This window comes from Photorhabdus sp. RM323S (assembly GCF_042879375.1).
Classification (GTDB): domain Bacteria; phylum Pseudomonadota; class Gammaproteobacteria; order Enterobacterales; family Enterobacteriaceae; genus Photorhabdus; species Photorhabdus tasmaniensis.
Genome location: NZ_JBHFKZ010000031.1, coordinates 1 through 56,594, shown reverse-complemented (window position 1 = coordinate 56,594; position 56,594 = coordinate 1). Strand labels below are relative to the sequence as shown.

The following is a 56,594-nucleotide window of genomic DNA, read 5'->3' as shown; positions in this document are numbered from 1 at the left end:
TCGATCCATGTCAGGGGGTTTGGCGCATAAGTGTATAAGTTCAGGCCCCCATTCAGCCCGATCGGATCGGGCGTAATAAACCGGCCCGTCTCCGGGGCATAATACCTGAACGTATTAAAATGCAGCCCGGTTTACTCGTATCATCCTGATATTTGCCCTTTCAGGGTAGCGCTGCGCGCTATTCAAAATTTGTTTCCGACAAATTTGTCTTTGTCAAAATATTGGGCCCGCGTAGCGTGGATTTTGCCTAAAGCTAAAGCCCTTCGATGACCAGTCCGGATCAGTGAAGTAATATGCGCCCCGGTTGATCTATTAATCTAAGAAATCATCTTCTTCGAGGTAATAAACCACAGCTTCTAACAATTCATCGCGGGTTGCATTGGGATGATGTTCTAGTTTGTTATCAATGATAGCTCTGAATGTTTGGTAATCTAACCAAGTTCCGAGTCGTGCAGCTTCTGGCATAGCGTCCCCCCCTAGAACTGGAAACTTTTCAGGCCGTCATCCAGCCACTGCCGTTGAGCATCGGTGAATTTCTGCGGGGATGACAGGGTGAAAATCAGCATTTTTTTCTCATCCAGCCGGAATACGGCCTGATATTGATAGACTGTCTGCCTTAAATAATCTTAACACTGTATTTTTTATGATATTGAGAAGAATCAACTCTGTTTAAGAATGGCTGGCTTAAAAGCGCACAGATGTGGCTGATAACCTAAGCCATTAAGGCCAGCTATTATTTTCACGTCTTTATCAGAGATTGATTTAATCTGATTGATATTAGCTGTAATTCCAACGCTTCATTAATCAGATTTGCTGTCATATTATCAGATACTTTAACGTGAGCCTCACTGCAACTTTGGCCCGGTAAGGTTGTCCTTACCGGGTGATTGTCAGTTGTTGATAACGCTCTCTTCCCCTTGAACTGCACTTCACACAAGTTTCATTGGTTCATTGTACTCATGCTTTGTACTGCCTGATGAAGGCTCAGGGAGTAAGCGGTGTTTAGCTCAATAGGAGCGCGCTGTATTGCGACTCCAGATTATTAAGGAAGTCCAGCTGATTATGTATGAGTTTGGTCAGATCTTGCTGGCCGGTTTTACTGTCTATTGTCTCCTGTAATTGATTGGCAAATATACTCCATACTTGTTCCAGTGTCGTTGTCTGGCTCAGTAGCGTGGTGCGCTCTGTCTCGATTTGCTGTGCAGCGCCGATACCGGTAATCCGTTTTTCTGTCTCTTTCAACTGGTTTTTCAGGTTATCGGACACCTTATTCAACCGAGTGATTTTCTCATCCAGTTTGGATCTGGCATCAGCTAATTCTATATATTTCAGCCCTTTAGAAATATTGTCGAGAATCTTTTTGGCGATTTCAATTCCCTGCTTAAGTGCCTGTTTGATGGCCTCTTTTTTAGGGTTGCTTATGTCCAGTTTGTCCACTTCGCTGGCATTGGGAATGTAGTCCTTAAACATATCAGCCAGATTGTATTGGCGAATGACATCCTGGCTTGCGATGATTTTGTCGCGGTTTTCGGCCAGTTTGGCTTTTTTCTGCTCTTTCTGGGCAATATCAGCTTGCAGTTCCACTTTTCGTGCTTGTTCTTCTTCCAGGACTTCTCCCAGACGTTCTGAAATCACAACGTTACGCACATCGGCAATTTTGCTGGTTAGTTGGTTCGCTTCATTATGTAAGTTGAGAATAACGTTTTTGACATCTTTATTCAGGCTGTGGATCTGCTCTGAACGTGCTTCTAACAGCGTATTCCGGGTTTCATCGTCCAGCTCAGAATTTTCCAGCTCTGCATCAATTTCGAGGATGGTCTGAAAGTATTCTTGAGGAGGGAGCTGCCGCAGGACAGTTTGCAGGTGAGGCACAGAGATACGTACCGTTTCGTCAAGATCACGGCTGTATATGCCGACCCGCAGCGTTTTTTCCTGGATTATTTCAATGCCTGAAGTTTGCTGTTGCACCAGACGCCAGATGTTTTTCACCGCTTGATTCAAGGTTTTTATGTTGATTTCTGGATAAGCAGCAGAGTTTTGTGGAAAAGTAATAATTTCAGTCATTTTAATGCTCCTTTTTTCTATTTCCTATGTAATACAGTGGAGAGTTGTGATTAGTTATAGCGCTGTTTGTACTCTTTCAACGCCTCATCGAAAACCTTGACCAATTGTTTAGCGGAACCTTCTACCTCTTTCCAAGGGCTTATCACTTGCTGGAATTTGGTGATAAAAGAGGTCAGTTTCAGCGCGTCGTTAATTTCGGTGAATTTATCCCTGGAGGCATTGATCTGAGTTAGCATGGATTGCCACATGTAATCTAGGTGGTTCAGTGCGACTTCTGCGTCCAGCAAACGGGTATCAATGTCGCTAAAATCAATAGACAAGCTGGCCATAGATTCTTGCAATGCACGTTTACCTTTGATGCTTTCTTCCAGGCTGCGCACTTCTTTGATCAATGCGTTTTTCCGTTTACGTACTTCTTCTGCCTTAGCACCAAAAATACCACCTGTAATAGCAAGGCCAATAAGCCCTGCAGCGATGCCGGAGAAAGCCAAGCCCACGAATTTGTCGTAGTCTTTCTTAAGTTGTGTGATTTCTTCTTTTTTCTCGATAATTCTTTCATCGAGATCTTTGATGCCAACTGACATCTTATTGTATTTCATCAGCCTTTTCTTATTTTCTACTTGTGGCTGTAAACCAAATGCAATGCCGCCATTTGAGAGTCTGCCGCCGATCAGTTTTAGCTTGAAATCAGATACTTCGGTTCTAACCTTTTCGGTTTTCTGCTGCTGTTTTTGAATATCGCTCTTCATGTTATCCAGGATTTCTTCCAGTGCGTGCGACACCTCTTTATCTTCATTGGTGTAGGTGATACTGGCTAATTGGTTATTCGATAATTCTCCCAGTTTCTTCTTTATGCGTTCAATAATTGGCATCTCATTAATGATGCTGATGATATTCCCTCCGGTCTCGGTAATTTGTTTACCGACAATTTCCAGATCGATACTCTGTTGCATAATATCGTTTTCCACTCCGCTCCAGCTAAGTGAGTGAATGCGGATTTCTTCAAATAAAGTATGAATATCTTCTGGTTCCAATCCAGGAATATCGACCCTTTGGTAGCCTAGATAATTTTTCACTTCCTCTAGATTAAAAGGCAGTGAAAGACCTTTCTTAACATACAATTTGATATTAATAAGGTCTTCTTTGGTAAATATTCCACCGGGGCGGGCAACACCTGCTTGTTTACCTGTCAGTAATTGCAAGGTAGCCGAGGGAATATCTGTTTCATTCAGTGTTTTTTCCGCTGGAAGTTGAGCTAATAACATATATTTCTCCATTAGTGGTTATTGCTTTATTGAAAAAATTATTAAATACATCAAGGCACAACCGGATGTCATAATACCCATGCGGTTGAATTTACGTTGTATTTTTTATTGAATAATCTTAATTAAAAATACATTGATTAGCGTGATTGTTTGTTGAAAAAACAGTTTAATATATAATTTTAATTAAACATTTGTCTGTGTTTTCATCAGGATTAAATTTGGGTGTTTTTAATATATAAATATGAAATTAATGGAATTAAATATTGTTGATTTTTTTATGGTTGATAGTTAAGCTTGAAAATAATACTTTAGTTTGCTTGTTAATTTGTTATGAGTTTTTGTGTTCTTTCTTGATGTTAGTATGAGAAATATAAAATATTTAAATACTGTTTATGTGAAAATGCATTTTAAAACAAATAATTACATTTGTGTTGCTATGTTATGATTATATAATCTCTTCCTTTTTGATTTAAAAGGCAGGTAATACGGTCTTTTTATAAAGAATAAGCTGGTTGTTTTTTGATTTACCGTTTATGGCGTACTTAAAAAGTGGGTAAGATTGCACCCTATTTATCTTGTTTCATGGAATAAAGATTCAGAACCATATTTTAACTAAAGTATTAATTGTTCATATAATGGCCGGAGTTAACAAGTAAGGGGGAGAGAGTTATAATTCTATTTTACTATTTTGCAAATAAGATATGTTTTTTAGAGAAAGGATTTTATTCGGAGAATACAGGTTTGTTTTATTTCCTGGCTTATAATAACGGTCTTTATTTAGTAAATTTTTAGCAGTAAGTGAAAGCGCCGCTTTATTGAAAATCACATAATTCAAATTTGTTATATTAATGAATTTAATATTCGTTATCAGAAGGGCTAACTGTCTGATTTATCCTGTTTTCAGCATTGGAGAGAGCTTTCGCTGCTAACGGAATTGAACACATATAACTACACAAATAATCAGGGCTTTAATTATTATTAATGCTCCGTATAATCCTACTTTTTATCATGTCTTTTGGGGCAAAGACTGGAGACGGTAGTGATTTAACACTGGGTGAATCATTATCTGCTGTACAGCTTATGGCCGCAAGTGGTCAGATAAAGCACAGTAGTCGGTGAAAACAAGTTTTCGATTAAATGGCAATTCATTGAACTAGGATAAAGAAAAGATTATCCGTATCGTTAGGCTGACAGCGAGCTTTTATCAATGTTTTTTTGAGTAAAATATGTCAAACAGCGCATTTAACCGCCGCTGGGCGGAACTTTTATTGGAAGCACTTACCCGCCACGGATTACGTCATGTTTGCATTGCGCCAGGTTCACGTTCCACGCCTTTAACAATGGCCGCGGCGGAGAATAACAAACTGATTTGTCATACCCATTTTGATGAACGCGGGTTAGGTCATCTGGCACTGGGATTATCTAAAGCAAGTAAAGAGCCGGTCGGGGTTATCGTCACTTCCGGGACTGCGGTGGTAAATCTCTATCCTTCATTAATCGAAGCCGGCTTAACGGGTGAACGTGTGGTTTTCCTGACTGCCGATCGGCCACCAGAATTGATAGATTGTGGTGCGAATCAAGCTATTCATCAGCAGGGTATTTTTGCTTCTCATCCATCTCAGACAATTTGTTTGCCAAGACCAACAGACGATATTGCTGCAAGCTGGCTGGTTTCTGTCATAGATAATGGTATGGCGAACTTGCAGCATGGGGCCTTGCATATTAATTGCCCATTTGCTGAACCGTTATATGGTAATGAACAGCCTTCTTATTATGAGTGGCAGCAACAGTTAGGCAACTGGTGGAAAAGTAATAAGCCCTGGTTAAGTCAGCCGGCAATTTGTGCGGTAGCAGAAGTGACGGATTGGCGCTATTGGCAACAAAAACAAGGGGTTGTACTGGCTGGACGAATAAGTGCTGAAGAGGGGATTTATGTTGCTGAATGGGCAAAAACATTAGGCTGGCCGCTGATTGGCAATGCGCTTTCACAAACCGGGCAACCATTGCCTTGTGCCGATTTATGGTTGGATAATCCTCACGCACAGACAATTTTGGCGCAAGCGCAACTGGTGGTTCAGTTTGGTTCCAGTCTGATGGGAAAACGTCTGTTACAGTGGCAGGCTAAATGCCAGCCGGAGGAGTTTTGGATTATTGATCCCATTCCAGGTCGGCTTGATCCCACCAATCATCGAGGCAGAAAATTAACCTGTAATATTGCTGACTGGTTGCTGGCTCATCCGGCACAATTGCGTACATCGTGGGCAGAAGAGCTCATAATCTGGTCAGAGAAAGCAGTTAACTGTGTCAGAACAGAATTAGCAGGGAAGTTCAGTGAAGCTGCCGTAGCTTATCAATTACATGAATTACTGCCTGAATATGGACAGTTATTTGTGGGTAACAGCCTGATTGTTCGTTTGATCGATGCGCTTGGGCAATTACCGGCAGGGTATCCGGTCTACAGTAACCGGGGTGCAAGCGGTATTGATGGATTGATTTCCACTGCGGCTGGTGTGCAACGGGCAACAGCAAAACCAACTTTGGCGATTATCGGTGATTTATCTACACTTTATGATCTGAATGGCCTGGCATTGTTGCGTCATCCTTCCGCGCCAACCGTATTAATTGTGGTAAATAATAATGGCGGACAAATTTTCTCTTTACTGCCTACGCCGGAAGAGGAAAGGCAACGTTTTTACTGTATGCCTCAGTACGTTAATTTTGATCATGCGGCGGCGATGTTTGGTTTGAATTACGCCAGTCCACAAAGTTGGGCTGAATTGCGGCAATGTACTGAACAGGCATGGCAACAAAATGAAACCACGCTGATTGAACTGAAAGTGCCAGGTAGAGAAGGGGCTGAGTGTTTGCAACAGCTTTTAAAACAGGTGGTTATGTTGTGAGTCTGGCTGGTCGCAAGTTCAACCGTCACAATGACTGCCCCTGGCTGGTTTGGTTGCATGGATTATTGGGCAGTGGCGATGAATGGTTACCATTAGTGAATCTGTGCGCTCATTATCCCTCATTGGTAATCGATCTGCCTGGTCATGGTGATTCCAGGGATGTTCGGGTAAAAGATTTCACCGATATGAGTCGTCTGCTGTCTGAAACGTTAACAGAACAGCAAATTGATAAATACTGGCTGATTGGCTACTCGTTAGGAGGCCGTATTGCCATGAATCATGTCTGTTATGGTGATATTCAGGGATTGTGTGGGTTGCTGGTTGAAGGAGGAAACCCTGGTTTGTTTTCCCAACAGGAAAGGGATGCCCGTCTTGAACATGATAGGCGCTGGGCCAGACGTTTTCGTTCTCAGCCGATTGAACAGGTTTTGTCCGATTGGTATCAGCAGGCGGTTTTTTCTGATCTATTACCTGAACAGCGCCGGCAACTGATCAACGTGCGCAGTCATAATCATGGCGGTGGTGTGGCTGATATGCTGGAAAATACCTCGCTTGGATACCAACCCTGGCTGGTGCCTGAATTGCAACAATTGACGTTGCCTTTTACTTATCTGTGTGGCGAAAAAGACGAAAAATTTCGGCAAATAGCAAAGTACTGCGCTTTACCGCTGCAAACCATTGCACATGTTGGGCATAATGCTCACCGATCGAACGCGGCGGCGTTTGCTGCGGCAGTAAACCATTTTTTATCACTCTTTGATTGAAGGAATACGAATATGATTTACCCGAGCGAAGAAGAGCTATATGCCCCGATTGAATGGCAGGACTGCTCTGGAGAATTTGAAGATATTCTTTATCACAAATCCATCGATGGTATTGCTAAAATCACCATCAATCGCCCGCAAGTACGTAATGCGTTCCGTCCATTGACTGTTCAAGAGATGATGCAAGCGCTGGATGATGCTCGTTATGATGACACCATCGGTGTGATTATCCTGACCGGTATGGGTGAAAAAGCCTTTTGTGCTGGTGGTGATCAAAAAGTCCGGGGTGACTACGGTGGTTATCAAGATGCCAGAGGCACCCATCATCTGAATGTGTTGGATTTCCAGCGCCAGATCCGTACTTGTCCAAAACCCGTCGTTGCTATGGTGTCCGGATATGCGATTGGAGGCGGTCATGTATTGCATTTGGTGTGTGACCTGACTATCGCCGCTGATAATGCTGTTTTTGGTCAGACTGGGCCTAAAGTCGGTTCTTTTGACGGCGGTTGGGGGGCATCTTATATGGCACGGGTTGTCGGTCAGAAAAAAGCCCGTGAAATCTGGTTCCTGTGTCGTCAATATGATGCGAAACAAGCATTGGATATGGGGCTGGTTAACACCGTTGTACCTTATGCAGATCTGGAAAAAGAGACGGTCCGCTGGTGCCGTGAAATGCTGGAAAATAGTCCAATAGCCTTGCGTTGTTTGAAAGCTGCTCTGAATGCTGACTGTGACGGCCAGGCTGGATTGCAGGAGCTGGCCGGTAACGCCACTATGCTTTTCTACATGACAGAAGAAGGTCAGGAAGGGCGTAACGCCTTTAATGAGAAACGCCAACCTGATTTCAGCCAATTTAAACGTAACCCATAATGCGTACTGCAATTTTATACCGGTTCAGACTGCCGCTGGAGGCAGGTGTTATCCTGCGCTATCAGCGGCTTAAAACCCGTGATGGCTTTCTGGTTCACTTGCAGGAAAATGGTCAACAGGGATGGGGAGAGATTTCGCCCCTGCCAGAATTTAGCAAAGAAACTGTTGAGCAGGCGGGGGAAGCTGCGGTGGAATGGCTTAAACCGTGGTGCCTTGGTGCTGAACCGGGCGAAAGTAAATTGCCTTCTGTTGCATTTGGGATTAGCTGCGCATTAGCTGAATTACAGGGTGAATTGCCGGAAGAAGCTGATTACCGGAAAGCGCCATTGTGTAATGGTGATCCTGATGAACTGATTGTTCGTCTCAGTAAAATGAGTGGACAAAAAATTGCTAAGGTAAAAATTGGGCTGTATGAAGCGGTGCGTGACGGTATGGTGGTGAATGTTCTGCTGGAAGCGGTACCGGATTTATCTTTGCGACTGGATGCTAACCGTAGCTGGAGCCGTGCTAAAGCGGACGGTTTCGCTAAATATGTGAATCCTGATTACCGCAACCGAATTGCCTTTTTGGAAGAGCCTTGCCAAACCTCGGCAGAATCGCTCGCTTTTGCCCGTGATACTGGGATCGCCATTGCCTGGGATGAACGTCTCCGTGATGAAGGTTTCAGTGTGGAGGCCCAAGAAGGTGTGGCTGCTGTCGTAATCAAACCCACCTTGACAGGAAGTCTTGCCCGTTGTCGTCAGTTGATTTCAGCAGCGCACAATGCCGGGTTGGAAACGGTGATCAGCTCCAGTATTGAAACCAGTTTTGGTCTGACTCAACTTGCCCGCATTGCTCATTGGCTAACGCCAGCGACCATTCCAGGGTTGGATACGCTGGAACTTATTCAGTCTCAGTTAGTGCGCCGCTGGCCGGATAGTACGATTCCAGTGACAGGATTGGATGAATTGGAAATCGCATGGCGCAGTTAAATCCATTTACCCAGTGGCCGTGGCGCTACTGGGCATCTTTTAGCCCCGAGAATATTGCCATTCGGTTGTGTGATCGTGTTTTAAACTGGCATCAGTTGGTTGCTGCTTTGGATGCAATCGCGGCAAATTTCCGCCAACAGGGGGTAATTGAAGGAAGTGGCGTCATGCTGCGGGGGAAAAATAGCGAACAGATGTTGCTGAGTTATCTTGCTGCACTACAGTGTGGTGCGCGGGTGTTGCCACTGAATCCCCAATTGCCAGAAGTGCTTTTGTCTGAATTACTGCCACATCTGAATATTGATTTTGTTGCTGATTTTTATGGGGGCGATTTGCCCGCTATAGATGCCAGATCCCTTGATTGGCAAAGTGAGCCACTGAATTCTGATGATAACTCAGCAGCGTGGGACGCAATGCGTCCAGCCAGTATGATTTTGACTTCCGGCTCTTCCGGTTTACCTAAAGCTGCTGTTCACTCAATTCATGCGCATCTTTCCAGTGCACGGGATGTCCTTTCTGTGATGAATTTTCAGCAGCAAGATAGCTGGTTGCTCTCATTGCCGTTGTTTCATGTCTCTGGTCAGGGGATTATCTGGCGTTGGTTAATGAAAGGGGCTTCTCTGGTCCTGAGAAATATCAATCCACTGGAGCATGCTTTAACTGATTGTACTCATGCTTCATTGGTGCCGACTCAGCTCTGGCGGTTACTGGAGCAGCCCCAAAATCAGCTGCCGAATTTGAAAGAAGTGCTGCTGGGTGGGGCGATGATCCCCGTTGAATTGACGCAAAGGGCCGAGCAGCAAGGTATTCGTTGTTGGTGTAGTTATGGTTTAACCGAACTGGCTTCAACGGTATGCGTTAAACGGGCAGATGAGTTGCCTGGCGTGGGAAATCCATTACCGGGCAAAGAAATTCGGTTGATCAAGGAGGAGATTCAAATTCGTTCTGACAGCCTTGCTTGTGGATACTGGTTGGATGGAAAATTACAACCATTGGTTGATCATAATGGCTGGTTTCATACCCGTGATCGGGGAGTGATACAACAGGGTGAATTACGCATACTTGGCCGGATGGATAATCAGTTTTTCAGCGGTGGAGAGGGCATTCAACCGGAAGAGATTGAACGCATGATTAACACCTACCCACAGGTAGAACAAAGTTTTGCTGTTCCTGTGCCCGATCCTGAATTTGGTTATCGCCCTGTTGTTGTCATTGATAGTAACTCGCCTGAAATTATTGATTTATTACCTGAATGGTTGGTTGATAAACTGGCGGTTTTTCAGCGTCCGGCAGCTTATTATCTCTTACCTCAACAGTTTAAAAACGACGGTATTAAAATTTCCCGTCAGCAGATCAAAAAATGGGTATTGGATTTACCCGGTTTCTCTTGAGCTATGTTGATTTGCTATCAATATGTTGAATTTTGTACTGCCCATTATCACTAATGGAGTCATGGGCAGAGATAATTAATGATACGGTGTTGTTAGCAATCAGTCTTTAATTTTTGCAGCGCTTTTTCGACACCAGCACCATATTCTGGGTGAACTTTTCTAAATAGCTCAACCTGACGGCGTTGAGTCTCTTCATGTGCTTGTGACAGTTCACTGGCGATACGGTCGAACATACGCTGATGCTCTTTACTGTTGATTAAGTTAAACAGTGCGCGGGGCTGACTGAAATAGTCTTCATCTTTACGGTGGTTCCAGTGGTCAGCGTCTCCTTCTAAAGACAATGATGGGTGTTTGAATTCAGGTTGTTCCTGGAATAACCCGGCGTTGTTTGGTTCATAAGTCACCGTGTTGCCGCTGTTGCCATCCACGCGCATTGCACCATCACGGTGGAAATTGTGGAACGGACAGCGAGGTGTATTAACCGGAATTTGATGGTGGTTAACGCCAAGGCGATAACGTTGGGCATCACCATAGGAGAACAGGCGGCCCTGTAACATCTTATCAGGGGAGAAACTGATACCTGGCACGACATTAGCCGGGTTGAAAGCGGCCTGTTCCACTTCTGAGAAGTAGTTCTCAGGGTTACGGGTCAGCTCGAAATAACCGACATCAATCATTGGGTAATCGCCATGAGGCCATACTTTTGTCAAATCAAATGGATTGTATGGCACCTGAGAAGCTTCCTCCTCTGGCATAATCTGAACCTTTAATTTCCAGCGTGGATAATCTCCTTGTTCAATGGCTGTAAAAAAGTCACGCTGAGAACTTTCGCGATCTTTACCGACCAGCGCTTCCACTTCATCATCCAACAGATTTTTAATGCCCTGCTGACAACGGAAGTGAAATTTCACCCAGAAACGTTCATTATCTGAGTTGATAAAGCTGAATGCATGGCTACCAAAACCGTGCATATGACGGAAAGATCTGGGTATACCACGGTCACTGAAATCAATGGTTAATTGGTGCAGTGATTCAGGTTGATGAGAGAAAAAATCCCATTTGTAGGCAGGATTACGCAAGTTGGTATGCGGATCACGTTTAACAACATGGTTAAGATCTGGGAATTTCAGGGGGTCACGAAGATAGAATACCGGAGTATTGTTACCGACTAAATCCCAGTTACCTTCTTCAGTATAGAACTTAAGTGCAAAACCACGAATATCACGTTCCGCATCTGCTGCCCCGCGCTCACCGGCGACAGTTGAGAAACGGGCAAACATTTCTGTTTTTTTGCCTATTTCAGAGAAAATCTTAGCGCTGGTGTACTGAGTGATATCGTGAGTAACAACAAAGGTTCCATAAGCTCCAGAGCCTTTGGCGTGCATACGGCGCTCTGGAATAACTTCACGGTCAAAATGGGCAAGTTTTTCTAAGAACCAAACATCTTGTAACAACATAGGACCACGTTGGCCTGCGGTTATGACATTATTATTGTCAACGACAGGGGCTCCGGCAGTCGTTGTCAGTCCTCTCTTTTTCATCACACTTCTCCTGTTTTACATGAAAAAAAACAGCGTAATCGCTGATTAAAAAAAACAGTTCTGGTCAAATGTTAAAATTCAAATGTTGTATTTTTTCTATAAGTTATTTATTGTTTTTTACTTTATTGTTTAATATAAAATTATTTACATAGTTAATTATTAAGTAAATGAAATGAAAAATTCACACATATTTAGTAAGTATAGATGATTCATTTCCTTTTGTTGTCTACAGGTTTAGTTCTATTTAAGTAAGATGCTTAACATTAAGTAAATAAAGGGGAAATATATGAAGGCTTATCTTGCCGCAGTAGCAACCGGTTTATTGTTCATTGCTGGGACAGCGAATGCGATTTCGGTGAATGTTCAAGCTGGTCGCCATTTCACCAATACTTCAGCTGCAATTGGTGATAACGGTGCTGGATTATCTTTTAACGGTAACTGGGCTCGCAGTGATCATAGCGGGCAACTGGGAAGTTTGGGAACGGCCTTTAGTCTGCCCGTCGGCCCATTGACCGCTAGCATTGGCGGTAAGGTTCTTTATTTGTCACCTGAAGATGGGAAAAATGGTGAGGCATTGGCAGGCGGTGTGTCCGCATCATTTCTGATGCGGACAATTTCAACTTAGGATTAACCCACTTCTGGCAGCAATCCGCTGACAATACCAATCTGGATAGCAATAACTGCGATTCCACAAAGAAATACCAGTACCAAAGCAGGCTTTCCGCCTATGACCCGATAAGCTGCTTGTTCAATTTGGCGGCTGCGCCATGCCAGCATTGAAGGCAGTAGCAGAGCAAGAATAGACAGTGCTACAGCGGCGAAAGTCAGAGCCATAACAAAGTTTGGATAGTACAACGCACAAAGCAATGGTGGAATAAAAGTAATCACCCCTGTTTGCAGGCGGCCTGTCGCATTGTTACGGCGTTTGAACAGATCCGCCATGTAATCAAATAGACCTAAAGAGACACCAAGAAATGAGGTTGCCAGTGCCAGGTCAGCAAACAGACGGACAGCAAGCTCTACACGAGGAGTGGCAACGACGTCTCTCACTGCCTGTAACAGCCCATTCAGTCCTGCCTGTTCTGCCAGGATGCCGACAAAAGTAGGGGAAGAAATTGCTCCTAGTGTTGCTAATTGCCACAGAATATAGGCAGTCAATGGGATAGCACTGCCGATAACAAATATTTTGCGTAACTTGCGGGTATCGCCGCCCATATAACTCACGATGCTTGGCACACTGCCGTGAAAGCCAAAAGAGGTGAATACTACGGGAATTGCTGATAATACCAAACCTTGCTCTAGGGGCATGGAGAGCAGGTTCGTGTTTTTGATATGAGGCATCATGACGGCCAACATAATCACCAGGAAGATGATTTTTGCAGTAAACAGCAAGCGGTTAATCATATCGACAGATTGCGTACCGATAGTGACAACACAACCTGCGACAACGGTGAAAATCAGTATCCCAAATGAGACCGGAACGGGTTTATCCAGCCATGAAGACAGGCTGCCTGCAAGCAATTCACCGGCACCGCTGATATAAGCGGTGGTCAGGGCATACATCAGGAATAACATACTGAAACCGGTAAGCCATTGACCACCACGTCCCAGATAACGTTTTGCCACGGTTCCTAAGCCGGTATCTGCCGGGCTGTACTGATAAACTTCCACCAGCAATAAAGCGGTATAGCTCATCAAAACCCAAAGAGCGACTAACATCACGAAGGTTGTCCCAAAACCAACACCGGCCGCAGCCAGTGGCATAGCCAGCATCCCTGCACCAATTGTCGTCCCGGCGACGATAAAAATACTGCCAATAGTGCGATTCTTCACGCTTTCCTCTGCTTTTGAACTGATTGAAATAGTTATAGAAAGGCAGGCTAAAGGATCAATTTGCTTCTGTCAAATAATGGTTACACTAAGTGTAAATATATAATTACAATTTGTATCTTAAAGCGAATATCGACTCATTTGCCGGTCAGTGCCAGTTTGGGTACTGATAACAGTGGTCATTATCTGCTAGTCGTAACAGTGATTTTCGTAATAACTACCAGAGCCGTAGCCTCTTTTGCCATGTGACAGTTACTTATGGTTACTGGCTGTTTAGTTATCAATATGCGTGGAATGATTCTTTTTATTACCTCTCATCTATTTACGGCCAGACCACATTGGACAACCTTTACGCCAGCGAACGCCTCTCATTGGGTGGGCAATACTCCGTTAGGGGGTTTAAAGAGCAATACCTTACCGGCAATCGCGGTGGATATTTGCGCAACGAATTGAACTGGCAGGTGTCAAAGCTTCCTGCGCTGGGTGAACTGGCCTTAACCGGTGCGTTGGATGCCGGTTGCCTAATAGTGCCGGAATATCCCACAACAGCTATAAAGAGTTTAATGTTGCTACTCAGGGAGCTGTATTAAATAACGCGACACAGGCGGCTCAATCACAACTGGCAGGACAACTTAACGCGAACCCTAACCTGAAAGACTACTGGGAAACCTCAGTTTGACAAACAGGGTGCATTGGAAGCATTGGAAGTCAAAAAAGGCCAGATTACGATTGGTGGCAAAGGGCTGGATGGCAAGGCTACGGATTATATTGACATTATCAGCCGGGCGACTGAGTTAAATGGAAAAATTCAGGCTAATCATTTATCCCTTACACAAGGCGCTAACCGGATTGATTTTAATGATGGCACAGTGAAGAAAATCACCGGAGAAGGCGCGAAGCCTCAATAAAAACCGTAAAGGGGGATTTGGTTGTTAGGACTAATGAGCTGAGTAATGTTCGTAGTGAATTTTCTACTGATTGGAAAATAACAACTCCAGATTCGGATAAGATTGAATATTTGGGATTTGAATTGTTATTTCGTGACCATTTAAATGGATTTAAACCAGTATTAGAGAATGCTGAAATTAAGAAATAGTTTGGTACTGTCGATTTTAATAAAAATAATTGGATAAATACAGGTAGGAAAGAGCTGATTTTAAGTAAATCGACATCAGAAGCTGTCATTTCCTCCGGTAATAATATGTATGTCAATTCAAATAAAATATTAAATGAAGCAAGTTCAATACAAGCGCTAAAAAATGTTTTCCTTACGGGTTTTTTACTTCAAAATTTTACAAAAAATCTAGGAATAATAAATTATTTTACTAAATACTCAACTGATTTTAATCCACTGAGTGATACCGAGAGTAGTAGAGATATAATTATCGGATTGGAACATTTGATAGGTGAATTTCCTATGTATATGGAGAATGATATTGAATTTAAAAAGACAGGAATGTCCAATGAATGGGAAAATAAAAAATACTATTTGGCTACTATTTCAGCTGGTGGGGATTTAGTTGCTGACTTTAGAGATAATATTGATATTAATGCTCCATATGTCTATGATACAAAAGAAGTCTCAGAAATATCTGGGATTCAACGATCTGATTCATTGGTAGCAAAAAATATATTATTGAACTCAAAAAAGATAAATGTCACAGACAACAATATTAAAGCTGTTGATAGGATAAATATTCTGGCGGATGATAGCATTGTCATTAATGATGGCTCGCTTTGGGCTGGTGGTGATTTATCTATGACAGCTACAAATGATATTAATTCTATACAAGGAGAACTAAAGGGTGAAAATATTACTGCTATAAGTCGAAATTCTGACTTAAGTTTTAAAAGCAGTGAGAGTGTTGGGTATTTTAATCTTGATGGTACGCGTAAAGTAGGTAGTTTGGAAGCTACTGGTGATTTATTTTTACATGCTGGTAAAAATATTATTCTGAGCAATTTATTTCTAACTAAAAATAATAATATCTCTTTAGCAGCAAATAATGACATTACTATTGATAACAATAACGTATTATTAACACATAAACCTTAAAAAAGCGCAGATTTTTGCTAAGTGGGGCTTGATTAGTAACACGCAAGACGGTTCTTTAGCGGCGGGTTTTATATCCGGTATTCCATCAGAACTTTATGATAGTGTGATGGCAATTGTCGGAGCGGTATCTAATCCTTCGGAAGTCATTGAGTCGCTTAGAACACTGTTGATTCAGGAGGATATGCCCGGCTTTATCTGGCAAGCGACAAAGGATGGTTATCTCAAACAGCTTGATATTGTCAAAGCCGAATATGAAAAAGCCGGTTCTGAGGGTGCCTATAACGCTGGCTTGGAAGCAGGAAAAATTGTCACTGAGATGGCCAGCATGGTGGTTGGTGGCTTTGGCGCGGTCAAGGGATCGACATCTGGTGCAGCTAAATTATCGAAAGTGATATCAAAAGATCCGCATCCAACAGTAGACATTCGTCATGTGTATCGGGTAGAAAAAGATGGCAGTAAAACCCAAATGGCGTGGGGAGAAGGTAACTATAAACAGGGGTATCCTTTTGAGGACTTTGTTGCTACGCAGATGCCTAAAGGTACTCGGTTACCCGCAGGGTTTAAGACTTTTGATTTTTATGATAAGAAAACAGGGATAGCTACCAGTGTTAAGACATTGGATACTCGTACAGCCGCTAGGGTAAAAGATCCCAAGCAGATATACACCTCAATGAAAGGGAATATTGATGTTATAGTTAATTTTAAAGAAGCGAGGAAAGGTGAAGATATAATTAAGTTGAATATGATATCACAACGTGAAGTACGTATCGCCGTTCCAAAGACTACAACCCTTGATCAGTGGGAGCAAATTAATCGTGCAATTGTTTATGGTGCGGACAAGAATGTAAACGTTAAAATTACGGTGGTGAAGTAATGAACACAGATTTTGATCAAGGATTGAATGCGGGGGTTAAGTTTAATGGTGATTTTTACTCTGTTAAAACTTATTCTGGGTATCGCCTACTTAGAGCTGATCCTCAAGGTCACGAGCATATTCTATTTCCTGATGTAAATGATAGCCAATTAGGAAATGCTGTTTTGGATTCACTTTATAAAAGTCGCTTGATTGATCCTGATGATGATTTTTTTGACAATGAAAGAGCAGGTGAGCGATATAAAGGGTGGATTAAGCAAGTAATGGAAATTTACAATTACCGCTCAAAACGTCAACTATTTAAGAAGATGAACAGTTGTAATATCTGTTTGTTAGATAGTGTTATAACTATCACTCCTTCTGGTCATGAGAAACTTGAGCTTTGGACAGGGAAGGGTATTGTAGAGTCAGATTATGTCATTATTCCGGCAGACAGTTCCCCTGAGGAAGTGGGTGCAGCATTACGACTGGCTTTTTCACGTTGCAGAAGTTATGTTTGACGATAAAGTAGCAGTTTATTTTTGCATTGATTATTCATGATCTTTGATTTATAGAGCTAATTAAGGTGGACACGTAGTAGCTATTATGTGTCCGCTAATTATCTTAAAAAGGTTGAAATAGTTATAAATGAGCCTTACCGTTAAAATTACAGAGGTGAAATAATGAGTGCAGATTTCAAACAAGGATTACATGCAAGGACTGAGTTTAATGGTGATTTCTATTCAATACAAACTTATTCAGGTAACGGTTTATTGGGAGTAGATCCTTTAGGAAGCAATCATTTATTACAGCCAATTGTATCTGATCAAGAGTTGGGAAAGGCTGTGCTTGATGCTTTGTCAAAAAGCAGAATCATACCACTTGATGAATGTGGAGATTATTTTGATCATGATGCAAATGCTGAACAGTATAAAAATTGGATCACTGAAATGATGGGATCTTATGGTTACCGCTCAAAACGTCAGTTATTTAAGAAAATGTTAAGCTGTGGTATCTGTCTGCTTGATGGTCAAATAACGATTCGACCATCTTGTCATGAAAAATTGGAAAGTTGGACAGGTAAGGCCATTTCCGAATTTGACTATGTTGTAATCCCAGCAGACAGTTCCCCCGCAGAAGTGGGTGCGGCATTACGGCTGGCTTTTTCACGTTGTCGAAGTTATGTTTGACGATAAAGTAACAGTTTGTTTTTGCATTGATTATTCATGATCGTTGATTTATAGAGTTAAATAAGGTGGACACGTAATCACTAATGAATTGGCGGGATGGTCGGAGACGAAAGAATCTTTTAGCGATGGGTTTTTCAGGCGCTTAAGCGCCGTAAAGCGGGGCCTTTTTTAAGCATCGATCTTACACACGAAGCTAGATAGGTGCAGGGGTTCTGCTTGGCAGAACCCTACTGGCATAGTGGCGACAACGATATTGTGCATTGTTATACTAGAGGTATATAGGGATTAGGGTTAATAAATCGGGTAGGAGCATAGTTATCATATCCTTTACCCCTGCAATATTCTTTTAACTGGCTTAATGAATTTATTCCTATTTTCTGGTAAATTATCTGTAGCCGGGTTTGTACCGTTCTATATGAAATATCTAATTTTCTAGCTATACCTTTAGCACTTAGTGATTGCAACGCAAAAAATACTATATCGAACTCTCTATCAGTAAATAAATCAGTTGGTGTGCCAAAAGTTAGTGAATCAGGATGCCTATTATTTTCAAAATGATACATGGAATAAATTTTAAGTTTTTTACCATGACCAACAACCCCGATGCATTTTCCATCCTTCATTAAAGGTGTAACATCAAGTAAAAATGGTTGGATTATTTTTTCTCTCCCGCCATAAGTGAAGGTGTTTAGTACTGGAATAGTTTGTTGACTCATCATTACGTTTTTATCGTTAGCTTGTATAATATCTTCAAACTCAGACCACGGTGCTGGACATTCACTATCAAGCTTACCTTCTATATTAAAACCTTTAGGAAGGCCACTGTAATAAAGCATAATATCATTTGCATAGACGAATCGAGATTCTTTGTCTTTTATAACCCAAAAATCGTTGCTGTTTTCCATGTACGAAATGAAAGCATCAAAGCTTTTTGAATGAACATCTAGATCTTTGTTTACAGAGAAACTCATACTTTTATCTTTCATAATTTCACCCATCATGATTAAACTGGAATACTTCCATGTAAGGTTATCACTTTTACAACGCAATGAGTAATTATGTTTATGGACGATTTTACCGCTTCTGTAAATATCGCTAACATGCCAATGTTTTATATTGGGTAAAGTTTTTCTTATTGATTATGTTTTTAATGAATAATTACAATCGAGTAGTTATTTTTGCTCTTTCTTTGGGTCTATTAGTTGAATCCGCCACAACAGTTTGACCTTTTCTGACATGGCTGTCTTGGTGTTCTATTTGTTCGGTTAGAAAGAGTTAGTAGGTTGATTAACGGTGGTCAGTTAATCTTTTTAAAAGAGTTGTGTGTCCACCGATTATCTTGAAAAAGCTCAGCTATATACATTAACCTTTGATTCCGAAAGCTGTCTTTAAATCCTTTAATGTGATCATCAACGTCATTGGGTTTAAAGGCGATTCATCAAAACCCACAGATTTATAAAATGCTTTAGCGTCTTCTGAGATAGCATGGACAATTAACCCTCTAATACCAACTAAATCTGCGGCTTGTGTGACACGTATGGCAGCATCTCTAACCAAATAGCGGTCAAACCCTTTTCCTTGATAATTTTTATCAACAGCCAGACGGCCCAAAATGATTACCAGAATGGGGTTTGGTATATTGCGTTTAAATTTGCTTATCGCTTTTTGCGACATAATTGAGCCGGTAGCCAACGAATAATAGGCAATAACATTTTTGTCTTCGCTTACAACGTATGTTCGTGAGGCATTTCCTTTTTGGTTTTTTGATGCTTTGTCTGTTAACCAATTATCAAGGGTGTCAACTCCTGAATTAAAATTATCTAAATTGTGATCGTCTGTTAATGGGGTTGGGCCATTACTTATCATTGTATCACCAAGGTTTTTTCATATTTGCTGTTTTGATAAGACGTTCATTTGGTGCTGCCGGATCATCAAGTTTAGCAACAAAAGCATCAAAAACTTCTGGAGAAACAACCATAAATGAGTGTTCCAATAGGGTGTTTTCAGCATCACGCTTGATCGTATCAAGGACATATTCGGTGACGGTTTTGCCTTTTACTTTTGCTGCCCTATCGATTAAATCTCGATCTTCTTGCCTAATCCTCAAATTGAGCGTCTTATTTTTACGATTCTCAATTGTTACATTCATTTTGAATCTCCTTTGGCTGTAGATGGTATAAATAATATACTAATGTAACGCTATTGGCATTACATTGCAAGTGTGACATTAAACCATGTATAAATGCCATCATTAAGAAAAAGGTAGATAGTAATAGCTTGACCTTCTCTGACCACCGTTTTCGGACTTTCGGGAAGGTCTGTAATACTGATTCTTGTCACTACGCGATTACCTCAAATCAGCAATGGTGATTGGAACAAGGTAGTCCAAAAGGTAGCAGACCAGTTCATTATCAGCTCCAGTCTGAATATCACCTTTTTTTATCTATATATCTTGTTCCATTCGTAACCAATATATTTTTTTTAAATAAATTCCTTACAAATAATTACTCATTCTATAATCTTTTAATACTTGGTCTATTACCCAACTGGTTCGTGAGCCGGATTCCCCCGTTGAAGGGCAAAAATCTTTTCCTTGTAATTCATTAATTATCGTGCTAATCAATGGCATTTCTATATGTTCTGGGTTGTTAATATTAAATTGGTGTAATCTATTATTTCCGTCATAATATGAAATGGCTGAATTTCCAAAGGTAGAAAAAGATATTTTTCCCTTATCGCCAATTATTTCAACATTATCATATCTGGAGTTCGACACAAAATTCCATATTCCAACGCCTTGAATGTTATTTTCAAACATAAATGACATTGATACACAGTCTTCTGCTGGATAAGCATTTCCCTGTGAATTTGCATGTCCTTTGACAGAAATAATTTTCCCCAAAAGAAAATCTAATATATCCAGAGTATGGCATGCTAAATCAACAAATAATCCACCACCGGAAATTTCTGGTTTAACAACCCAAGGTAAATGATGAGGGTCCTGATAGCAGGGTTCTAGCTCTCTGTAAAGTATGCAATTTACTATTCTTGGTGTTCCTATAGCGCCTGATTCAATTAATTCTTTGATTTTTAAAAATCTGGGTAATGCTCTCCTGTAATAAGCCACAAATAATGGAACATTTTGTGATCTACAAGTCGCTATCATTTCATTACATTCTTCAAATGTTAATGCCATAGGTTTTTCTACATATATCGCTTTACCTGCTTTAGCCGCTAAAATGGTATATTCTTTATGTGTAGAAGGTGGCGTTGCAATATATACTGCATCAATGTCTTTGTCATTAATAAGTGAATTAGCATCAGAATACCATTTAGGAACATGATGTCTTTTGGCAAAATCTTCTGCTAAATTAGCATTACGTCTCATTACTGCAACTAATTCAGAATTGTCTAATTTATAAAAAGCAGGGCCACTTTTTATTTCAGTAACATCACCACAACCAATAATTCCCCATTTTATTTTTATTTTCCTAATATATTTGTATTGAATTGTTCATTAATAAAATATTGATGAAGATTATAGTTTAAATCTGGTTTATTACATTTTTTATCTCGAATGTTCATGTATATAACATGTTTTCTATTTTTGAAGCAAGTAAGTTGATGTGATTTTTACCCAATATTAATTCAGGCGATTTCAATGGGGCTATTTTTTACGGTAGTTGTTTTGCACTAATCAGTAATAGTCTTTGATTGATATAGTCAATACCAGCTTAACGAAATGTGATTTCGTGAGCTTTTCGACCAGAGTATTTTTTTGTCACCAGAAATTTGATGAATTGATCGCCAAATTTACAACGTTTATAATTTGGTATATGACAACATTGAAAGAGGTAATGATATGAAGAGACAAGCGAAAACAATGGCTCTCCCGGCGATGACAGCAGCTTTACTGGCATCTCTGGCTCCTGTCCCGGCTAAAAGTACCGTTTTACCGATGACGGTAGTTGAGATACAGAAATCGGCAGGTTTGGTATCTACATTGACCTTTAATCTGAAAGGTGAACGAGTCTTTCTGCCTTTGTCAGAAGCGACTGCTTACTTGCAAAGCCTGAATGAGTATACGCGAAAGTCGTTATCCGAGGCTATCGCTCATCGTGTTGCTAAAGGACAAGGTGAATTATTTTCAAATCTGGTACTGATGAGAAAATTAGCCAATGATAATATTGAACACTGTATGAGGATAAAAGAAGCAATACGCATCGTTTTGTCATCTGATAGTTTAAGTAAGCATTTCCCGGATTTGTCTGAGCGAGAAATATTTCGGGTGAATATCGTAAAGTTCGGTAGAGCAATAGCGAGCTCTGAGTATATTGCGTGCGATATTCTTTCGGCTATTGAACAAAGCCTGCCGCCGACCAAGACATATCAGCCCGATAATTTACCTGCGAATAGTGAAGTTAAATTGATGATATCGGCAGAGCATAGAAACCTAGGTCTGTCAGCGCCGGAATTTTTGTAATGAAGGTCAGTGTTACTGTTCATAAAGATGTTGAGTTTCATGAGGTTGCAATGGTTTATGCAAAGTTGTTAGAGCATTGGAAAAAAACAGCCTCATTACCTTCTGTATTTGGCCGGGATGGTCAATGGGAGCATAACAGCAGGACTCTAGATTCAAACATCTATAAATTGCATATTAGAATGCCAGATGAAATGCCGTGGGAAGAGCATAAACCACAGATTGGCCGAAGCTCGAATAATTATTTAGTGTACGTGCGGCATTGGATGGATAGTGAGCGTTTTCAGGTGATTAGCATTATGAGCCCGAAAGCTCACGAATTAGCAAAGACATCATTTCTTGCAGAGCTTGAGCGTAGGGCTGAGGAATTCCATTCTGCTTGAATACTAAAGCTCAATCTCAATATCACTGAGTGGATGACAGCAGCAGGGCAGAATTTCACCTTCATTGACAAAAGCCAATGGCTTACGCCGATAGCCTACTTTACCTTTTACCAACCTGACACGGCAGGAGCCGCAATAACCTTCACGGCACTGGTATTCAGCCTGTACTTTGCCTTGTTCCAGCGCTTCCAGCAGACTGTTATGCAGCTCAGGAGAGCTATGAATATGATAACCCTGCATACCATGCAGGGTTACTTTATAGCTTGTCATCAGAGTTCAAAATCACTCAGGTCGTCAGGGTTAACTTCAGCATCAATCTGACCAACCAGATAGGAACTGACTTCAACTTCCTGTGGCGCGACTTGAACGTTATCAGACACCAGCCAGGAATTGATCCACGGAATCGGGTTAGAACGTGTTTCAAATGGCAGTTTTAGCCCAACAGCCTGCATACGGATATTGGTGATGTATTCAACATACTGACACAGAATATCTCTGTTCAAACCAATCATAGAGCCTTCGCTGAATAGGTACTCTGCCCACTCTTTTTCTTGCTCCGCCGCCTGAACAAACAGGTCGTAACACTGTTGTTCACACTCTTTGGCGATTTCAGCCATTTCCGGGTCATCCTGACCAGAACGCAACAGATTCAGCATGTGCTGAGTGCCTGTCAGATGCAGTGCTTCGTCACGGGCAATCAGTTTGATGATTTTAGCGTTACCTTCCATCAGTTCGCGTTCGGCAAAAGCAAATGAACAGGCAAAGCTGACGTAGAAGCGGATCGCTTCCAGTGCGTTAACGCTCATCAGGCACAGGTACAGTTGCTTTTTCAGTTCACGCAGACTGACATTAATGGTTTTACCGGCAATCTGATGGGTTCCTTCACCAAATAACTGGTAATGATTGGTCATTTCAATCAGATCATCGTAATAAGCGGAAATGTCTTTCGCTCGTTTTAGAATCTCTTCATTGGTGACAATATCATCAAACACAACCGCCGGATCGTTAACGATATTACGGATGATGTGCGTATAAGAACGTGAATGAATCGTCTCGGAAAAAGACCAGGTTTCAATCCAGGTCTCCAGCTCAGGGATGGAGATCAAGGGCAGAAAAGCCACGTTCGGGCTGCGGCCCTGAATAGAGTCCAGCAGCGTTTGGTATTTCAGATTACTGATGAAAATGTGCTTTTCATGATCCGGCAAGGCATTGTAGTCAATGCGATCGCGGGACACGTCAACTTCTTCAGGGCGCCAGAAGAAGGAGAGCTGTTTTTCGATCAGTTTCTCGAAAATTGGGTACTTTTGCTGGTCATAACGAGCTACGTTTACCGGCTGACCAAAGAACATCGGTTCCTGTAACTGGTCGTTTTTTACCTGCGAAAAGGTGGTATAGGCCATAACTTCCTCAAATTAAATCTTACACGCGCCGCCTTCACAATCGGAATCAGCCGATTCCACGACTTCTTCCAGGTCACCCTGAACGTCTTCCGCGCCATCACGCGTATTGTGGTAATACAGGGTCTTCACACCATATTTGTAGGCGAGCAGCAAATCTTTCAGCAGTTGATTCATCGGCACTTTTCCACTAGGGAAACGTGTCGGATCATAGTTGGTATTGGCAGAGATCGATTGATCGATAAATTTCTGCATGATACCAACCAACTGCAAGTAGCCATCATTACTCGGCATTTGCCACAGCAGTTCATAAGCGCCTTTCAGACGTTCATATTCCGGTACAACCTGACGCAAAATGCCATCTTTTGATGCTTTGATGCTGATGTAACCACGAGGCGGTTCAATGCCGTTGGTGGCGTTGGAGATCTGTGAAGATGTCTCTGACGGCATCAAAGAGGATAATGTTGAATTACGCAGACCATATTGTTTGATATCACGGCGCAACGCTTCCCAGTCGTAGTGCAATGGCTCATTGGTCAGTGTATCCAGCGTTTTTTTATAGGTATCGATAGGCAGGATACCTTCAGAATAGGTGGTTTCTTTAAACCATGGGCAAGCGCCTTGTTCTTTCGCCAGCTCATTAGAGGCTTTCAACAGGTAATACTGGATAGCTTCAAATGTTTTGTGCGTCAGGTTGTTAGCGCTGCCATCTGAATAACGCGCGCCATGTTTTGCCAGATAGTAAGCGTAGTTGATGACACCAATACCTAAAGTACGGCGGCCCATTGCTCCTTGTTTTGCGGCAATGAGCGGATAGTCTTGATAATCAAGCAGGGCGTCAAGCGCACGGACAGCCAGAGTTGCCAGTTCTTCCAGCTCATCAAGATTTTCGATTGCGCCCAGGTTGAATGCGGACAGCGTACACAGCGCGATTTCGCCGTTTTTATCATTGATATCATTCAATGGCTTGGTTGGCAGTGCAATTTCCAGACACAAATTTGACTGGCGCACAGGGGCAACGGATGGGTCAAATGGGCTGTGAGTGTTGCAATGATCTACGTTCTGAATGTAGATACGTCCGGTGGAAGCACGTTCCTGCATCATCAGGGAGAAGAGATCAACCGCTTTCAGGCGTTGCTGACGGATATTGCTGTCTTGCTCATATTGAGTATACAGACGTTCAAATTCATCCTGATCCGCAAAGAATGCATCATATAATCCAGGGACGTCAGATGGGCTGAACAGGGTAATATCTTCACCTTTGATCAGGCGCTCATACATTAATTTGTTGAGCTGTACGCCATAGTCCATATGACGGACACGGTTGCCTTCAACGCCACGGTTGTTTTTCAGTACCAGCAGGCTTTCAACTTCCAGATGCCATAATGGATAGAACAATGTCGCGGCACCGCCACGGACACCTCCCTGCGAACAGGATTTTACCGCCGTCTGGAAATGTTTGTAGAACGGAATACAGCCGGTGTGGAAAGCTTCACCGTTACGGATTGGGCTGCCCAACGCACGAATACGGCCCGCGTTGATGCCAATACCGGCGCGTTGGGAAACATATTTCACAATGGCGCTAGAAGTGGCATTAATGGAATCCAGGCTATCGTCACACTCAATCAGCACGCAGGAGCTGAATTGACGGGTAGGAGTGCGCACACCTGCCATGATAGGGGTCGGCAGAGAAATTTTAAATGTGGAAGCCGCGTCGTAAAAACGACGGATGTAGCCCAGGCGGGTCTCTTTCGGATAACCGGAGAACAGGCAGGCGGCTACCAGAATATAAAGAAACTGGGCGCTCTCATAAATTTCACCAGTAACACGATTTTGAACCAGATATTTACCTTCGAGCTGTTTGACCGCTGCGTAAGAGAAATTCATATCACGCCAGTGGTCAATAAACTCGTTCATTTGCTCGAATTCTTCTTTCGAGTAGTCTGCCAGCAAGTGTTTGTCATATTTGCCCATTTCCACCATACGGGATACGTGATCATACAGGGCTGGCGGCTCAAATTGACCGTAGGCTTTTTTACGCAGGTTGAAAATTGCCAGGCGGGCTGCCAGATACTGATAGTCTGGCGCATCACCGGAGATAAGGTCCGCGGCAGCTTTAATCATCGTCTCGTGGATATCTGAGGTTTTGATACTGTCGTAAAATTGGATTTGAGAACGCAGTTCTACTTGTGATACCGAGACATTTTTCAGACCGTCGGCTGCCCAGTTAATAACCCGGTGGATTTTTTCAAGGTCAATTCGTTCTTTGTGGCCATCACGCTTTGTTACTAGCAGACTATGGTTCATGGACAGGCATACCTTACATTTACTTTCAGACTTGCTCCCACCTGCTTTGTGTCTTTACAAGACCAAAACATAACCTTCTCAGTGGTGAAGAAACCAACGAGAGAGTAGTGGTAATGGAATGTTAAGGAACACAATATGTAGGGGGTACACTAAATAATGACAACAAGATAATGTTAAAAACAGCTTTTATCAAGTGTACAAAAACACGGATTTTTGTGGATAACTTGAGGACTAAATTTATTAAAAAGCCGGAAGCCTGCATCATTACTAGCGGTTACCCTGGCAGGAGCACCGGCAAAAATGAGTAAAAAAATTCCTGAAAACAGGATTTATTTGCCGCTTTATTCATCGATCAGATGAATATGTCAGACATACTGGGTGTGTAACATATAATTAACATCAACATTGTGACCGAGGGTAAATTTATCTGTTAGCGGGTTGTAATGCAGGCCGATAATGTGCTGTTCTTGCAGTGGCGTTCTGTCAATCCAGCCTATTAATTCTGATGGGCGGATAAATTTCTTCGCGTCATGGGTCCCCTTCGGCACCATTTTCAGAATATATTCCGCACCGATGACCGCCATAAGCCAGGCTTTCTTGTTGCGGTTAATGGTAGAGAAAAAGACGTGTCCACCGGGTTTGACTAACTGCGCACAGGCACGGACAACCGACTGTGGGTCCGGTACGTGCTCCAGCATTTCCATACAGGTGACGATATCATAAGCCTGTGGATATTTTTCTGCGTGGCTTTCCACGGTCTCCTGTACATAAGTCACAGGGATGCCGGTTTCAAGGGCGTGCAATCTGGCAACTTGAAGCGGTTCAGTACCCATATCAAGCCCGGTCACTTCTGCATTTTCACGGGCCATGCTTTCCGATAAAATGCCGCCGCCACAACCTACATCCAGAATTTTCTTACCGAAAATGCCGCCGGAACGCTGCAAAATATAATTCAGGCGCAGTGGGTTAATCCGGTGCAGTGGCTGAAATTCGCCGTCCAAATCCCACCAGCGGGAAGCAACCGCTTCAAATTTCTCTATTTCCTGTTGATCAACATTGCTTGTTGTGGCGGGGGTTTTAACGTTCATCAGCGGTTGTCGCTCCTTAAACTTGTTTTACAGGTGGATTCACTCCATTTTTGTCATAGTATACATGGCTTAATTTTTAAATACCCGTATCTGATTTTTATAAAACTGTTGATTTGTGGTATAGTTCTAAACCTTTGAATCCGGAATTATGAGGGATAGTGGGCTCCATGAGCGACATTGCCAGAGAAATCACACCGGTTAATATCGAAGAAGAGCTGAAGAGCTCGTATCTGGATTATGCGATGTCTGTTATTGTCGGGCGCGCATTACCAGATGTTCGAGATGGACTGAAGCCGGTACACCGTCGCGTACTTTTCGCAATGAGTGTACTGGGAAATGATTGGAATAAACCCTACAAGAAGTCTGCCCGTGTTGTCGGCGACGTTATCGGTAAATACCACCCACATGGGGATGGCGCGGTCTACGATACGATTGTTCGTATGGCTCAACCGTTTTCCCTGCGCTATATGTTGGTCGATGGTCAGGGTAACTTTGGGTCAGTCGATGGTGACTCAGCTGCGGCGATGCGTTACACCGAAGTGCGTATGTCGAAAATTGCCCATGAGCTGCTGGCGGATCTGGAAAAAGAGACTGTCGATTTTGTGCCGAACTATGATGGTACAGAGCAGATCCCGGAAGTGATGCCGACCAAAGTACCTAATCTGCTGATCAACGGCTCCTCCGGTATCGCAGTGGGTATGGCGACTAACATTCCTCCCCATAACTTATCCGAAGTTATTGATGGTTGTCTGGCTTATATTGAAGATGAAAACATCAGCATTGAAGGGCTGATGCAGTATATTCCTGGCCCGGATTTTCCGACTTCCGCGATCATTAATGGTCGTCGAGGTATTCAGGAGGCTTACCGGACTGGCCGCGGTAAAATTTATATCCGTGCCCGTGCTGAAATCGAAGTTAATGAGAAAAATGGCCGTGAAACTATCCTGGTTCACGAAATTCCTTATCAGGTTAACAAAGCCCGCTTGATTGAAAAAATGGCCGAGCTGGTGAAAGAAAAACGCATCGAAGGGATTAGTGCTCTTCGTGACGAATCTGATAAAGACGGTATGCGGATTGTGATCGAAGTGAAACGTGATGCGGTGGGTGAAGTGGTTCTGAATAACCTCTATTCCCTGACTCAGCTTCAGGTTTCTTTTGGTATTAACATGGTGGCTCTGCATCAGGGGCAACCAAAGCTGCTGAATCTGAAAGATATTCTTTCCGCGTTTGTCAGCCATCGTCGCGAAGTGGTTACCCGTCGCACCGTTTTTGAATTACGTAAGGCCCGTGATCGTGCCCATATTCTTGAAGCATTGGCGGTAGCGCTGGCGAATATCGATCCGATTATCGAACTGATCCGCCGTGCTCCGGCACCGGCCGAAGCAAAAGCGGCGTTAGTTGCGCAGCCGTGGGAATTAGGCAATGTTGCTTCCATGCTTGAACGTGCCGGTGATGATGCTGCCCGTCCTGAATGGCTGGAACCCCAATATGGCGTGCATGAAGGTAAATATTATCTGACCGAGCAACAGGCACAGGCAATTCTGGATCTGCGTTTGCAAAAACTGACTGGCCTTGAGCATGAAAAATTGTTGGATGAGTACCGTGAATTGCTGACATTAATCGGTGAATTAATGTTCATCCTGGAAAACCCGGAGCGCCTGATGGAGGTGATCCGTGAAGAGCTGCTGGCAGTCAAAGCGCAATATAATGACGCCCGCCGTACTGAAATCACGGAGAACACCGCTGATATCAATATCGAAGATCTGATTAATCAGGAAGATGTTGTTGTTACGTTGTCACATCAGGGGTATGTCAAATATCAGCCACTGTCTGACTATGAAGCGCAACGCCGTGGTGGTAAAGGGAAATCCGCAGCACGTATCAAAGAAGAAGATTTCATTGAAAGGCTGCTGGTGGCGAATACTCACGATACGATCCTTTGCTTCTCCAGCCGTGGCCGCCTGTACTGGATGAAAGTTTATCAATTACCTGAGGCCAGCCGTGGTGCCCGTGGCCGTCCGATTGTTAACCTTTTGCCGCTGGAGCAAAATGAGCGAATTACTGCGATTTTGCCAGTGCGTGAATATGAAGCAGGGCTGTATGTCTTTATGGCTACGGCCAGTGGGACAGTGAAGAAAACGGCATTACAAGATTTCAGCCGTCCGCGCAGTGCCGGTATTCTCGCGGTTAACCTCAATGAGGGTGATGAGCTGATCGGCGTTGACCTGACTAACGGCAGTAACGAAGTCATGTTGTTCTCCGCTGATGGTAAAGTTGTCCGCTTTGAAGAGGACGCTGTTCGTTCAATGGGGCGTACAGCCACCGGTGTACGTGGTATCAAATTGAGTGGCGAAGACAAAGTTGTTTCCCTGATTATCCCGCGTGGAGAAGGGGAGATTCTGACAGTCACTGAAAACGGTTACGGCAAACGTACCGCTGAAAACGAGTATCCAATCAAATCCCGTGCAACTCAGGGGGTTATCTCAATTAAAGTCAGCGAGCGTAATGGTAATGTGGTCGGCGCAATTCAGGTTGAGCCCACTGATCAGATTATGATAATTACCGATGCTGGCACATTGGTGCGTACCCGAGTATCTGAAGTCAGCGTTGTTGGCCGGAATACTCAGGGGGTAACACTGATCCGTACCGCTGAGGATGAGAAAGTTGTCGGTTTGCAGCGGGTTGCTGAACCGGAAGATGATGAAGATGGGCTGGCAGAAGAAGGGGAGGCGTTGGAAAACGATAATACCCATTCACCTGATGCTGGCAGCAGCGAGTCAGCTGATCCGGTTTAAGTGAAGACATTTTTTCACTCAATTAAGAAACAGGTACTTCGGTGCCTGTTTTTTTTTAAAGATTTTGATTAATATCGAAATATGCAACAGGTGATTCTTTGTGATCCTTGAACTCTGGTATATCCTGTCATTCATTACGTTGAATGATGTTCGTTGTTATCAGGTAGCCTTTTGAGATATCTTTCTTCTTTTCGTACATCACTGAAAATATCCCGTTATCTTTTCCGGGTGCTTGGCTTTATGCTGTGGGCATTGGGCGCTTTATTAACGGCTTTTTACCTGGTGAATATTTTTAATGAAGTAAAGTCTGATGTCCGGCAAGAATACAATGCTAATTATGATTCCACACTCTCTTATGTGCGTCATACCGCAAGTATTCTGCGGGATATTCAATATATGACAGAAAAGCATTTGCTGAATTCTAATGAAAAAATTGCTATCCTCGATTTTCCACATAATAACCCGGCGTTTTCTTACCATCCTTTGAATCAAAGTGCTGATTGCCATACCTTTCGCAAAAATACTCATAGTTATTTAAATTCGTTGAATAACCTGATCTTTTACTGGAAAGATAATCTTGCCGCTCCTCAGGGTTTGAATCAGGTTTTTCTGGTGGGAACGAAAAGTATGTGTATGGTGAATTTTTCTATTCGTAATACTTCAACTGAACTTGATACGCTGAAAAAAATAGTCTATGAAAACTCACGCAGACTGATTAGCCTGAAAGATCAGGGTAAAGAACGAAATGTTTATTGGGTTACGTCTGGGGCAAGATCTGATAGTGGCCATCTCTATGTATTGGCACCGGTATATGTCAATGGTCAGATGGTTGCAATGATAGGTATTGAACAGTTCATCAGATTAGATACTTTTATTCAAAGACAAGACCGTCCGATTTCAATAACCTTATTAAATCGCAGTAATCAACCTGTTTTGCACTACCCGGCAAATGATGAGTACCAACTTCATTATGCCGATTATCAGCTGGAAGCACCTTATTTTGGCTATGATGATAATTTTACTGATTTATTGTTAAAACGCCGGCTAATGCCATCTTCATTCAGTATCATTTATGCGCTTCCACTGAAAAACATTTTCGAGGGTTTTAAGCTACAGATTATCAGCAGTATTGTGCTTAATGTACTGTCTGCTTTTGTCATTATTATTTTGGTGTATCTGTTTGAGCGCAAGATGTTTGTTCCGGCTGAGGAAAATGCCATTCGTCTGGAGGAGCATGAACAGTTTAATCATAAAATTGTCGCTTCAGCCCCGGTTGGCATCAGTATATTGCGGGTAAGTGATGGCAGTAATATTCTGAGTAATGAGTTGGCACATAATTATTTGAGAATGCTGACTCATGAAGACCGGGAACGTATTATTCATATTATTTGTGACAGAACCAGCAGTTATGTTGATGTGGTAACCAGTAATCATCATCATTTGCAAATCAGTTTTGTCCATTCCCGCTACAGAAATGAAGAGGTGGCAATTTGTGTATTGGTTGATATCAGTGTTCGTGTACGGATGGAAAAATCATTACAGGAAATGGCATTAGCATCGGAACAGGCTAACTATTCTAAATCGATGTTTTTAGCCACGGTCAGCCACGAATTGAGAACACCTCTTTACGGTATTATTGGCAATTTGGAGTTGTTACAGGCTCATTCATTGCCGGCTGAGTCTGTCCGTTTGTTATCAACAATGAGTAACTCTTCAGCTCTGTTGCTGAAAATTATCAGTGATATTCTCGATTTCTCAAAGATTGAATCTAAACAGCTCAAAATTGAATCCAGAGAATTTTCCTGTCAGGAAGTTATCTCTCATGTTATTTCTAACTATCTGCCGTTAGTAGTGAAAAAGCCGTTGACCTTATATTGTTATATCGAACCGGATGTACCGGATTATATCCGCAATGATCCCGTTAGATTGCAGCAGGTCATATCTAACTTGTTAAATAATGCGATTAAATTCACTGATACCGGGTGTGTGATTATTCATGTGACAGTTGATAGCGATTACTTGTACGTCAGAATAAAGGACACGGGAGTCGGTATTTCTGATAAGGCGCTGGTTCAGTTATTTGATCCGTTTTTTCAAATAATGCCCAATACGGAAAGCTCATCTCAGGGAACCGGTCTTGGCCTGGCGATTTGTGAAAAATTGATCAACCTGATGGATGGTGATATTGAGGTGATTTCACAGCCCCAGATAGGCAGTATGTTCTCTATCCGTTTACCTTTATACAACGCGCAATACAGGCCGAAAATTCAGTTAATGAATCAGTGTCAGCAAAAGCAAAAAGTTATCCTGGCTATACGTAATCTTTATCTTGAGGATTTTTTACAGCGTTTTCTGATTCATTATGATTTACAGATTGTTTTATATAATGGGCAGAATACAGATGGCTGTGAAATTATTATCAGCGATTTCCCTGATGCCGTGACTTCCCCAACATATGCTTGTGTTGAGTTATCGACGGACTATATTGGCTCGCCGGAACAAATCAGAAAAAGCTATTGGCTGCATAATACTTACCATTTGCATGATTTACCTATTCTGATTGAAAGGCTGATTTCACCCGGTAACAACGAGGTGTTGAATACGGCATCGCTTGTTTCACCGGCAAACACCCCATTTGATGCGATTACCCAGTTTAATACTATTATGGTTTTGGTAGTGGATGATCATCCTATTAACCGCCATTTATTGACTGACCAGTTGAAATCTATTGGTTTTCAGACAGCAATGGCGAATGATGGATTAGATGCGCTGGAGTATTTGCAGAAAGGGCATGTTGATATCATTCTGACGGATGTCAATATGCCTAATATGGATGGTTACGCGTTGACAACGCATTTACGGAATGCAGAGTGTAAGCTGCCGATTATTGGTATTACGGCAAATGCACTTGCAGAAGAAAAGCAACGCTGTATTGATGCAGGAATGAATGACTGTTTGTCTAAGCCTGTTTCCCTGATTACGCTTAGACAAATACTGAGCGGAGTCAGGAATATTGGTGCCTGAAATAATGCCCGGTACAAGTAGCCGCCGGGCATCAGAATGGCTTTCATTTTAAAATAACGGACCGTATTTACTGAATATGATCATCCGTATTGATAGCGACAGAAGCAAGATAATTGAGTAGCGCAATATCGTTATTGACCCCCAGCTTTACCATTGCTGATTTTTTCTGGCTGCTGATTGTTTTGACACTGCGATTGAGTTTTTTGGCAATGTCTGTTACCAGGAGGCCTTGGGCAAACAGGCGTATGACCTCGCTCTCTTTTTGTGATAATGGTTTGTCGCCGTAGGGGGTTTTCGTCACTTTCTTCAATAGTTCGGAAACGCTCTCCGGTATAAATTTTTCCCCTTGTTTCAGGGCGGTCAGTACATCAGGTAAATCTGTTGGTGCCCCTTGTTTTAAGACTATTCCTTCAATATCAAGTTCAAGTACCGCACTTAAAATTGCTGGATTATTGTTCATAGTCAGGACAATGATGGATAACTTGGGATAATGGCGTTTGATATATTTAATCAAATTGATGCCATCACCATAGGTGTCGCCAGGCATGGATAAATCAGTGATCAGTACGTTTGCTTTAATACAGGACAGATTGCTGATCAATGTAGTAGAGTCTTCGGACTCGGCTACAACGTTGATCCAGTCAAGCCGTTCAAGTGATTTGCGGATGCCAAACAGAACAATTGGATGGTCATCAGCAATAATGACATTAAGGTTATTCATCTTATTTAGTTACCCTGCTGCAATAGCCTTTTGACGATGGCATCAATGTGACTAATGCTATTTTTAATTTCTATTTTGTTACTGTCTGTTATGCGTTGTTCCAGTGTTTCGCAAGAAAGTTTGAGGAGTTCCAGGTCTAACATAGCAAAGACGCCTTTCAGGCGGTGTGCTGTTTGCGAAAGTGATACCAAATCATATTGCTCTATATCAGTATACAGTTTATTAATATCTATCGGTACTGTCTCGATAAATAATTGTCGGTAATCGCTATTAGCCAACTGTTTTTGATAACTATTTATCACATTGTCAAAATCGTAATCAGGGTTTTTATCGTTAAACACTGACATTTCTGAATCGACATCCAATTCGTTAAAACTGAAGCTTCTCTCAATTAATAGCGAAATGGCATGGATAACAGCTTCGCTTAGATTGTAATTACACCGAATATAGTCAGGTTTTATCTGCTCAAAGCCAGCCAGATTATCAACCAATAATATAGTCGATTTTGCCGAGCTATACGGTTTATCGGTCAATATGATATCGTATTCTCTGCTCATATTTTCTTTCTTTTTATCAAAGTAAGCCGCGCCATAATGATTCAGGTGATTCTGTGTAATCTGACAGATTTCAGTATTGCTGATATCCAGCAAAGCGGTAATGTCTTCCAGTAGCTGTGGGCATTGGTCTTGGCCGATGACCAAAGGTAGACTGATAGTGTAATGTGTACCAAGGCTGGGTTTGCTGTTTATAGTAAAATGGCCATTTAATTTTCTACACAATTGATTACATAGATAAAAGGTCATTCCTGAATTAGATTGATATTTATCACCGGTTGTTTTGATTAAAAATGGGTAATTCAAATTGGTCAATTCTTTTGAGTTAAGTCTGGAACCTGTATCTATTACTTCGATCTGGATGTGATCTTTGTATTCCTGAGAATAGTTAACTATGAGTGATATTTTTCCATAAGATGTGGTCGTTATTGAATAATTAACCAACATCAAGATGATTTTACGCATGATTGAGCCATCACCAATGAATATAGATTCAGGGTTAATATTACAATGATAATAATAATTCAACCCTTTATTATTCATCTTTGGAAATACTTCTTTAAGAATATCTTCTAATGTGGATGACAATGAAAATGACTCATTTTTTGCTTGCCAGTCACCTGATTCTAATTTATTGAGTAATGAGATATTCTCGACCCAATCGGATATATATGTGGATTTAGCTAATAAATTGTCAACGATACGATCACTATTTTCTTCTATAAGCATTGGTTTCAACTGGTAAGCGATGTTATTTAATTCTTTTATTGATTGTTTTAACTCAGAACGAATGTTAGTCAGCATAAAACGCCGGGCTTGTACGCTTTTATCGTGTTCCAGATGAGCAAGTTGTAAACGTCTGTTAATTAATGCTTCTTGGTCTTTATCTTGCAGTAAAAACAGATAAGTCTCTGGCAACAGGTGGATGCTGTACACTTTAATTTCATAGACTGCATCGTCAATTGATGTCTGAATGACGCCATGATGCTGTTTTGCCATCATTTTGATTTTGTCTAAATCGATATCAGGCAACAGATGATCGGCAATATTATTACTCATTATTGTCTGATTTATTGAGAAATCATAAATCAGTAAGCCAATTGGGATGTTGGAGATAATTTCGTGACTTAACGCATCCTTGATTTGTAGCTCGTGATTCATCAGTGCATTTGGGGCAATATATTTTCTGCGAATGTAAATAAGTCCACCTAAGGACAGGATAATAAAGATTGAATCAGTCAGTAATAACCAGATGTTTCTGTATAATAAATCGATCAGTAAATCTTTGAGTGATATCCGATACAGTAGTTTGTATTGTGTACCCTTGAGCGGTTGAGAAAATTCGAGCCAGAAGCCATTTTGTGAGATATTCACTTTATTAGTTTCCTGGAGATTTTGTGTGTCGTCAGATAATAAGCTGAAGCTTTTTGCCGCCATATCCATAGGAAGAAGATGACAAATAGGCAGATCAAAAGCGATAACGGTTGCCAGTTGTCCGGGTGAATTGAATGTTGCCCGGTAAGTATAGAAATAGATATTCTCGCCACTGAGCTTGCGGATTGATGAAATATTTTCCCGTTCATCTAACGCTGTGGATTGCATCAGCATTTCTGAACGTTTCGATTCGGCAGTCAATGTTAGATAACTTTCTTTGAATTTTAATTCTGGTTTAAGAATAGAATAAGTTGTTATCAGAAACAGATTGTTATCTTTACCATTCAGATAGTACATCGAGTTGTATTCATTGCGGGCACCCCACAGAATCTCCATATAATTGGAAAGGCGCTGCGTCAACTCAGCACTTGCAGCGCTATGGTGACCAAAGATAATGGTATCGACAGTTTGATAACGACTCTCAAGCCAGTAAACATCAGGCCGTAGCTTCATTGGCGCAACCGGTTCCTGCGGTTTAAAAGATGAGAGATTGGCTTGTTCAAAGATAGCATTAGCGTGGTAACGATAATCTTCTATCTGTAATACTATTTTGGTTGAAACGCTATTCAGCGCATACTTTTTTCCCATCAGCCAGGCGTTGAAGTAGTTATAGCTGTATAAAAACAGCGAAACAAAAAGCAGAACAATGAACAGGCCATAGTAACGGTTTATCGTTGATGAATTAATAGAAGATTGTTTGTTATACATTCGTTGCGTAAAAGCCTTAATAATTGCTTGGCTGTGCTAGCGAGCTTGTTAAGTTGGTGAATCTAATGATCCGATGTATTTATGTTAATTCTAGCAGGATCAGGGCAGGGAATGATATTGTCGATCGTGGATTGAGCAAACAGTAAAAAAATCACAGAATTTTTGCGATAAAGACTAGACATATTATCATGCTATAGAGCATAATTCTGCGCCATGGAAGGATGGCCGAGCGGTCGAAGGCAGCGGTCTTGAAAACCGCCGATGGGAAACCATCCTAGAGTTCGAATCTCTATCCTTCCGCCAAATATTGACCTCATGCATACCAAGTGTGCATGAGGTTTTTTCATTTTGGGGTGCCATTCAGATAATTATTAATCCATTTTCATGACAGTATTGAACAATGAGTAACTGGATATGAAAGTTTGTAACCTGGTTAATCTGCGACCTATCAAGTCTCAAATATTGAGTCTATGTAGCGATTTTTGTGTACTGGTTATATCCACGATTTATTGACAAGAATGGTTTGCCAGGACAGATTCTTATGCAATAAAACCGTGGAAATGGTAAGAAATCAAACTTTTTTAATCAGCCTTAATCAGCATCGTTACGGCAGTTCCGAACATAATGACAGCGGCGCCCCTAAATAAAATCCGTTGTGCCCGTTCGCTTGATAATGAATGTCGAATACTGAGAGCGCCGAGGATAAATACGGCTCCTACGCTGAGTAACACCAGAACAGTCAGTGGCACTAACATGAGTCCCCAGTTTTGCAACGAGATAGATTCCATGTTAATGACTAAAGGTAATAGTGCAAGATAGAAGGCAATGGTTTTAGGGTTGCTTAACGTTAGAGTGAGACCAGATAACCATGCCGCTACCAGTTCCTTTTTCTTAATGGGTTGGTCTTCATCAATGGGTTGATGATTTGCAAACCAGAACTGCCATGCCAAATAGCCCAAATATAATGAGGCACCCCATCTTACAGCAACAAATAAGGTGTCAAAGCTGTTCGCAATAATGGATAAGCCAAAGACGGCAAAAGACAAATAAGTGAGATCGCCAATAATCAAGCCAAGCAACACACTAAATCCTACTAATGCACCATTACTAACGCTTCTGGCAACCAGAGCTGTCATAGCTGGCCCTGGTATGGCAGCTGCAACAGTCAGTGCCGCTGTATAGGTTAATATTTGTGACACTTCTAGCATATATTTCCTCTCAACATAACATCTTGAAATAATAAAACACAAAAATGTCACTTGCGTATGCAAGTGACTGGTAAGGATTTTAGTATAGACGACAATGACGTTTTTCTAACACAGATTGCCTTAAATTTGACACATTTTTATGCAAAATAGTTAAGGCGTTTTTATTAATTGTCGAATGACTTCCCGGGAAAAAACCATATCCTGGACAGCCAAACCGACGGATTGGAATATCGTCACACCCTGATCGGACAAATTGGGATTAGATTGAGAAACCGTACCAATTTCTATCCCAATGGTTGACTCGCTGAGAATGCCTTTTTCTCGTGCCTTAATGACAGATTGCGAGGCAGCCAGTACCGATTCGTTGGAATCGGTAAACAGGGTTGTATTGCTATACACATCTTCGTGCAGTTCCTGGAACCCCAGAGCCGAAGCGCCAATGGCGTTGACATGGCATTTAGCCGGTAGCTCTTTTCTATTGAGTATCGGGTCTCGTGATGCTGTGGTTGTGCAAATAATGTCACTATTGAGCACCGCCTCAGCAGGCGAGGCTTTGATCGAAATAGCAAGGTTGAGAGTTTTATCACACCATGTGGCAAACTCACGGCATTTTTCTTCACTGCGACCCCATAGAGTGATTTCCTTAATCGGGCGTACATATAACATGGCTTGCAAATGGGCTCTTGCCTGTAGGCCAGTGCCAAGTATCGCCAACCGGCTGGCATCTTTTGCAGCGAGAAGATGGGTTGCATAGGCAGAAGCGGCTGCGGTACGAATTTCGGTGATAGCGCCGGCATCTACGACAGCCATACCTGAAACACCTGGCTCGTCGTAAACCAGCACGCTACCAACGTGTGAAGGTTTATCACCATTGCTTTGAAATTTCACCACCACCGACTTTAACCCAAATCCTTTATAGGGCCCTTCCTTTATATAAATTGGCATGGTGCCCATTAAGCTGCCGTCTTCGCCTTTCACGATATTGCGTAAAGGTTGCTCTACTTTCCTTTCCGATTGCAATTTAAAGGCTATTTCACTTAGCTTAAGACTAAGTTCCATCGTCAAATAACGTACAACGGCTTCTTTATCGACATAAAGCATATTGATGCCTTTTAATATCAATGATCAATTAGAGGTCACCCAGCTTGAAATTATCATCAATTTCAGTTCCGGCAATGCTATTGAGAATGGTAGACATATTCTTTTGAGAAACACCTAACACAACATCCAACATATTCTCTTTACTGAAACCACGGCTTAAGAACAAATCAATGGCACTTCTTTTCAATTGTCCCCGGCAATAAATAACCTCTACAGTGAATTCACGCAGTGCTAATAATCGTGGGGAAAGATCATCAGTTTTTTCAATTAATGCTTTAACCGTTTTTTTATCCACGCCATTATGAACTGCAATAAAAGCATGTGCCTGAACGGTATAGTCACAACCATTTTCTATTCCCGTTGTAATCCACACTACCGCTTTTTCTTCTTCATTGAGTGAGCTATCAATAAATAAGTCATGTGCTCGTTGATAAGCTGCTAATAGTGAAGGAGATTCTGACATATAACCACTTTGGTTAGGTACCCAGCCAAAATCATCAATGGAACTCTGAAGTAATCTCTTGCTCTTTTCAGGTGTGGTAGTAATTGAGTGTAAAGTAAGTAAAGACATAATAACCTCCGTATATCGAAATTTTAAATAGATCTATATAGTTGCATATTTCAGAGCGATATTGGCTCTTATGCAGATGTAAATACTGACCAAAGCATTTTAATTGGTCGAATATGAGAAATAAATTTTAGTTTGTGTAATTTTGCTGCCACTTCTGTTGTTAGTGCGGCATCTACCTCTGAATTGGCAACCGCTTTCGCGGCTGAACTTGTTGAGTCTTTAAAAATGATATCGGCTATTTTCAGGTTATCAGGCAACAACTCTGGGATTAACGCCTTTGGGGCCGGATGAGTTGCAATGATTATATTATCTTTAGTTAATTCGTCACGAATAGCGATACCATAATTCGGTGTGTAATTTAAAAATGCAGCCGATAAATTAAATCTATTGTCCATATAAAACTCACTAATATTGTAATAAGCATTGGCTACCACCAATGCCTGGCAGCTCTTTAAAATAATCTGACTGCTGGCTTCTTCGTAAGTATTACATAGAACAACTTGATAACTTTTGGCTATTTTATTCTCAATTGCAAACTCACCAAAACGGATAGCGGATTGCTCACTACTTGTACCTGACGGCCCTAAAGTCGCTATATTTAAAACATCAAATGTATCTTTGTCGAAACTAAAAAAAACACATTCCATGGTATCTCCTGGAATTACACTAATAAATCGGACTTAACCAATGTGAAAACTCACCGATTCTGCCTCTCACTATTTCTTGATAATCTTTAGCGATAATATTGGCTATGGAATCTTCTTTTTGAATATAGGATATATTGTCTATTTGTGAAACAATTGATATTTCAATGCCGGTACCTGTTAAGAAACAGGCATCTGCTTCATAGAGATCCTTTTGTTGAACTGTTGATTCAATACAGGGAATATTGTGGAATTTACAAATATCGAAAACAGATTGTCTGGTTATACCATTAAGAATGCCAGAGTCAAGCGATGGTGTAATAACACAATTATCTTTAACAATAAAAACGTTTGAGGTACTTGCTTCTGCACACACGCCTTGTTCATTCAGCATAATCGCATCATCAAAACCATGTTCTTTGGCATCTTCGTAAGCCAGTGCAGAATTAACATAGGTGCCAGTAATTTTTGCAGAAGAGGGAATTGCTGCATTCGATACACGCCGCCATTTTGAAATAAGACACTTAAATGCTGTTTTTTTAGCATAAGCGCCCATAGGTAACGTATTAATACAGAGGGTTGAGTCTACACCACTTAACTTAACGCCAAATTTTTCACCAGGCATTAATGACTTTTTAAGCGCCAATGGTCTTATATAGATGTCTTGTTTAAATCCGTTTTTAATAATGATATTTTTGGTAATATCGGTCAATTCATGACTGGTATAAGGTAATTCAATTTTCAGTGTTTTTGCCGATTGAATTAACCGCTCATAGTGCTCATGTACTCTAAATAAATTGAGTTGGTTATTATCCTGATCCCAATAAGCCCGTATCCCTTCGAATATACCGGTGCCATAATTTAAAGCTTGGGTACTTGCGAGAAAGGTTGCGCTGCTAAAATTGATATATTCTCCGTCGAGAAATACGATCCAATCTTTATGAACCGGACTGACGATATTGGTTGTCATTTAGCTGCCCTCTTTTTCATGATTTCTAAAGCTGAATTTCGCTCAATATTGTTGCTATCATTTCTCAGGTCATGGATCCGTGCGGCTTTCCAGCTGACCATTGCCGCTGTGCCAATCAGTCCGCCGACATCACCGACATGCACATTGACCTTCATATTGAACTTGGATTCCATTTTTTCCTTTATTTTACTAATGAGTGACGCATTATTTAATTCATCACTTGGCTCTAATGTTATTTTCAGTTCATCTGTACCAGATGTATTGTTGATTTCGATAAAGTATTCAAAACAATATTCAAGCTCCTCAAATACTGCGTTTTCAATATCAAAAGCGTACACATTGGCATTGTTCAACACTAATACATCTTTTACTCTGCCGATAGGCTCGATTTCCCAGCGATCTAAGCCGATTGCTTTGCATCGAACCATATCCCCGGTTCTGTATCGAATCAGTGGCTTATTCCCTTTATATAAGTGTGTAATCACTAATTCGCCGGCAACGTGGTTATCATCAACATTTAATTTTTGATGAGTAAAAGGACAAATCAGCTCATAGTAATTATTGAATGGAATAGTAATAAGCTTATTAGTATCGTTGCAAGCGGCTAAAATGGAGGTTTCTTGCGATGCATACATGCAGTTGTAAATTTTAGCTCCCCAGTTGCGGGATAAGTTTCTTAATCTGTTTGGCGTAATAAGTTCGCCGAGCACTAAAATGATTTCGATACCTAATTCCTGTGGATTACATCCATTGTCCCGGCAATATTTTAGCAACTCAGCCGCGACCGCAGGGGTACAAACTAAAGCCGTTATTTTGAGATCTTGTATCAGCCTTAGCACTCTGTGCATACCGACAACAGGCGAACGAGGCCACATTTTGATGACGGTATGTCCTAAACTGCGAAATACATCTTCAAATGTATCGCCGGTGGAATGCAATTCTGTTGGCCCCATGACACCAATAATATGCTGTTTACCTTCTTGATTAAAAATAGACTCATATTGCAGTGTCAGAAAACTATTATTCACTAAAGAATCTATTTCATTGCGGGGACAAGGTGTTGAAGGCCCGGTTGTACCTGTTGTTTCATAATATATCCAGGCGTTATTCAGGCTATCAGAAGAGATGGTGTTCCCTGCTTTACTTAAATCTGACTTTGTTGTAAAGGGAAGTTTTTCAATGAGTGAAGATAGGTTATCATCATCATTCGAGTTTATTGCATTCAGACGCTCATTATAGAAAGATGATCCATCTTTTGCATAATTGATGATTTCTTTCAATTTTTTATGTTGTATTTTTTCCAGTGCAGATACATCTATCTCGCCAGACATATATTGCTTTAATTCAGCCAGATATTTCAGCCCTGATTCATGAAGCTCGTTTCTAAAAATAGAATACATAATAGGTTACCTGTAAAGTGGTAAGTTGCCAGTGAGTTTATTGATATCTTTCTTTGGTCCAACTATGCCAATTCCAGATAGCTTCAATTCATCCGAATGTTCAGCAGATAATTTCCCTTCATATTCCTCATATGTTCTGCATGATTGAGCCAAACAAGAAAAAGGGCTCAACTTAAAATTAGCATCAGATTTTAATTTATGATGAATAGCATCCAGGACATCATGACTTGCTTTCAAAATAGGCAGCGGCGTTTTAACCACACCGGGATAACAAATGCTGTCTTTACTAAAAACATCGTGCCCGACGATGCCATTAATCGTCTTACCAATTGAAACACTAATGACACTTAAAGCATTCATTGCCAAACCAAGTGGCAGGCTATCAGCAATAACGACTACGCTTTTATGCAGACTTTCGTCAAACTCCATACTACTTTCCTATTAACTGTGCAAAATTGATTAATTTATTTCTGTCAATAATAATATCCGAAACGGTCCATGTACTGATTTCTTTCCATAGCACCGCGCCTTTTACATGATCCGGATGATTTATATATATATTCAAGTCTTCATAACTTTCAAAGTAACCAACTAAACTAAAATCAACCGATTGCTTTCTATCTACCGTACTGCGACCACAAAACCAACCTTTAATTTCACTTATCTCATTTATATGATTTAAGGTCACTTTCTCTGCTAATATAGCCTTTTCACTATCCCAGTTTATTCCATCCTTGAAGGTAAAAAAAACTTGATGTGCAATTAAGTTATTTTTGCCCAGCATAATTTACCTCATAATTAATAATTTGAGTTATAATAACATGTAGAAATGATCTAATTTATACCTAATTCTAGCGCATACCTGATTTGGTTTTTTGATTTGTGTCTAATTTAAATATCATATTGCATTTATAGTAGTCAACTATTTCTGGATGGTAATAAATTAAAACTAAGTGGAAGGATTGCGCTATATAATTTGGGCGTTTTGAATGTCCTGTCTTCTATTGTTGTCAGATAATAAGGCTATTTTCTAATAGGTGACAATTTGATGCTGAAAATAATCGGATTATCAGTTGCATCACAACAAGAAATTAACGTTATGCTGAGAATATGCGACAGTAGCCTGGCATCAGGAAGTGCCTTTCGATGTTGGTAGGTTGTTGAATATGCTATTAATAGTAAGGTTTTAGTGGTGTTTTTAAATAATCTATTATTTATGCTTGATTGTTTGTATCAGGTTGTAATATACTGCGCTCGCTTTCGGGGACTACCCCGGAATACGCCGGCTTAGCTCAGTTGGTAGAGCAACTGACTTGTAATCAGTAGGTCACCAGTTCGACTCCGGTAGCCGGCACCAAATCAAATGAAAAGCCGTCATCTTTTTAGAAGGTGACGGCTTTTTTCATGCCTGTTGCTCAGAAATACTGTTTATATATTCAGGCTATATATCCAAAAAAACCGCCGTTTTCGTTACAATTTCTTGTTAAAACGGGTATTGAATTAAAGGTATAGGTACCTGCATAAAATTAACAGTTCATCAGATTGAAACAAATAAACCAGAAATAAAATAAATACAAACTTTCAGGTGATACGGGTTTATTTATGCTTGTCAAAGTTAACAGAGAAAAATATTAGTGTTTGTGATGTCAGTCTTTCAGTCGTAAGAAAATGTTTGCTATGGCGTGTATTTATCTATTAGTCTGATGAGCGTCGGGAAGAAAAATATGAAGCATGGCAGAAATAGATGAAGGTATTGATATTGTAAAAACGTATTAGATAAACGTAGCTTTAGACTAGAAAAATATTTTCTGCGAATTGTCTATTGAATAGTATGAGTTAAAAAACTCGGTGGTCAAAGACGGATATATTTGACAGCGTTAAAACTTTTCGCATGGATATTTACCCGATAATTGGTAATTTGTCGTTGGCGACATTAGTCCTATTTATGCCTTAAATACTTTGTTTAATCTGGTTAAGATATTTGCAACACTGTTGGTTAAATCCCGTATTTACGCTGGTTTGTCGTTTATTACCATACCAACAGTATGATTTCTGTATCCTTGATTTCGGTATAGAAACCTGCATTTCACGACTGATTTTAAGGTCAAACCAGAATATTTTTTACACTTTAATATCTATAAGATGAAAAATCTGTGCTATTTTTATTTAATGTATTTTTTATCTTATAATAAGAGAGGGTGGCATGTTGTTTGAAAATTTTCGAGAAGCAATAAAGAAAATTCGTGTTGTTTTGGGTGTCGAGTGTTTTCAAAGAAGATATATTAGAGGCTTAAAAGAAGCCTATAAAGTGAAATAAAAAATATTTAGATGAGGAAGAAAAACACCTTGTAGCTATATGGAACAACAACGATATTATGAGTTTACTTCTAAAGTTAAGCCTGATCGGAATAGGGTTTTTTAGTGTTTTCATTTAATAGACTCAGTAAGAAGATGTATTTAAACGATGTAGTTAATCAACAAAGAAACAAAGAAACAAAGAAACACAGAAATAGAGAATGAGAAATTTGTTATAATACCGAATGCATGGATGCATGAGACCATTCCGAAAATAATTTTTACTACTATTTGTTACTAAAAGTTAAAAGGTCAAAATGTATGCGCAATATTCAACAAGTTTTAGAGCGTTGGGGCGGTTGGGTTGATGATGACACAGGTGTCAATTGGCCACCAATCGCTGCTGGATTTAAAGGGCTAATTACGTCAACTCGTCGATTGCGTCCTTCTTGCTGTGATAACGATGGCTTGATCATTGATGCTTGTATCGCAAAGCTACAAACGGTAGATAAGTCTGAAGAAATTGAAGTTTTATTTATGTACTACGCTTTAGGGCTTTCCAAACGGTCTATAGCGCGTTTACTTGAAGTATCGGATATTGAAGTGCGTTCCCGGTTACAAAAGGGAGAAAGTTTTGTACAGGGATGTTTGGTTATGCTCGATATTAAGTTAGAAATGGATGATGAAATACGAGAGCACAAAAAGTCTACGCGTACGCAAAAAGCTATGGTAGTGTACTAATCAGTTAAAGTTGCGAATAAGCGCTAAAGCTAATAAGCCTCGATATTCTTATATTGGGGCTTATTTCATTCGGCTCTGGCAGTATCTGCTGTTATGTACCGATAGAAGTAAAAATTTAAATAATAATTGTGAGGCCGCACTTTGTTGCGGCCTTTTTCGTATTTGCCACCGCGAATCGCTCACGCCTATTTCCTTATTTTTGCGGTCGGTATCCCTGTTAAATCAATCATAACCCGCTACTGGGAACGAAGCCTGTATTGCTTGGTTTACCCAGGCACATGGTGAGTTATTGCTGTTTGATGGAGGTGTTTTTGATGAGCAACGGTAGTGATAAAGCTGGTTGGTTAACGCCTGTCACTTCTGGGCCTGAGTACGATAAGGAACTGGAGCACACACTGAGTGGCTGGGTGAGTGGTGTTTCTGGTTTGCCTGACGATAAAGTGCGTCCCCGATGGACATCCGGACAATCGCCATCGTTACTGGCGGATGATGACGGGTGTGACTTTGGTATTACGGGCTTTATTTCGGATGCTACACCTGTTTTTGAGAACCAGACCGAAGAAAGTACGGAATTATGGCGTCATGAAGAAATCGAATGTTTAGTTTCATTTTATGGCCCGAACTGCCAGCGGTTCGGTACCCGTTTTCGTGATGGGCTGGAGGTCAGTCAGAACAATGATGAATTGGGACGTTTCGGTCTTTCAGTAGACAAATCCAGCCAACTGACTTCTTTACCGAAACTCATCAATAACCAGTGGGTGCGTCGTTATGACATGACGATCACCTTGCGGCGAAAAGTAGTGCGTGAATACAGTGTGAAATCACTGGTGGAAGCGCCTGTAAAATTCTTTGGAGATTAAATTATGCAGGGTTTACCTGTTTCAAACATTATCAATGTCACGTTGAATATGGCTCCTCATGCGGCTCAGTCCCGGAACTTTGGTGCGTTACTGATAGTCGGCGCAAGCAACGTGATCAACACTCACGAGCGTTTCCGTTTGTATTCTGACATTGATGGTGTCGGTACTGATTTTGGACTGACTTCACCAGAATATCAGGCCGCAGCGCTTTATTACTCCCAGTCACCTCGCCCGGTTGATTTATATATCGGCCGATGGGCTAAAGACAATGTTATCTCCTCTTTGCAGAGTGCAGTACTGACCAAGCAACAGCAGGTGATCAATAAGTTTACTGCCATCACGGATGGCTCTTTTAAATTGATGATTAACGGCAAAGAGGTGATATGCAGCGACCTTGATTTTAGTAAAGAGACCAATCTTAATGGCGTCGCCCAACGGGTAGAGGACAAATTGAAAGATTGTTCAGTTACATATGACATGGCATCTTCACGTTTCACTATCGCTCAGAATGCATCGGGCATTATGGGTTATATCTTACCGGCGACGATTGGAACTTATATTGGTGACTTGCTAAAACTGGACGAAGGATCGGGTGCTACGGTTATCGAACCGACTAAAGCAGAAACGATTGCTGAGGCGGTAGCGACACTGGGGGCGGTGTCCAGTGGTTGGTACGGGTTGGTTATCGCTGATGATACGCTGATAGATGAAGATGTTTTGTCTGTTGCTAACTACATTGAATCCGCGTCGGTTTCTCGTATCTATGGACATACAGTACAAAAAACAGATGCATTGACGGCTGATGTTGATACCGATATCGGTTCAAAACTGACAGGGGGAAACTATCAGCGTACGCTCTGGCAATATTCATCCGGTAAACCGTATACCGTTGCTTCTTTGATGGGGCGGATGTTTACGGTGAATTTCAACGGCAATAACACCACCATTACCTTGAAATTCAAGCAGGAGCCCGCTGTAACCGCTGAAAGCCTGACTGCCACCCAGGCTAACGCCTTGAAGAAGAAAAACGGCAACGTTTTTGTCAAATACAACAACGACACGGCCATTATTCAGGAAGGGGTGATGGCAAACGGGGATTTTATTGATGAGCGCCACGGCCTGGATTGGTTGCAGAACTACGTTCAGAACAATCTTTATAACTTGCTTTACACCAGTACCAGCAAGATCCCCCAGACTGATGAAGGGGTTACACGCTTAATTACCAATGTTGAACAGTCACTTGATCAGGCGGTGACCAATGGATTGATCGCTCACGGTGTCTGGGGCGGTGATCCCATTGGAGCACTAAATAGTGGTGCAACGTTGACAAAAGGTTATTACGTTTACGCCCCGCCTATTGCGACACAAGCGCAGGCTGATAGGGAAGCCAGAAAAGCACCGGTTATCCAGTGTGCTATCAAATTAGCCGGGGCTGTTCACTACGCTGATGTCATTATTAATGTAAACAGATAAGGGTTGAAAATGGCTACATATTCTTTTCTTGATGTCTCCGCGTCTATTACCGGAGTGGGTGGTTCTTTTGATCTTGGTAACGGCGCGGCCCTCTCTGATGAGGGTATTACCGTCACGATGTCAGAAAGTAAAAACACCATGACCACCGGTGCAGATGGTGAAGTGATGCATTCATTGCACGCGACCAAATCTGGCACGATCACTGTCAATTTACTCAAAACCAGCCCGGTCAACGCCAAACTGAACGCTATGTTGAGTACCCAATCGCTTTCATCGGCAGCATGGGGCAATAACGTGATTGTGATCCGTAATAAACAGAGTAACGATACGGCAGTTGCCCGTTCTGTCGCATTTCAGAAGCAGCCGGATTTACAGAATGCTAAAGACGGCAGTACCGTTGCTTGGGTATTTGATTGCGGAAAAATCGACATAATGTTAGGCACATTCTAACCAGCTAATTTCATAGACGTTGAAACTACGCTCAAGCCAACCCGTATTGGACTTATGTACTGGTGGTTTGAGCGATTTTGCGGATAGGTTTTAAGAGGTGATCATGGAATTTGAAATTGACGGCAAAAAATATCGCGGTGGCAAATTGAACGCTTTTCAGCAACAGGATCTGGCGGTGGCTTTGGCGCCAGCTATTCCGGCACTTGGACCACTCATGAAAAAGATTGTTACAGACAGCAATAATGAGGGCTCGGCGGGTTTTGAAGAATTCATTCCTTATTTGATTGAATCAATCAATGCGCTGGGAAAATCCAACCGACATGAAATTAATGATATTTGCTTATCAATAGTTTCCCGTGAACAGAATGGTATCTGGAGCAAAATTTATGAATCTAATGGTCAGGTATTGATGTTCGATGACATTAATGGCTTAGAGCTGTTGAAAATTGTGGGCTTTATTATCAGAGACTCACTGGGAAATTTTTTTCCCGCCCCATTAGAGAGTGCAATGTAATCTCAGGACAATCCAGCTTAAATTTTGAAACCCTGCCGGAAGGGCGCGATTACCTGTTACGCCCGGTCATTGCGGGTATGTGCTGTTATGAATCTTTGAAAGATGGCGTTCTTGACCTGGCTGATATTGCACTAATGAATGATGCCCTCGACGTTAAATCAGAAAATGAGGCCATGATAGAGAGGTGGCGAAGTGAGTAATAACGCTGAAACAATGAAGGATTTCTTGGGATCACTGAGGTTTGATGTTGACGAGGCCGGACAGCGTAAATTTATGGCTGTTATCACTGAGGTCACGGCTAACATTCTCAAAATGCGGGCGGAAATTGAAAACGTAACATTAGCTGTAGTTAATTTTATCACTCAAATCGCTAACGGCTTGGATAAGCTCGGTGGGCAATTGCAGAAAATAGGCGTCACGACTGAAAAAATTAACCCTATTGATAGTGGTGTCAGCCTGGCTGGCAGAAATATTGAGGGGCTTTTGCCCAACATGGGCATTCAGGCCAGTGATGCAAATAGCAACCATTGTAATACGGCTTCTTTGGTCTCATTGATGAGTGAACAGTTATTAAAAAAACCAATGGATTGTGCTGGTCAATCCACGGGCATACTTGATAATGATGATATATTTAATGCAGTTGAGGAATTAGTCAAATGGCTAGACAAAGGGGAAATCTCAGCGAAAGGTTTATTGGCGACACTGAATGAATTGTGGAAATTCACAGGAAGAAAAATCACTTTGGGTATACTCTTTGATTTTAATAATCGGTTAAATGCATTGCAGGAAGAAGCAAAAAGAAATCACGAAAACGTGGGTGAAACTCTAATGCGGCGGAAAAGAGAGCATGAAGCGAATAAAAAACCATTTATAACGTCTGATCAACTTAATGGCTGGATGTCAACTCATGGGTTCTATATTGCTTCTGACTGGACACCGTTTTTCAGCAAAGATAAGTATGAAAAATACCAGGAACAACTTGATGTCAGGAAAACCATAATCAACAAAGGACACCGCCCAATAGTTACTGATGGTATTCCTGGTAAAGTATCAGATCAATCAAGTAAAACGAAAAAGAAACGAAAGAATAAGCCACTAAATAAAAATCATCTTAAGACTGATGTTGCTAAACAGCATGATGCTCATCCTGGTTTAATGGCTACAGCTAACCAGCCGATGAACGTTTTTAACAGTGAGCTTACAGGGGCAAAACTGAAGAAAATAATGTCTTCCAAAAGGGTACGGAATAATAATCCATTAAATATGAACTTTGCACATCAGACAGGGGCAGTACTTGAAAATAGCCCAAAACCCAGATTTGCTAAGTATCCAGATGCATACAGTGGATTAAAAGGTACAGCCCATCAGTTGAGACGTTATTTTCGTGGTCAAACTACCGGAAAAAAACTACAGACTATTGCAAGTATTATCCCAACATGGGCACCATCAAAAGATGGCAATAAGACGGAAACTTATGTCGCCAACGTGTCTAAAATGATGGGAGTTTCTAAGAATGCATTCATTGATCTCACCGATCCTGATGTGATGCAAAGGCTGATTGATAGCATGATGGTAGTGGAAAGTGGTGGTAATCCTTATTCACCCGAACTTATCAGGGCGGCAATTACTGGAGCGCCACCGCCAGTGAATAAACCCTCAAAATTGGTTGGGCATCTGAATAATATCGTTCATTCTTTGAAAAACATTTCGATTGATCGCCGAATGATCAGCGGTGCGGTGACAAATATCACCAATATGATCAATCATCAGGGATTTACTCCTCATTTATTACTGCATATGCCAATACCAACGGGTAATAATATGAAGGGGATAGGAGAAGTCAATTATCATATTGAGGTTAACGGCGTTGAATCCCCCAGAGAAGCGGCAAGACTGACTGGGGAAACAGTAGAACGCACTCACAGTATGCTACTGCGAAATATGCAAACACAGGTGAGATAACAATGGATATATTATCAGTCATGTTTTCTCAGCAAACGAGAAAAATAGGTGTCATTGTACCGAGTGTTGTTATTTCAGAAACCCATACGGATACATCTAATATAACAGATCACCCGGTCCAGCAAGGGGCGACAATCAGTGATCATGCTTATGATTCGCCATCAGAAGTGACAATGAGCTTAGGTTTTGCTGGTGGCGGTTCGTTGCTTGATGTTGTGGATACCACAAAAGTATTTGATATTTCTACTGGGTTGAGCATGGGAACCAACCCGCGTGCGGTATATCAACAGCTGCTTGATCTGAAATCATCATATAAACCTTTTGATGTTGTGACAGGGAAACGTTTATACAACAATATGTTGATTCAAAATATAAGTGTTACGACGGATCAAACCAGTGAAAACGTTCTGTCAGTCACTTTAACTTTGCGTGAAGTTATGATTGTTGAAACATCGTCGAATAAAACCGCGCCGGCGGAAAATATGAAACATTCTGGAGATACTGCACCTGTGGTTAATGTCGGAACCAAAGTCACGGTGAAGCCGTCATTACCACAAAGAATTCTTGACTTTGTTATAGATCGAGGTAAAAAATGGCTGGGATTGTAGAAATTCCTTTATCACCTAAAAATCAGCAATTTGATGTTCAACTAAATGGGATTAACTATAAAATGCGTTTGATGTGGCGTGATATTGCGGGTTGGATCCTGGATATTATGACGCCGGACAGTGAGCCAATAGTCAATGGTTTGCCGCTGGTTTTTGGGGTTAATCTGCTTGAACAATATTGTCATCTTGGTTTTAATGGTTCATTAATCTTTTATGGCGATATAAATCAGCAGAAACCTTATAGGAATAATCTTGGCAAGGAGGATAGATTATACTTTGTAGTAAGTTAACTTGGTAAAAATGAAGGTAAAATATGGTGAAGCAAATTATTCTGTTACTGTTTGTATATCCAAAGATGGAAAGGTTGCTGGAAAACTGACTTCATATCCAGCAAAGAATGAAAATCCAGATGATGATTGTTGTGCTTATAACTACGCCTTATATTTAAAGCAGATAAAGCGTGATGATAAAATTGAATTAAAGATAGAGGTTTCAGGAAAAGGGAATACTTCGGTTGAGATACCTTTAAGTGAAGACTGGAATAAGGTGAAAGAATTTCTGAAAAAGAACAAGTAATAATTGTCAACATCTGCCCGTTTCGGCGGTTTTTTTGTTTTTGTTAATTAGGTGAATTATGTCAAAACAATGGATAAGAGAATGCCACCTTATCGTTGTAGACGAAAAGGGTGAAAAAGTAGATTTATCAAACTTGAAAATCATATTTAATATCAACAGAGCTGAACACTCCTATCCGGCTACGGGTGTTTTCACGATATATAACCTCAATGACGAAACCAGTAATAAATTACGCCGAAATGAGTTTAAAACAATTAAATTTGTGGCGGGCTACAAGGAGAATTCAGGGCAAATATTTTCAGGCCAAATCCAATACACACATGTGAAAAGAGAAAGTGCAACCGATACCTGTGTTGTTATTCAAGCTGCCGATGGGGATGAGCCACACAATTACGCGACAGTAAATACCACCATTGCGGCTGGGTATTCGCAAGCAGACTTAGACCATTTACTCATGCGTGATATTGCTAAATATGGCATTACCGCAGGTCTGCGCCCGGAATTTCGCAAATCGGCATCACCCAGGGGAAAAGTGCTTTTTGGTATGCACCGTAATGAAGTTTCTAACCTAGCGAAGCAATGTGATGCTAACTGGCGTTACGAAGATAACCAGTTGCATATTGTGCCTAGGAATAAATATCTGACAGAGGCGGTTGTACTCACATTAAAAACGGGTCTGATTGGTATGCCTGAACAGACCATCGATGCCGGTATTAACGTTAAATGCCTAATCAATCCCAATATCGGCCCCGGCACATTAATTAGACTGGATAACCGCTCAATCAAGCCGGTTGAGCTTTCTGGCAATGAAACATCTAAATCTGACAATCATAAAGATGCAAAAGAACAACCATCAGCATTGGATTCTGACGGTGATTACATCGTTTTCAGCGTAAATTATTCCGGCGACATCCGCGGAACTGACTGGTACATGGAGATGATGTGTGTTGCTAAAAGCGATCACACATTGCTGAAAAAATTAATGAGCAATAAAGATAAGGCAAACACCTGATGATAAATACTGATGAACGACTAAATAGACCCGAAGCGGTCTTTTTTTCTATGCAAGAGGTCATTAGCGCCGGATTGTATGTCTCTTTGCCCTGCATTATTCAATCATTTAACCCTGACGCGGTCACAGTAACAGCCCAACCCGCCATCAGATGGAAAATTAGGAAAAAAGGCGGTGAACTGGAATCCGTATCCTTGCCGCTGTTAGTCGATGTGCCGGTCATATTTCCAAGGGGCGGAGGTGTGACGTTAACGTTCCCGGTAAAAGCGGGTGATGAATGCCTGGTGGTATTTGCTGATCGCTGTATTGATTACTGGTGGCAATCTGGCGGCGTACAAGAACCGGTAGATCCCCGACAACACAACCTGTCCGATGGATTTGCGATTATTGGCCCACAATCCCAGCAACAAAAAATAGCCGACATCAGTACCAGCACTGCGCAACTAAGAAGTGATGATGGCGCGGTTTATATCGAACTCGATCCCGGTAGCCACAATGTCACGGTGATCACACCAGCAAAACTCATTGCCACGGCACATGGCGGTACTGAAATCACTTCACCTGAAATCACTCTGAACGGCAACGTCACCATTAATGGCAACTTATCGCAAGGGATGGGATCGGGTGGTGGAACAGCAACCTTGCAAGGCCCGGTCACGGTGAGCAACGATCTGACCGCAGGTGGCATAAGCCTGATGAACCATACGCACGGTGGTGTACAAACCGGTAGCGGTAGCACGAGGAAACCGCAATGAGATACAGAAGAGAAATTGACAACGACTATGTATTTGGTCGTGGAGAAGCGAGTTTTCTTATCAACTCACCGGAAGCGGTCGCGCAGGCGGTAAAAACCCGCCTGATGCTGCGCAGTGGCGAATGGTTTCTTGATGACCGGGAGGGAACCGATTACGACAAAGTACTGGGTAAAGGCACATCGGGTTTTTATGACCTGATTATCAGACAGCGAATACTGCAAACCCAGGGCGTATCAGAAATTATCCACTACCGTAGTGAAAGAAACCCCAACACAAGAAAAATCACCATTACCGCCACGATTGACACGATTTATGGACAGACAGGAGTAACTGCTGATGTATGAAAGTATTATCACCTCAATGTTACCTGCTATTGATAAAAACGGGATCAACGCGCCTGATTATCAAACCATCTTAAATGGCTGGAAGGCGATATTCAGGGATATCTACGGGAGCGATATTTACGTTGAATCTGACAGTAAAGACGGGGTTTTTCTGTCGCTGATAGCGTACGTTGTTCACGGTTGTAACAATGCCACCATTGCCTCCTACAACTCATTTAGCCCGACAACTGCGATAGGTGAAGGACTTTCCCGCAGTGTCAAAATCAATGGCATTACCAGAAAAAGCCCCAGTAACTCGACTGTGGATGTATTGATAACTGGTCGGGCCGGAACCGTTATTCGCAACGCTTCCGTGCGGGATGACGCTGGAAACACCTGGTCACTCCCTGATGAAGTGATTATCGACACACATGGACAAGCTATTGTGACGGCCATATGTCAACAGACTGGCGCGATTGGCGCACTGCCGCACACGGTTAATCAGATTGCGACGCCAACCTTGGGTTGGCAAACAGTGACAAACCCGGTTGCGGCCACCCTTGGCCGGGGAATTGAATCCGATGCAGAACTGCGAATACGTCAGGCGGTTTCAGTCGCGTTGCCTTCACAAACCATTATGGATGGATTAATTGGTGCGATTGCCAATCTGCATGGCGTCTCACGTTATCGGGGATATGACAACGACACAGATCAAACTGATGAAAATGGCATACCCGCACACAGTATAGCCATTGTGATTGATGGTGGAGACTCGAAAGAAATTGCTCAAACCATCTTAAAAAAGAAAACGCCGGGCATACCGACATTTGGCCCCACGGCTGAAATTGTCACAGACATTGCTGGCAATGAAAAAACGATAAACTTCTATCGCCCTACGCTGGTACCAATCTACATTGAAATTCAGATTAGACCCTTTATCGGATACACCTCGGATATTGGGAATAGCATTCGTAAAGAAATATCTGATTATATCAACTCACTTTACATTGGTGATGGGATATATGTTACCCGCCTGTTTGTTCCGGCAAACTTGTGTAATAAAAACGGTAGCCAGACCTATGAAGTCCTATCTGTGATGGTAGGTAAAACAGCATCAACAACAAACTCGGCGAACATCAACATAGCTTTTAACGAAGCACCGACTTGTTCACCTGGAAATATAAAAATAGTGACGGTGCTCAAATGAACAAATATATGAAACTGATCCCGGCGTATCACATGGAGGGTAAAAAATACGTCAGAATGCTTGAAGCGGTTACCGATATATTGAACCAGAGTGCACTTACAAATAACTTACTGATTAGCAGTTTTGACCTTGATAAAGCGGTGGGTAAACAGCTTGATATTATCGGTGAATGGGTAGGGAGAAACCGAACAATCCAGGCTCCGATTGAATACTATTACTTCTCCTTTGATATCCCTGAATTGGGATTTGATTACGGTACCTGGAAAGATCGGTTTGATAGTGACAAAAGTTATATTGACTTGGATGACAACAATTACCGCATCGTAATTAAAGCTAAAATAGGGGAAAACAACTGGGATGGAACGGGGGAATCACTTAATAACATCCTGAGTTTTATTCATTCAAATCACAACATATCCATCTCCTTTGAAGATAATTTGGATATGTCATTCACAGTGACTGTAAAAGGTAAATCAATTAGTACTATCACCAAAGAAATTATCCGTCAGGGTTATCTCTCCATTAAACCAATGGGAATAACGGTTAATTACCATGTCGTTGAGGGTTAGAAATGGCTAAAAATGACTTTAAAGCGTTTGCCACTGGTGAAAACGCGAATACATTATCGCAAGAAGAATATGAAAGCTTAGGTTTTATTGAAGAGGGATTTAAATCAGGAATAGCAAGGAGTGAACAGCTCAATAAAGTTTGGCGGCAATCCTCAATTATCGCTGCGGTGATTGGGAAATATATTGCAGAAAAAACGGGTGAGGACGTTATTGATGATGGAGATCTTGAGAAACTCGTTGCGCAATTAGATTTAGCGTTAAAACAAAAAATTACTGCGGAAATTCCGGATGCTTCGCTTGTGCGCAAAGGGATTTCGCAACTTAACAACGCGACAAATTCTGACAGAGAAGATCAGGCAGCGACGTCGAAAGCGGTGAACGACGTTAGAAAAATGGCTGAGGGTAAATTAAGTAGCGTTGCTGATGCTACGTTAAGCCAGAAGGGGATTGTACAGTTAAGCAGTGCTACTGATAGTGCGAATGAAACCTTAGCTGCGACGCCTAGAGCAGTGAACGATGTTAGAAAAATGGCTGAGGGTAAATTAAGTAGCGTTGCTGATGCTACGTTAAGCCAGAAGGGGATTGTACAGCTAAGCAGTGCTACTGATAGTGCGCATGAAACCTTAGCTGCGACTCCTAGAGCAGTTAAGGGCGCATATGATTTTGCAAATACAGCAAATGTAGCAGCGAAAAATGCTCATGATGAAGCTAATAGGGCTACAGATAATGCTAATAGCCGGTTGGCAAAAAATCAAAATGGGGTAGATATCCC

General features: G+C 41.5%; 52 protein-coding genes, 2 tRNA genes and 5 pseudogenes. 34 read left to right on the top strand and 25 right to left on the bottom strand.

All coding sequences use genetic code 11. From position 1 onward, the window contains the following. The 5 genes and pseudogenes from ACGF7G_RS13845 to ACGF7G_RS13825 all read right to left on the bottom strand — a co-directional run. Nucleotides 1-131 (bottom strand): annotated as a pseudogene (locus ACGF7G_RS13845) (RHS repeat-associated core domain-containing protein); the annotation flags it as partial. 181 nt (nucleotides 132-312) lie between these two features. Beyond that, nucleotides 313-465 carry a hypothetical protein gene (locus ACGF7G_RS13840; protein WP_387466217.1) on the bottom strand — a complete coding sequence of 51 codons (153 nt, stop codon included), beginning with the start codon at nucleotides 463-465 and terminating at the stop codon, nucleotides 313-315. 11 nt (nucleotides 466-476) lie between these two features. Further along, a pseudogene (locus tag ACGF7G_RS13835) lies at nucleotides 477-602 on the bottom strand (DcrB-related protein); the annotation flags it as partial. Between the two features lie 400 nt (nucleotides 603-1,002). Continuing rightward, a complete protein-coding gene (locus tag ACGF7G_RS13830) occupies nucleotides 1,003-2,064 on the bottom strand; it encodes an alpha-xenorhabdolysin family binary toxin subunit B (protein ID WP_387466212.1) in 1,062 nt (353 codons plus the stop codon). 50 nt (nucleotides 2,065-2,114) lie between these two features. Next, nucleotides 2,115-3,341 carry an alpha-xenorhabdolysin family binary toxin subunit A gene (locus ACGF7G_RS13825; protein WP_387466210.1) on the bottom strand — a complete coding sequence of 409 codons (1,227 nt, stop codon included), beginning with the start codon at nucleotides 3,339-3,341 and terminating at the stop codon, nucleotides 2,115-2,117. Nucleotides 3,342-4,555: 1,214 nt separating this feature from the next. On the opposite strand from ACGF7G_RS13825, the gene menD reads away from it, so the two are divergent. The 5 genes from menD to menE are packed head-to-tail and all read left to right on the top strand — an operon-like array spanning nucleotide 4,556 to nucleotide 10,222. Then, nucleotides 4,556-6,229 carry a 2-succinyl-5-enolpyruvyl-6-hydroxy-3-cyclohexene-1-carboxylic-acid synthase gene (gene menD, locus ACGF7G_RS13820; RefSeq protein WP_387466208.1) on the top strand — a complete coding sequence of 558 codons (1,674 nt, stop codon included), beginning with the start codon at nucleotides 4,556-4,558 and terminating at the stop codon, nucleotides 6,227-6,229. After that, complete coding sequence (menH, locus tag ACGF7G_RS13815; protein WP_387466206.1) at nucleotides 6,226-6,993, top strand: 2-succinyl-6-hydroxy-2,4-cyclohexadiene-1-carboxylate synthase; 768 nt, start codon at nucleotides 6,226-6,228, stop codon at nucleotides 6,991-6,993. The genes menD and menH overlap by 4 nt, the downstream gene beginning before the upstream one ends. 12 nt (nucleotides 6,994-7,005) lie before the next feature. Next, nucleotides 7,006-7,863 (top strand): 1,4-dihydroxy-2-naphthoyl-CoA synthase, encoded by an 858-nt coding sequence (gene menB / locus ACGF7G_RS13810; RefSeq protein WP_387466204.1) that lies wholly within the window; start codon nucleotides 7,006-7,008, stop codon nucleotides 7,861-7,863. Beyond that, entirely contained in the window at nucleotides 7,863-8,834 is a 972-nt protein-coding gene (gene menC / locus ACGF7G_RS13805; RefSeq protein ID WP_387466202.1) for an o-succinylbenzoate synthase, read from the top strand. The genes menB and menC overlap by 1 nt, the downstream gene beginning before the upstream one ends. Continuing rightward, entirely contained in the window at nucleotides 8,822-10,222 is a 1,401-nt protein-coding gene (gene menE / locus ACGF7G_RS13800) for an o-succinylbenzoate--CoA ligase (protein WP_387466201.1), read from the top strand. Before menC ends, menE begins: the two co-directional genes overlap by 13 nt. A gap of 92 nt (nucleotides 10,223-10,314) precedes the next feature. On the opposite strand, the gene ACGF7G_RS13795 is transcribed toward menE, so the two are convergent. Then, nucleotides 10,315-11,763, bottom strand: a complete 1,449-nt coding sequence (locus tag ACGF7G_RS13795) for a catalase (protein WP_133814659.1) — start codon at nucleotides 11,761-11,763, stop codon at nucleotides 10,315-10,317. Between the two features lie 286 nt (nucleotides 11,764-12,049). On the opposite strand from ACGF7G_RS13795, the pseudogene ACGF7G_RS13790 reads away from it, so the two are divergent. Next, a pseudogene (locus tag ACGF7G_RS13790) lies at nucleotides 12,050-12,364 on the top strand (YfaZ family outer membrane protein); the annotation flags it as partial. A gap of 26 nt (nucleotides 12,365-12,390) precedes the next feature. Here the strand turns inward: ACGF7G_RS13790 and tyrP are convergent. After that, nucleotides 12,391-13,596 (bottom strand): tyrosine transporter TyrP, encoded by a 1,206-nt coding sequence (tyrP, locus tag ACGF7G_RS13785; RefSeq protein WP_133814660.1) that lies wholly within the window; start codon nucleotides 13,594-13,596, stop codon nucleotides 12,391-12,393. A 114-nt stretch (nucleotides 13,597-13,710) separates the two neighbouring features. Here tyrP and ACGF7G_RS13780 point away from each other — a divergent pair. The 6 genes and pseudogenes from ACGF7G_RS13780 to ACGF7G_RS13755 all read left to right on the top strand — a co-directional run. Next, nucleotides 13,711-14,117, top strand: a pseudogene (locus ACGF7G_RS13780) (ShlB/FhaC/HecB family hemolysin secretion/activation protein); the annotation flags it as partial. Then, nucleotides 14,114-14,498 (top strand): annotated as a pseudogene (locus tag ACGF7G_RS13775) (hypothetical protein); the annotation flags it as partial. The pseudogenes ACGF7G_RS13780 and ACGF7G_RS13775, both read left to right, overlap by 4 nt. Nucleotides 14,499-14,794: 296 nt before the next feature. Then, a complete protein-coding gene (locus tag ACGF7G_RS13770) occupies nucleotides 14,795-15,649 on the top strand; it encodes a hypothetical protein (RefSeq protein WP_387466199.1) in 855 nt (284 codons plus the stop codon). Nucleotides 15,650-15,677: 28 nt separating this feature from the next. After that, a complete protein-coding gene (locus tag ACGF7G_RS13765) occupies nucleotides 15,678-16,523 on the top strand; it encodes a hypothetical protein (protein ID WP_387466197.1) in 846 nt (281 codons plus the stop codon). Then, a complete protein-coding gene (locus ACGF7G_RS13760; protein ID WP_387466196.1) occupies nucleotides 16,523-17,023 on the top strand; it encodes a contact-dependent growth inhibition system immunity protein in 501 nt (166 codons plus the stop codon). The genes ACGF7G_RS13765 and ACGF7G_RS13760 overlap by 1 nt, the downstream gene beginning before the upstream one ends. Before the next feature lie 162 nt (nucleotides 17,024-17,185). After that, nucleotides 17,186-17,692 carry a contact-dependent growth inhibition system immunity protein gene (locus ACGF7G_RS13755; protein WP_387466194.1) on the top strand — a complete coding sequence of 169 codons (507 nt, stop codon included), beginning with the start codon at nucleotides 17,186-17,188 and terminating at the stop codon, nucleotides 17,690-17,692. 263 nt (nucleotides 17,693-17,955) lie between these two features. On the opposite strand, the gene ACGF7G_RS13750 is transcribed toward ACGF7G_RS13755, so the two are convergent. The 4 genes from ACGF7G_RS13750 to ACGF7G_RS13735 form a co-directional block, all read right to left on the bottom strand. Then, complete coding sequence (locus ACGF7G_RS13750) at nucleotides 17,956-18,678, bottom strand: helix-turn-helix transcriptional regulator (protein ID WP_387466192.1); 723 nt, start codon at nucleotides 18,676-18,678, stop codon at nucleotides 17,956-17,958. A 376-nt stretch (nucleotides 18,679-19,054) separates the two neighbouring features. After that, nucleotides 19,055-19,555: a GNAT family N-acetyltransferase gene (locus ACGF7G_RS13745; protein WP_387466215.1), complete on the bottom strand. Its 501-nt coding sequence runs from the start codon at nucleotides 19,553-19,555 to the stop codon at nucleotides 19,055-19,057. A gap of 7 nt (nucleotides 19,556-19,562) precedes the next feature. Beyond that, nucleotides 19,563-19,841, bottom strand: a complete 279-nt coding sequence (locus tag ACGF7G_RS13740) for a DUF1778 domain-containing protein (protein ID WP_021325292.1) — start codon at nucleotides 19,839-19,841, stop codon at nucleotides 19,563-19,565. 345 nt (nucleotides 19,842-20,186) lie between these two features. After that, a complete protein-coding gene (locus tag ACGF7G_RS13735; protein WP_339959285.1) occupies nucleotides 20,187-21,161 on the bottom strand; it encodes a Gfo/Idh/MocA family oxidoreductase in 975 nt (324 codons plus the stop codon). 393 nt (nucleotides 21,162-21,554) lie between these two features. On the opposite strand from ACGF7G_RS13735, the gene ACGF7G_RS13730 reads away from it, so the two are divergent. After that, on the top strand, nucleotides 21,555-22,175 hold the full coding sequence (locus ACGF7G_RS13730) for an iron-sulfur cluster assembly scaffold protein SufA (RefSeq protein ID WP_166295979.1): 621 nt from the start codon (nucleotides 21,555-21,557) through the stop codon (nucleotides 22,173-22,175). After that, nucleotides 22,175-22,555, top strand: coding sequence for a type II toxin-antitoxin system YafO family toxin (locus ACGF7G_RS13725; protein WP_387466190.1), 381 nt, complete (start codon nucleotides 22,175-22,177; stop codon nucleotides 22,553-22,555). The genes ACGF7G_RS13730 and ACGF7G_RS13725 overlap by 1 nt, the downstream gene beginning before the upstream one ends. Before the next feature lie 3 nt (nucleotides 22,556-22,558). Here ACGF7G_RS13725 and yfaE read toward each other — a convergent pair whose 3' ends face one another. The 4 genes from yfaE to ubiG all read right to left on the bottom strand — a co-directional run bounded on the left by yfaE (nucleotide 22,559) and on the right by ubiG (nucleotide 27,347). After that, on the bottom strand, nucleotides 22,559-22,825 hold the full coding sequence (yfaE, locus tag ACGF7G_RS13720; protein ID WP_021325288.1) for a class I ribonucleotide reductase maintenance protein YfaE: 267 nt from the start codon (nucleotides 22,823-22,825) through the stop codon (nucleotides 22,559-22,561). Then, nucleotides 22,825-23,955: a class Ia ribonucleoside-diphosphate reductase subunit beta gene (nrdB, locus tag ACGF7G_RS13715; protein WP_133814663.1), complete on the bottom strand. Its 1,131-nt coding sequence runs from the start codon at nucleotides 23,953-23,955 to the stop codon at nucleotides 22,825-22,827. Before nrdB ends, yfaE begins: the two co-directional genes overlap by 1 nt. 12 nt (nucleotides 23,956-23,967) lie before the next feature. Continuing rightward, a complete protein-coding gene (gene nrdA, locus ACGF7G_RS13710; protein WP_387466189.1) occupies nucleotides 23,968-26,259 on the bottom strand; it encodes a class 1a ribonucleoside-diphosphate reductase subunit alpha in 2,292 nt (763 codons plus the stop codon). 365 nt (nucleotides 26,260-26,624) lie between these two features. After that, entirely contained in the window at nucleotides 26,625-27,347 is a 723-nt protein-coding gene (ubiG, locus tag ACGF7G_RS13705; RefSeq protein ID WP_133814665.1) for a bifunctional 2-polyprenyl-6-hydroxyphenol methylase/3-demethylubiquinol 3-O-methyltransferase UbiG, read from the bottom strand. A gap of 167 nt (nucleotides 27,348-27,514) precedes the next feature. On the opposite strand from ubiG, the gene gyrA reads away from it, so the two are divergent. After that, the gene (gyrA, locus tag ACGF7G_RS13700; RefSeq protein WP_387466188.1) at nucleotides 27,515-30,142 is read left to right on the top strand and encodes a DNA topoisomerase (ATP-hydrolyzing) subunit A; all 2,628 of its coding nucleotides are present in this window, start codon (nucleotides 27,515-27,517) and stop codon (nucleotides 30,140-30,142) included. Between the two features lie 171 nt (nucleotides 30,143-30,313). After that, complete coding sequence (rcsC, locus tag ACGF7G_RS13695; RefSeq protein WP_387466186.1) at nucleotides 30,314-33,166, top strand: two-component system sensor histidine kinase RcsC; 2,853 nt, start codon at nucleotides 30,314-30,316, stop codon at nucleotides 33,164-33,166. A 67-nt stretch (nucleotides 33,167-33,233) separates the two neighbouring features. On the opposite strand, the gene rcsB is transcribed toward rcsC, so the two are convergent. Both rcsB and rcsD read right to left on the bottom strand, forming a co-directional pair. Further along, the gene (gene rcsB, locus ACGF7G_RS13690) at nucleotides 33,234-33,887 is read right to left on the bottom strand and encodes a response regulator transcription factor RcsB (protein ID WP_387466184.1); all 654 of its coding nucleotides are present in this window, start codon (nucleotides 33,885-33,887) and stop codon (nucleotides 33,234-33,236) included. A gap of 5 nt (nucleotides 33,888-33,892) precedes the next feature. Then, on the bottom strand, nucleotides 33,893-36,583 hold the full coding sequence (gene rcsD / locus ACGF7G_RS13685; RefSeq protein WP_387466182.1) for a phosphotransferase RcsD: 2,691 nt from the start codon (nucleotides 36,581-36,583) through the stop codon (nucleotides 33,893-33,895). A 215-nt stretch (nucleotides 36,584-36,798) separates the two neighbouring features. Between rcsD and ACGF7G_RS13680 the strand changes: the two genes are divergently transcribed. Further along, nucleotides 36,799-36,886: transfer RNA gene (locus tag ACGF7G_RS13680), tRNA-Ser, on the top strand. A gap of 278 nt (nucleotides 36,887-37,164) precedes the next feature. Here ACGF7G_RS13680 and ACGF7G_RS13675 read toward each other — a convergent pair. The 8 genes from ACGF7G_RS13675 to ACGF7G_RS13640 form a co-directional block, all read right to left on the bottom strand. After that, complete coding sequence (locus ACGF7G_RS13675) at nucleotides 37,165-37,791, bottom strand: LysE family translocator (RefSeq protein ID WP_387466180.1); 627 nt, start codon at nucleotides 37,789-37,791, stop codon at nucleotides 37,165-37,167. 150 nt (nucleotides 37,792-37,941) lie between these two features. Continuing rightward, the gene (locus tag ACGF7G_RS13670) at nucleotides 37,942-38,892 is read right to left on the bottom strand and encodes an ornithine cyclodeaminase family protein (RefSeq protein WP_166295985.1); all 951 of its coding nucleotides are present in this window, start codon (nucleotides 38,890-38,892) and stop codon (nucleotides 37,942-37,944) included. Nucleotides 38,893-38,920: 28 nt separating this feature from the next. Next, the gene (locus ACGF7G_RS13665; protein WP_387466178.1) at nucleotides 38,921-39,463 is read right to left on the bottom strand and encodes a carboxymuconolactone decarboxylase family protein; all 543 of its coding nucleotides are present in this window, start codon (nucleotides 39,461-39,463) and stop codon (nucleotides 38,921-38,923) included. 68 nt (nucleotides 39,464-39,531) lie between these two features. After that, nucleotides 39,532-40,110, bottom strand: a complete 579-nt coding sequence (locus ACGF7G_RS13660; protein ID WP_133814672.1) for a prephenate decarboxylase — start codon at nucleotides 40,108-40,110, stop codon at nucleotides 39,532-39,534. A gap of 19 nt (nucleotides 40,111-40,129) precedes the next feature. Next, nucleotides 40,130-41,077, bottom strand: a complete 948-nt coding sequence (locus ACGF7G_RS13655) for a branched-chain amino acid transaminase (protein ID WP_387466176.1) — start codon at nucleotides 41,075-41,077, stop codon at nucleotides 40,130-40,132. After that, nucleotides 41,074-42,477 (bottom strand): phenylacetate--CoA ligase family protein, encoded by a 1,404-nt coding sequence (locus ACGF7G_RS13650; protein WP_133814674.1) that lies wholly within the window; start codon nucleotides 42,475-42,477, stop codon nucleotides 41,074-41,076. Before ACGF7G_RS13650 ends, ACGF7G_RS13655 begins: the two co-directional genes overlap by 4 nt. A 6-nt stretch (nucleotides 42,478-42,483) precedes the next feature. Beyond that, nucleotides 42,484-42,906 (bottom strand): DUF2000 domain-containing protein, encoded by a 423-nt coding sequence (locus tag ACGF7G_RS13645; protein WP_133814675.1) that lies wholly within the window; start codon nucleotides 42,904-42,906, stop codon nucleotides 42,484-42,486. A gap of 1 nt (nucleotide 42,907) precedes the next feature. Beyond that, entirely contained in the window at nucleotides 42,908-43,261 is a 354-nt protein-coding gene (locus ACGF7G_RS13640) for a Dabb family protein (RefSeq protein ID WP_387466173.1), read from the bottom strand. Between the two features lie 497 nt (nucleotides 43,262-43,758). Here ACGF7G_RS13640 and ACGF7G_RS13635 point away from each other — a divergent pair. The 17 genes from ACGF7G_RS13635 to ACGF7G_RS13555 form a co-directional block, all read left to right on the top strand. Further along, nucleotides 43,759-43,834: transfer RNA gene (locus ACGF7G_RS13635), tRNA-Thr, on the top strand. Between the two features lie 1,259 nt (nucleotides 43,835-45,093). Further along, nucleotides 45,094-45,513: an antiterminator Q family protein gene (locus ACGF7G_RS13630; protein ID WP_387466171.1), complete on the top strand. Its 420-nt coding sequence runs from the start codon at nucleotides 45,094-45,096 to the stop codon at nucleotides 45,511-45,513. 296 nt (nucleotides 45,514-45,809) lie between these two features. Further along, on the top strand, nucleotides 45,810-46,373 hold the full coding sequence (locus ACGF7G_RS13625) for a hypothetical protein (RefSeq protein ID WP_387466169.1): 564 nt from the start codon (nucleotides 45,810-45,812) through the stop codon (nucleotides 46,371-46,373). Between the two features lie 3 nt (nucleotides 46,374-46,376). Then, complete coding sequence (locus ACGF7G_RS13620) at nucleotides 46,377-47,846, top strand: DUF3383 domain-containing protein (protein WP_387466167.1); 1,470 nt, start codon at nucleotides 46,377-46,379, stop codon at nucleotides 47,844-47,846. 9 nt (nucleotides 47,847-47,855) lie between these two features. After that, nucleotides 47,856-48,296 (top strand): DUF3277 family protein, encoded by a 441-nt coding sequence (locus tag ACGF7G_RS13615; protein WP_387466165.1) that lies wholly within the window; start codon nucleotides 47,856-47,858, stop codon nucleotides 48,294-48,296. A 103-nt stretch (nucleotides 48,297-48,399) separates the two neighbouring features. Further along, entirely contained in the window at nucleotides 48,400-48,810 is a 411-nt protein-coding gene (locus ACGF7G_RS13610) for a phage tail assembly chaperone (RefSeq protein ID WP_387466163.1), read from the top strand. A 77-nt stretch (nucleotides 48,811-48,887) separates the two neighbouring features. Further along, nucleotides 48,888-49,010, top strand: a complete 123-nt coding sequence (locus ACGF7G_RS13605; RefSeq protein WP_387466162.1) for a DUF6889 family protein — start codon at nucleotides 48,888-48,890, stop codon at nucleotides 49,008-49,010. Beyond that, nucleotides 49,003-50,772, top strand: coding sequence for a hypothetical protein (locus tag ACGF7G_RS13600; RefSeq protein ID WP_387466160.1), 1,770 nt, complete (start codon nucleotides 49,003-49,005; stop codon nucleotides 50,770-50,772). The genes ACGF7G_RS13605 and ACGF7G_RS13600 overlap by 8 nt, the downstream gene beginning before the upstream one ends. 2 nt (nucleotides 50,773-50,774) lie before the next feature. Further along, nucleotides 50,775-51,380 (top strand): phage baseplate protein, encoded by a 606-nt coding sequence (locus ACGF7G_RS13595; RefSeq protein WP_387466159.1) that lies wholly within the window; start codon nucleotides 50,775-50,777, stop codon nucleotides 51,378-51,380. Continuing rightward, the gene (locus ACGF7G_RS13590; protein WP_133814684.1) at nucleotides 51,365-51,670 is read left to right on the top strand and encodes a phage baseplate plug protein; all 306 of its coding nucleotides are present in this window, start codon (nucleotides 51,365-51,367) and stop codon (nucleotides 51,668-51,670) included. Before ACGF7G_RS13595 ends, ACGF7G_RS13590 begins: the two co-directional genes overlap by 16 nt. 10 nt (nucleotides 51,671-51,680) lie before the next feature. Beyond that, a complete protein-coding gene (locus ACGF7G_RS13585) occupies nucleotides 51,681-51,956 on the top strand; it encodes a hypothetical protein (protein ID WP_387466158.1) in 276 nt (91 codons plus the stop codon). 58 nt (nucleotides 51,957-52,014) lie between these two features. Continuing rightward, on the top strand, nucleotides 52,015-52,968 hold the full coding sequence (locus ACGF7G_RS13580; protein WP_387466156.1) for a phage protein: 954 nt from the start codon (nucleotides 52,015-52,017) through the stop codon (nucleotides 52,966-52,968). Then, the gene (locus ACGF7G_RS13575) at nucleotides 52,968-53,723 is read left to right on the top strand and encodes a Gp138 family membrane-puncturing spike protein (RefSeq protein ID WP_387466154.1); all 756 of its coding nucleotides are present in this window, start codon (nucleotides 52,968-52,970) and stop codon (nucleotides 53,721-53,723) included. The genes ACGF7G_RS13580 and ACGF7G_RS13575 overlap by 1 nt, the downstream gene beginning before the upstream one ends. Then, entirely contained in the window at nucleotides 53,720-54,067 is a 348-nt protein-coding gene (locus tag ACGF7G_RS13570; RefSeq protein ID WP_350306270.1) for a hypothetical protein, read from the top strand. Before ACGF7G_RS13575 ends, ACGF7G_RS13570 begins: the two co-directional genes overlap by 4 nt. Further along, nucleotides 54,060-55,253, top strand: coding sequence for a baseplate J/gp47 family protein (locus ACGF7G_RS13565; RefSeq protein ID WP_387466152.1), 1,194 nt, complete (start codon nucleotides 54,060-54,062; stop codon nucleotides 55,251-55,253). The genes ACGF7G_RS13570 and ACGF7G_RS13565 overlap by 8 nt, the downstream gene beginning before the upstream one ends. After that, nucleotides 55,250-55,822 carry a DUF2612 domain-containing protein gene (locus ACGF7G_RS13560; RefSeq protein ID WP_387466150.1) on the top strand — a complete coding sequence of 191 codons (573 nt, stop codon included), beginning with the start codon at nucleotides 55,250-55,252 and terminating at the stop codon, nucleotides 55,820-55,822. Before ACGF7G_RS13565 ends, ACGF7G_RS13560 begins: the two co-directional genes overlap by 4 nt. Nucleotides 55,823-55,824: 2 nt before the next feature. Next, the coding region (locus ACGF7G_RS13555) for a tail fiber protein (RefSeq protein WP_387466148.1) at nucleotides 55,825-56,594 on the top strand (770 nt) is incomplete at its 3' end.

Bases quoted from the DNA above. Each gene is read 5' to 3' on its own strand.
- ACGF7G_RS13840 (WP_387466217.1), bottom strand. From the start codon at position 465: ATGCCAGAAGCTGCACGACTCGGAACTTGGTTAGATTACCAAACATTC.
- ACGF7G_RS13830 (WP_387466212.1), bottom strand. From the start codon at position 2,064: ATGACTGAAATTATTACTTTTCCACAAAACTCTGCTGCTTATCCAGAA.
- ACGF7G_RS13825 (WP_387466210.1), bottom strand. From the start codon at position 3,341: ATGGAGAAATATATGTTATTAGCTCAACTTCCAGCGGAAAAAACACTG.
- menD (WP_387466208.1), top strand. From the start codon at position 4,556: ATGTCAAACAGCGCATTTAACCGCCGCTGGGCGGAACTTTTATTGGAA.
- menB (WP_387466204.1), top strand. From the start codon at position 7,006: ATGATTTACCCGAGCGAAGAAGAGCTATATGCCCCGATTGAATGGCAG.
- menC (WP_387466202.1), top strand. From the start codon at position 7,863: ATGCGTACTGCAATTTTATACCGGTTCAGACTGCCGCTGGAGGCAGGT.
- menE (WP_387466201.1), top strand. From the start codon at position 8,822: ATGGCGCAGTTAAATCCATTTACCCAGTGGCCGTGGCGCTACTGGGCA.
- ACGF7G_RS13795 (WP_133814659.1), bottom strand. From the start codon at position 11,763: ATGAAAAAGAGAGGACTGACAACGACTGCCGGAGCCCCTGTCGTTGAC.
- ACGF7G_RS13770 (WP_387466199.1), top strand. From the start codon at position 14,795: ATGTATGTCAATTCAAATAAAATATTAAATGAAGCAAGTTCAATACAA.
- ACGF7G_RS13760 (WP_387466196.1), top strand. From the start codon at position 16,523: ATGAACACAGATTTTGATCAAGGATTGAATGCGGGGGTTAAGTTTAAT.
- ACGF7G_RS13755 (WP_387466194.1), top strand. From the start codon at position 17,186: ATGAGTGCAGATTTCAAACAAGGATTACATGCAAGGACTGAGTTTAAT.
- ACGF7G_RS13750 (WP_387466192.1), bottom strand. From the start codon at position 18,678: ATGAAAGATAAAAGTATGAGTTTCTCTGTAAACAAAGATCTAGATGTT.
- ACGF7G_RS13740 (WP_021325292.1), bottom strand. From the start codon at position 19,841: ATGAATGTAACAATTGAGAATCGTAAAAATAAGACGCTCAATTTGAGG.
- ACGF7G_RS13730 (WP_166295979.1), top strand. From the start codon at position 21,555: ATGAAGAGACAAGCGAAAACAATGGCTCTCCCGGCGATGACAGCAGCT.
- ACGF7G_RS13725 (WP_387466190.1), top strand. From the start codon at position 22,175: ATGAAGGTCAGTGTTACTGTTCATAAAGATGTTGAGTTTCATGAGGTT.
- yfaE (WP_021325288.1), bottom strand. From the start codon at position 22,825: ATGACAAGCTATAAAGTAACCCTGCATGGTATGCAGGGTTATCATATT.
- nrdB (WP_133814663.1), bottom strand. From the start codon at position 23,955: ATGGCCTATACCACCTTTTCGCAGGTAAAAAACGACCAGTTACAGGAA.
- nrdA (WP_387466189.1), bottom strand. From the start codon at position 26,259: ATGAACCATAGTCTGCTAGTAACAAAGCGTGATGGCCACAAAGAACGA.
- ubiG (WP_133814665.1), bottom strand. From the start codon at position 27,347: ATGAACGTTAAAACCCCCGCCACAACAAGCAATGTTGATCAACAGGAA.
- gyrA (WP_387466188.1), top strand. From the start codon at position 27,515: ATGAGCGACATTGCCAGAGAAATCACACCGGTTAATATCGAAGAAGAG.
- rcsB (WP_387466184.1), bottom strand. From the start codon at position 33,887: ATGAATAACCTTAATGTCATTATTGCTGATGACCATCCAATTGTTCTG.
- rcsD (WP_387466182.1), bottom strand. From the start codon at position 36,583: ATGTATAACAAACAATCTTCTATTAATTCATCAACGATAAACCGTTAC.
- ACGF7G_RS13675 (WP_387466180.1), bottom strand. From the start codon at position 37,791: ATGCTAGAAGTGTCACAAATATTAACCTATACAGCGGCACTGACTGTT.
- ACGF7G_RS13670 (WP_166295985.1), bottom strand. From the start codon at position 38,892: ATGCTTTATGTCGATAAAGAAGCCGTTGTACGTTATTTGACGATGGAA.
- ACGF7G_RS13665 (WP_387466178.1), bottom strand. From the start codon at position 39,463: ATGTCTTTACTTACTTTACACTCAATTACTACCACACCTGAAAAGAGC.
- ACGF7G_RS13660 (WP_133814672.1), bottom strand. From the start codon at position 40,110: ATGGAATGTGTTTTTTTTAGTTTCGACAAAGATACATTTGATGTTTTA.
- ACGF7G_RS13655 (WP_387466176.1), bottom strand. From the start codon at position 41,077: ATGACAACCAATATCGTCAGTCCGGTTCATAAAGATTGGATCGTATTT.
- ACGF7G_RS13650 (WP_133814674.1), bottom strand. From the start codon at position 42,477: ATGTATTCTATTTTTAGAAACGAGCTTCATGAATCAGGGCTGAAATAT.
- ACGF7G_RS13645 (WP_133814675.1), bottom strand. From the start codon at position 42,906: ATGGAGTTTGACGAAAGTCTGCATAAAAGCGTAGTCGTTATTGCTGAT.
- ACGF7G_RS13640 (WP_387466173.1), bottom strand. From the start codon at position 43,261: ATGCTGGGCAAAAATAACTTAATTGCACATCAAGTTTTTTTTACCTTC.
- ACGF7G_RS13630 (WP_387466171.1), top strand. From the start codon at position 45,094: ATGCGCAATATTCAACAAGTTTTAGAGCGTTGGGGCGGTTGGGTTGAT.
- ACGF7G_RS13620 (WP_387466167.1), top strand. From the start codon at position 46,377: ATGCAGGGTTTACCTGTTTCAAACATTATCAATGTCACGTTGAATATG.
- ACGF7G_RS13615 (WP_387466165.1), top strand. From the start codon at position 47,856: ATGGCTACATATTCTTTTCTTGATGTCTCCGCGTCTATTACCGGAGTG.
- ACGF7G_RS13610 (WP_387466163.1), top strand. From the start codon at position 48,400: ATGGAATTTGAAATTGACGGCAAAAAATATCGCGGTGGCAAATTGAAC.
- ACGF7G_RS13605 (WP_387466162.1), top strand. From the start codon at position 48,888: ATGTGCTGTTATGAATCTTTGAAAGATGGCGTTCTTGACCTGGCTGAT.
- ACGF7G_RS13595 (WP_387466159.1), top strand. From the start codon at position 50,775: ATGGATATATTATCAGTCATGTTTTCTCAGCAAACGAGAAAAATAGGT.
- ACGF7G_RS13590 (WP_133814684.1), top strand. From the start codon at position 51,365: ATGGCTGGGATTGTAGAAATTCCTTTATCACCTAAAAATCAGCAATTT.
- ACGF7G_RS13585 (WP_387466158.1), top strand. From the start codon at position 51,681: ATGAAGGTAAAATATGGTGAAGCAAATTATTCTGTTACTGTTTGTATA.
- ACGF7G_RS13580 (WP_387466156.1), top strand. From the start codon at position 52,015: ATGTCAAAACAATGGATAAGAGAATGCCACCTTATCGTTGTAGACGAA.
- ACGF7G_RS13575 (WP_387466154.1), top strand. From the start codon at position 52,968: ATGATAAATACTGATGAACGACTAAATAGACCCGAAGCGGTCTTTTTT.
- ACGF7G_RS13570 (WP_350306270.1), top strand. From the start codon at position 53,720: ATGAGATACAGAAGAGAAATTGACAACGACTATGTATTTGGTCGTGGA.
- ACGF7G_RS13565 (WP_387466152.1), top strand. From the start codon at position 54,060: ATGTATGAAAGTATTATCACCTCAATGTTACCTGCTATTGATAAAAAC.
- ACGF7G_RS13560 (WP_387466150.1), top strand. From the start codon at position 55,250: ATGAACAAATATATGAAACTGATCCCGGCGTATCACATGGAGGGTAAA.